At 45.9% G+C, this 57,671-nt stretch carries 46 protein-coding genes (1 of these 46 cut by a window edge); 25 read left to right on the forward strand and 21 right to left on the reverse strand.

What is annotated here, in order from left to right; translation table 11 throughout:
- Window positions 1-74 precede the first annotated feature (74 nt).
- The 4 genes from GFS24_RS22885 to GFS24_RS22900 all read left to right on the forward strand — a co-directional run bounded on the left by GFS24_RS22885 (window position 75) and on the right by GFS24_RS22900 (window position 5,353).
- Window positions 75-659, forward strand: coding sequence for an RNA polymerase sigma factor (locus GFS24_RS22885; RefSeq protein WP_153663639.1), 585 nt, complete (start codon window positions 75-77; stop codon window positions 657-659).
- 337 nt (window positions 660-996) lie between these two features.
- Complete coding sequence (locus tag GFS24_RS22890; protein ID WP_153663641.1) at window positions 997-1,839, forward strand: hypothetical protein; 843 nt, start codon at window positions 997-999, stop codon at window positions 1,837-1,839.
- A gap of 59 nt (window positions 1,840-1,898) precedes the next feature.
- On the forward strand, window positions 1,899-3,464 hold the full coding sequence (locus tag GFS24_RS22895) for a beta-N-acetylhexosaminidase (protein WP_153663643.1): 1,566 nt from the start codon (window positions 1,899-1,901) through the stop codon (window positions 3,462-3,464).
- Between the two features lie 35 nt (window positions 3,465-3,499).
- The gene (locus GFS24_RS22900; protein ID WP_153663645.1) at window positions 3,500-5,353 is read left to right on the forward strand and encodes a M1 family metallopeptidase; all 1,854 of its coding nucleotides are present in this window, start codon (window positions 3,500-3,502) and stop codon (window positions 5,351-5,353) included.
- Window positions 5,354-5,391: 38 nt separating this feature from the next.
- On the opposite strand, the gene GFS24_RS22905 is transcribed toward GFS24_RS22900, so the two are convergent.
- From GFS24_RS22905 to GFS24_RS22965, 13 genes are all read right to left on the reverse strand, one after another.
- Window positions 5,392-6,084 carry a DUF1345 domain-containing protein gene (locus tag GFS24_RS22905; protein WP_153663647.1) on the reverse strand — a complete coding sequence of 231 codons (693 nt, stop codon included), beginning with the start codon at window positions 6,082-6,084 and terminating at the stop codon, window positions 5,392-5,394.
- A 72-nt stretch (window positions 6,085-6,156) separates the two neighbouring features.
- A complete protein-coding gene (locus GFS24_RS22910; protein WP_153663649.1) occupies window positions 6,157-6,600 on the reverse strand; it encodes a hypothetical protein in 444 nt (147 codons plus the stop codon).
- Window positions 6,601-6,989: 389 nt separating this feature from the next.
- Window positions 6,990-7,469, reverse strand: coding sequence for a GNAT family N-acetyltransferase (locus GFS24_RS22915; protein ID WP_173003165.1), 480 nt, complete (start codon window positions 7,467-7,469; stop codon window positions 6,990-6,992).
- Between the two features lie 14 nt (window positions 7,470-7,483).
- Window positions 7,484-8,911: an NAD(P)/FAD-dependent oxidoreductase gene (locus tag GFS24_RS22920; RefSeq protein WP_153663653.1), complete on the reverse strand. Its 1,428-nt coding sequence runs from the start codon at window positions 8,909-8,911 to the stop codon at window positions 7,484-7,486.
- 1 nt (window position 8,912) lies between these two features.
- Window positions 8,913-10,121: a sulfite dehydrogenase gene (gene soxC, locus GFS24_RS22925; RefSeq protein WP_153663655.1), complete on the reverse strand. Its 1,209-nt coding sequence runs from the start codon at window positions 10,119-10,121 to the stop codon at window positions 8,913-8,915.
- A 6-nt stretch (window positions 10,122-10,127) separates the two neighbouring features.
- The gene (locus tag GFS24_RS22930; protein WP_253906561.1) at window positions 10,128-10,613 is read right to left on the reverse strand and encodes a c-type cytochrome; all 486 of its coding nucleotides are present in this window, start codon (window positions 10,611-10,613) and stop codon (window positions 10,128-10,130) included.
- Between the two features lie 20 nt (window positions 10,614-10,633).
- Complete coding sequence (locus tag GFS24_RS22935) at window positions 10,634-12,250, reverse strand: hypothetical protein (RefSeq protein ID WP_153663659.1); 1,617 nt, start codon at window positions 12,248-12,250, stop codon at window positions 10,634-10,636.
- 11 nt (window positions 12,251-12,261) lie between these two features.
- A complete protein-coding gene (locus GFS24_RS22940; RefSeq protein ID WP_153663661.1) occupies window positions 12,262-13,572 on the reverse strand; it encodes a DoxX family protein in 1,311 nt (436 codons plus the stop codon).
- Window positions 13,573-13,590: 18 nt separating this feature from the next.
- A complete protein-coding gene (locus tag GFS24_RS22945) occupies window positions 13,591-14,931 on the reverse strand; it encodes a RagB/SusD family nutrient uptake outer membrane protein (protein WP_153663663.1) in 1,341 nt (446 codons plus the stop codon).
- Between the two features lie 5 nt (window positions 14,932-14,936).
- Entirely contained in the window at window positions 14,937-17,966 is a 3,030-nt protein-coding gene (locus GFS24_RS22950) for a TonB-dependent receptor (protein WP_153663665.1), read from the reverse strand.
- A gap of 359 nt (window positions 17,967-18,325) precedes the next feature.
- On the reverse strand, window positions 18,326-19,363 hold the full coding sequence (locus GFS24_RS22955) for an aminotransferase class I/II-fold pyridoxal phosphate-dependent enzyme (protein ID WP_153663667.1): 1,038 nt from the start codon (window positions 19,361-19,363) through the stop codon (window positions 18,326-18,328).
- 104 nt (window positions 19,364-19,467) lie between these two features.
- Window positions 19,468-20,247 (reverse strand): lysophospholipid acyltransferase family protein, encoded by a 780-nt coding sequence (locus GFS24_RS22960; RefSeq protein WP_173003166.1) that lies wholly within the window; start codon window positions 20,245-20,247, stop codon window positions 19,468-19,470.
- Window positions 20,248-20,369: 122 nt separating this feature from the next.
- Entirely contained in the window at window positions 20,370-20,837 is a 468-nt protein-coding gene (locus tag GFS24_RS22965; RefSeq protein ID WP_153663671.1) for a hypothetical protein, read from the reverse strand.
- 92 nt (window positions 20,838-20,929) lie between these two features.
- On the opposite strand from GFS24_RS22965, the gene GFS24_RS22970 reads away from it, so the two are divergent.
- Together GFS24_RS22970 and GFS24_RS22975 are read left to right on the forward strand one after the other, a co-directional pair.
- Entirely contained in the window at window positions 20,930-21,922 is a 993-nt protein-coding gene (locus tag GFS24_RS22970; protein ID WP_153663673.1) for a helix-turn-helix transcriptional regulator, read from the forward strand.
- 37 nt (window positions 21,923-21,959) lie between these two features.
- On the forward strand, window positions 21,960-22,817 hold the full coding sequence (locus GFS24_RS22975; protein ID WP_153663675.1) for a glycoside hydrolase family 43 protein: 858 nt from the start codon (window positions 21,960-21,962) through the stop codon (window positions 22,815-22,817).
- Here GFS24_RS22975 and GFS24_RS22980 read toward each other — a convergent pair.
- A complete protein-coding gene (locus GFS24_RS22980; protein WP_153663677.1) occupies window positions 22,757-23,872 on the reverse strand; it encodes an alkene reductase in 1,116 nt (371 codons plus the stop codon). The two genes, GFS24_RS22975 and GFS24_RS22980, sit on opposite strands and share 61 nt — an antisense overlap.
- Window positions 23,873-23,961: 89 nt before the next feature.
- On the opposite strand from GFS24_RS22980, the gene GFS24_RS22985 reads away from it, so the two are divergent.
- From GFS24_RS22985 to GFS24_RS23015, 7 genes are all read left to right on the forward strand, one after another.
- Window positions 23,962-24,828 (forward strand): AraC family transcriptional regulator, encoded by an 867-nt coding sequence (locus tag GFS24_RS22985; RefSeq protein ID WP_153663679.1) that lies wholly within the window; start codon window positions 23,962-23,964, stop codon window positions 24,826-24,828.
- 258 nt (window positions 24,829-25,086) lie between these two features.
- On the forward strand, window positions 25,087-25,629 hold the full coding sequence (locus GFS24_RS22990) for a sigma-70 family RNA polymerase sigma factor (RefSeq protein WP_153663681.1): 543 nt from the start codon (window positions 25,087-25,089) through the stop codon (window positions 25,627-25,629).
- A 69-nt stretch (window positions 25,630-25,698) separates the two neighbouring features.
- On the forward strand, window positions 25,699-26,877 hold the full coding sequence (locus GFS24_RS22995; RefSeq protein ID WP_153663683.1) for a FecR family protein: 1,179 nt from the start codon (window positions 25,699-25,701) through the stop codon (window positions 26,875-26,877).
- Window positions 26,878-27,123: 246 nt separating this feature from the next.
- Window positions 27,124-30,456, forward strand: a complete 3,333-nt coding sequence (locus GFS24_RS23000; protein ID WP_216647500.1) for a SusC/RagA family TonB-linked outer membrane protein — start codon at window positions 27,124-27,126, stop codon at window positions 30,454-30,456.
- A 21-nt stretch (window positions 30,457-30,477) separates the two neighbouring features.
- Complete coding sequence (locus GFS24_RS23005) at window positions 30,478-32,208, forward strand: RagB/SusD family nutrient uptake outer membrane protein (RefSeq protein ID WP_153663687.1); 1,731 nt, start codon at window positions 30,478-30,480, stop codon at window positions 32,206-32,208.
- A 64-nt stretch (window positions 32,209-32,272) separates the two neighbouring features.
- Window positions 32,273-34,507: an alpha-L-rhamnosidase C-terminal domain-containing protein gene (locus tag GFS24_RS23010; protein ID WP_153663689.1), complete on the forward strand. Its 2,235-nt coding sequence runs from the start codon at window positions 32,273-32,275 to the stop codon at window positions 34,505-34,507.
- Window positions 34,507-37,458 carry a glycosyl hydrolase gene (locus tag GFS24_RS23015; RefSeq protein ID WP_153663691.1) on the forward strand — a complete coding sequence of 984 codons (2,952 nt, stop codon included), beginning with the start codon at window positions 34,507-34,509 and terminating at the stop codon, window positions 37,456-37,458. Before GFS24_RS23010 ends, GFS24_RS23015 begins: the two co-directional genes overlap by 1 nt.
- A 103-nt stretch (window positions 37,459-37,561) precedes the next feature.
- Here the strand turns inward: GFS24_RS23015 and GFS24_RS23020 are convergent, their stop codons facing one another.
- The 4 genes from GFS24_RS23020 to GFS24_RS23035 are packed head-to-tail and all read right to left on the reverse strand — an operon-like array spanning window position 37,562 to window position 39,959.
- Complete coding sequence (locus tag GFS24_RS23020; RefSeq protein WP_153663693.1) at window positions 37,562-38,533, reverse strand: metallophosphoesterase; 972 nt, start codon at window positions 38,531-38,533, stop codon at window positions 37,562-37,564.
- A 39-nt stretch (window positions 38,534-38,572) separates the two neighbouring features.
- Window positions 38,573-38,869 carry a DUF3817 domain-containing protein gene (locus GFS24_RS23025; RefSeq protein WP_153663695.1) on the reverse strand — a complete coding sequence of 99 codons (297 nt, stop codon included), beginning with the start codon at window positions 38,867-38,869 and terminating at the stop codon, window positions 38,573-38,575.
- On the reverse strand, window positions 38,866-39,318 hold the full coding sequence (locus GFS24_RS23030) for a hypothetical protein (RefSeq protein ID WP_153663697.1): 453 nt from the start codon (window positions 39,316-39,318) through the stop codon (window positions 38,866-38,868). Before GFS24_RS23030 ends, GFS24_RS23025 begins: the two co-directional genes overlap by 4 nt.
- 53 nt (window positions 39,319-39,371) lie before the next feature.
- Complete coding sequence (locus GFS24_RS23035) at window positions 39,372-39,959, reverse strand: TetR/AcrR family transcriptional regulator (RefSeq protein WP_153663699.1); 588 nt, start codon at window positions 39,957-39,959, stop codon at window positions 39,372-39,374.
- Between the two features lie 55 nt (window positions 39,960-40,014).
- Here GFS24_RS23035 and GFS24_RS23040 point away from each other — a divergent pair, with 55 nt between their 5' ends.
- The 3 genes from GFS24_RS23040 to GFS24_RS23050 all read left to right on the forward strand — a co-directional run bounded on the left by GFS24_RS23040 (window position 40,015) and on the right by GFS24_RS23050 (window position 42,135).
- Entirely contained in the window at window positions 40,015-40,854 is an 840-nt protein-coding gene (locus GFS24_RS23040) for an AraC family transcriptional regulator (protein ID WP_153663701.1), read from the forward strand.
- A 75-nt stretch (window positions 40,855-40,929) separates the two neighbouring features.
- Complete coding sequence (locus tag GFS24_RS23045) at window positions 40,930-41,622, forward strand: siderophore-interacting protein (RefSeq protein ID WP_153663703.1); 693 nt, start codon at window positions 40,930-40,932, stop codon at window positions 41,620-41,622.
- A 63-nt stretch (window positions 41,623-41,685) separates the two neighbouring features.
- Window positions 41,686-42,135, forward strand: a complete 450-nt coding sequence (locus GFS24_RS23050) for a heme-binding domain-containing protein (RefSeq protein WP_153663705.1) — start codon at window positions 41,686-41,688, stop codon at window positions 42,133-42,135.
- A gap of 32 nt (window positions 42,136-42,167) precedes the next feature.
- Here the strand turns inward: GFS24_RS23050 and GFS24_RS23055 are convergent, their stop codons facing one another.
- On the reverse strand, window positions 42,168-43,808 hold the full coding sequence (locus tag GFS24_RS23055; protein WP_153663707.1) for a glycoside hydrolase family 32 protein: 1,641 nt from the start codon (window positions 43,806-43,808) through the stop codon (window positions 42,168-42,170).
- Window positions 43,809-43,839: 31 nt separating this feature from the next.
- The gene (locus GFS24_RS23060) at window positions 43,840-44,718 is read right to left on the reverse strand and encodes a carbohydrate kinase (protein ID WP_153663709.1); all 879 of its coding nucleotides are present in this window, start codon (window positions 44,716-44,718) and stop codon (window positions 43,840-43,842) included.
- On the opposite strand from GFS24_RS23060, the gene GFS24_RS29505 reads away from it, so the two are divergent.
- Entirely contained in the window at window positions 44,602-44,874 is a 273-nt protein-coding gene (locus GFS24_RS29505) for an AraC family transcriptional regulator (protein ID WP_153663711.1), read from the forward strand. The genes GFS24_RS23060 and GFS24_RS29505 overlap by 117 nt on opposite strands.
- Window positions 44,875-44,876: 2 nt before the next feature.
- Here the strand turns inward: GFS24_RS29505 and GFS24_RS23070 are convergent, their stop codons facing one another.
- Window positions 44,877-45,137 carry a hypothetical protein gene (locus GFS24_RS23070; protein WP_153663713.1) on the reverse strand — a complete coding sequence of 87 codons (261 nt, stop codon included), beginning with the start codon at window positions 45,135-45,137 and terminating at the stop codon, window positions 44,877-44,879.
- A gap of 126 nt (window positions 45,138-45,263) precedes the next feature.
- Here GFS24_RS23070 and GFS24_RS23075 point away from each other — a divergent pair, with 126 nt between their 5' ends.
- The 8 genes from GFS24_RS23075 to GFS24_RS23110 all read left to right on the forward strand — a co-directional run.
- Window positions 45,264-46,250 carry a carbohydrate-binding family 9-like protein gene (locus GFS24_RS23075; RefSeq protein WP_153663715.1) on the forward strand — a complete coding sequence of 329 codons (987 nt, stop codon included), beginning with the start codon at window positions 45,264-45,266 and terminating at the stop codon, window positions 46,248-46,250.
- Window positions 46,243-47,322, forward strand: coding sequence for a family 10 glycosylhydrolase (locus GFS24_RS23080; RefSeq protein ID WP_153663717.1), 1,080 nt, complete (start codon window positions 46,243-46,245; stop codon window positions 47,320-47,322). The genes GFS24_RS23075 and GFS24_RS23080 overlap by 8 nt, the downstream gene beginning before the upstream one ends.
- Window positions 47,323-47,368: 46 nt before the next feature.
- Window positions 47,369-48,628 (forward strand): Na+/H+ antiporter, encoded by a 1,260-nt coding sequence (locus GFS24_RS23085; RefSeq protein ID WP_153663719.1) that lies wholly within the window; start codon window positions 47,369-47,371, stop codon window positions 48,626-48,628.
- 130 nt (window positions 48,629-48,758) lie between these two features.
- Window positions 48,759-50,996, forward strand: a complete 2,238-nt coding sequence (locus GFS24_RS23090; protein WP_153663721.1) for a c-type cytochrome — start codon at window positions 48,759-48,761, stop codon at window positions 50,994-50,996.
- Window positions 50,997-51,005: 9 nt separating this feature from the next.
- Complete coding sequence (locus GFS24_RS23095) at window positions 51,006-53,219, forward strand: GH92 family glycosyl hydrolase (protein ID WP_153663723.1); 2,214 nt, start codon at window positions 51,006-51,008, stop codon at window positions 53,217-53,219.
- Window positions 53,216-54,478: a glycoside hydrolase family 71/99-like protein gene (locus GFS24_RS23100; protein ID WP_153663725.1), complete on the forward strand. Its 1,263-nt coding sequence runs from the start codon at window positions 53,216-53,218 to the stop codon at window positions 54,476-54,478. The genes GFS24_RS23095 and GFS24_RS23100 overlap by 4 nt, the downstream gene beginning before the upstream one ends.
- On the forward strand, window positions 54,478-56,925 hold the full coding sequence (locus GFS24_RS23105) for a glycoside hydrolase N-terminal domain-containing protein (RefSeq protein WP_153663727.1): 2,448 nt from the start codon (window positions 54,478-54,480) through the stop codon (window positions 56,923-56,925). The genes GFS24_RS23100 and GFS24_RS23105 overlap by 1 nt, the downstream gene beginning before the upstream one ends.
- A 429-nt stretch (window positions 56,926-57,354) precedes the next feature.
- A protein-coding gene (locus GFS24_RS23110; RefSeq protein ID WP_153663729.1) for a TonB-dependent receptor crosses the window boundary here: on the forward strand, window positions 57,355-57,671 show its 5' portion. Its footprint extends 2,776 nt past the window's final position; the window shows 317 of its 3,093 coding nt (coding positions 1-317); it begins with the start codon at window positions 57,355-57,357; the stop codon falls past the right edge of the window.

Raw genomic sequence — 57,671 nt, forward strand, 5'->3', positions numbered from 1 at the left:
CTTTTAAGCAACCAACTATCTCTCTGTACAGCACGCATACTGCTTTATTAACCAGACGTACTATTTTAAACCATATGGACGACAAACGCATCATCGCAGAAATGAAAAAAGGCAATCCTGTCGCCTTTAATAATTTGTATGAGAAGTACTATAAGCCATTATTTTCTTTCGCGTATACAAAAATGGGAAATGTGCAGGATGCTGAAGATATTGTACAGGAGCGTTTCCTGGTGCTCTTAACCAATGAGGGTATCTGGGCACGTATCACAGATCTGCGTCCTTATCTATACAGAATGGTGAACAATGCCTGTCTTCATGAGCTTTCTTCGCATGAATCTAAATCAAAGAAAGAACAGTTATATGGTCAGTATCTTACTGTTGGCCATGAAAATGAATTGCCGGAGATCCTTCAGCAAATGAATGATGAATCACGTATCAGTATTATGACCCCCCTGTTATCTAACCTGGGCCGCCAATGCAGAAGGGCGCTTGAACTCGTTTACATGGAGGATAAATCCTATATAGAAGCAGGGAAGATCATGGGTGTTTCCAAAGAAAGCATCAAAACACATCTCAGCATAGGGAAAAATTATTTCAGGAAGAGGATAGATACCCTTATTAACCTGGCGGCACTAGTGTGCCTTGTACGCTTATGGTAAAAACAGGCTGCCGCCGTAATTGTTAATTGCTGTTATACGTTTGCCCAACCTACTTATGGTGGATCTTACACATTATTATGCTTATAATTTCCACATTAAATTTTCCCATCATTAACAAAAAACAATTCCTCGTCTTTCACCCTTACTTCCATTTTGAGAATCTTATAATCAATAGAGTTTTGATTTAGATTTATTATGGTTAATAAAGAGTAGTGCCGGATTATTCCTGGTCTGGCTTACCTTTTAACTAAGCCGTTTGGTACCCCTAATATTCAGCATGCATGAGAACGTCCGGAAGTAATATTGAACCCGCTTCACCAGAACAAAATAATCTTATATGCACACGTTACAACAGATCATTTTAGAGAAAGTATGTCCCGGTGTACTGATCAGCACCAAAGAACAGATGCCTGCTCTGCTGGAGGAAGTTAAAGCCCAGAAACTCGCTATCACCGCAGGCCTGAAAGTATTGGCGGATGATGAGGAAACGAAAGAACGCATTACAAAGGATGTGCAGGAATGTCAATTTCAAATGATCCTCTGGCTGGAGATCCTGCATAAATACCAGCAACATTCAGATCATTCACTTATTGCTTTTTACCAGGAGCTGGAAGAAATGCTGCAGGGGATCTTAATGGGATTAGAGCAGCATTTTTCTGAGTACCTCGCCATTGATTATCAGTTACCGCAAAGTTATGTTGTGATCGTTAGCCGCCAGATGGAAGAACGCATTGCAGAGATGAAGGTATTCCTGCGCAAAAGGAATGTGGAAGAACCTTTGCTCGATGTAATGTTCAATCCTATATTAAATCATAAAGGCAATCTTTCTTTCAGAATGGTGATGTACTACAGGAGATTATTATTCCTGCTGAATGATCATGGTAGTTTATCGAATGAAGAATATATTGATCAGTTGCATTACATCCTTTACGAATACAATTTTAATTCGCCCGAATACTTTATTTACTGTACTACACAGATGCGCAGGAAATTAAAGGCGTTCCGTACTATCCGTGAAAAAAGAGCCTGCCTTAGCTGGTATGAAAAAGAACTGAGGAGTTTGCCGGAAAGGGAAGTAGTGTTAAATGAGATGCAATCTTCTATCAGGTCCCGGATGTTCAACTGGCTGAAGGATGAGAAACAATATGTGCAATCACTGCTTTCTACTTCGCAGGTCTGATAGTAATCTTTCATGAAGATTATTATCTTTAGTGCTTTACTAACAAGGAAGTAGTCTACATGAAAAATTCATTATCACTATTGCTGGCTTGCATCTTCGCAAGCCAGGTGGTTACCGCACAGGAAGTTTGCCCGGTTATTCCAATGCCCAATCAGGCAACATTTGCCCAGGATCATTTCTTATTGCAGGACAATACGCCTATCATAGCCAATGACCCGGCATTGCAGGGCACTGCACATTCCCTTCAGAAATTATTACTTCGCTACACCGGTGTTCGTACTGCCATCCAGGAGAAGAGCGGGCAGCCTGCCATTATTTTCCAGCTTCAGAAAGGCACCAGCCCGGAAGGGTATAACCTGCAGATGAGTGGTAAGGCTGTTGTGATCAGTGCAGAGAATGAAACAGGTCTGTTTTATGGCGCGGTTTCCTTTTTGCAGCTGGCCAGGAGATTCCCCGGAAAACCTATTCCCTGCTGGAATATCAAAGATGCCCCTTTATATAAATGGAGAGGTTTTATGCTGGATGAATCCCGCCAGTTCTTCGGAAAAGAAGAGGTGAAAAAGATCCTGGATGAAATGGCCTTCTATAAATTAAACCGTTTTCACTGGCACCTCACAGATCAGCCGGGATGGAGAATAGAGATCAAACAATATCCGCGCCTTGCCCTTGTGGGAGGAATTGGTAACTACCATGATTCCATTGCCCCGGCTCAATATTATACACAAAAAGATATAGAAGAGATCGTTGCTTATGCTGCCGCACTGCATATCTCTGTTATTCCGGAAATTGATATGCCAGGCCATGCCACTGCTGCAAACAGGGCTTATCCGGAGTTCAGCGGAGGAGGATCAGCGAAACATCCTGAATTCACGTTCAATCCCGGTAAAGAAGAAACGTATCAATACCTCAGTAATATCCTGAAGGAAGTGGATGTGCTCTTTCCTTCTCAAATGATCCATATTGGCGGAGATGAAGTGAGCTTTGGGAATGAGAAATGGAAAACGGATCCTGCGGTGCAGGACCTGATGAAGCGTCAGCAATTAACTTCCCTGGAAGCAGTGGAACATTACTTCCTTAAAAGGATGGCAGATACGGTTGTTAAGTTGAACAACAGTATCCTGGGCTGGGATGAAGTAACGGCTTCTTCTTTGCCTCCCGGTAAAACCATTGTGTTCTGGTGGCGCCATGAAAAACAGGAAGAGTTAAAGAATGCACTGGAGAAAGGGTACAAAGTAGTGCTGTGCCCGCGCCTTCCTTTCTATTTTGATTTTGTGCAGGATAGTTCTAATACAGTGGGCCGCAGATGGCCGGGCAATCTGTTCAACTCACTGAAAAGCGTATATGATTTTTCACTGAACAGCCTGCCTGCTAACGTTAACAGGAATAGCCCGCTGATTGAAGGTATACAGGCTAATTTATGGACAGAAACGATCGCTTCCAAACAGCGGATGTATTACCTCACTTTCCCCAGGCTGATTGCTTTTGCGGAAGCGGCCTGGACCCATACGGAGAAGAAGGATTTTGTGCAGTTTGAAAAGCGGCTGAAAAGTGCGCTTCCTTTGCTGAAGGCGCAGGGTTTCTATTATTTTGAGAATCCTAAGCTAACACCGGAACCGATAAAATAAAGTAATACCTTCGGATACATAACAAAATCTGCTTCATGAAATACGCCATACTGGCGGCTGTGCTTATCACTGCCGCTGCCTGTAATCAACCTCCTGCAGCACAGTCTGCGAAGGACTCTACAGTAAATACCACCGTAAAAGACCGGCATACCTTGTCTAATGCTGACAGCATCAGCATGCAGCATTTAGACCTGGATATTGCGGTGAACTTTGAAAAGCATATTATCAGTGGCAGTGCTACATGGACGATCGAGAACAAATCGAAGGCCGGCACTTTGCACCTGGATACGGATGGATTAACTATTGACAGTATTACAGTAGATGGCAGGAAAGTTACACACAGCCTGGATGCGGCATTGCCTAACCTGGGTAGCCGATTGAATATTCCTGTAGAAGCAACATCCCGCCAGGTGGTTATCTGGTATGCTTCTAATAGCAAAGCTACTGCGCTGCAATGGCTGGAACCCTCACAGACACTGGGCAAAAAGAAACCTTTCCTTTATACACAATCTGAATCCATCTATGCCCGCACATGGATCCCTTGTGCAGATGGCCCTGGCATCCGGTTCACTTACAGTGCCCGTGTAACAGTGCCTAAGGGCCTCATGGCATTAATGAGCGCTGAGAATGTGCAACAGGCAAATGATAGCGGGGTTTACCATTTTAAGATGGAACAACCTGTGCCGGCTTACCTGATGGCATTGGCAGTGGGAGACATCGGCTTTAAGTCTATTGACCAACGGACAGGCGTATACGCAGAACCGGCCATGCTGGAGAAAGCACATTATGAGTTTGCAGAAGTGGGTAAGATGGTCACTACAGCAGAATCTTTATACGGCCCTTACAGATGGGGAAGATATGATGTACTGGTATTACCTCCAGGTTTCCCATTGGGTGGTATGGAGAATCCGCGCCTCACTTTCTGTACACCTACCATTATAGCAGGAGACCGTTCACTGGTGAGCCTTATTGCACATGAACTGGCACATAGCTGGAGCGGGAACCTGGTTACAAATGCTACCTGGGAAGACTTCTGGCTGAATGAAGGTTTTACCGTTTACTTTGAACGCCGCATTATGGAAGCTATGATGGGCGCTGATTATGCAGATATGTTATGGGAACTGGGTTACCAGGACCTGGAAGAAACGGTGAATGAACTGGGCAAGGATAGTAAGGACACCTGGTTGAAACTGGACCTTACTGATCGTAATCCGGATGATGGTTTAACAGATGTGGCCTATGAGAAAGGTGCGCATTTCCTGCGTTTGGTAGAAGAAACCACCGGCCGCGCCAAACTGGATTCTTTCCTGCGTACCTATTTCGATACACATGCGTTTAAAACCATGCACACGGCGCAGTTCCTGCAATACCTGCAGGAGCATCTCCTGAAAGGGGATACTGCTTTGGCCAATAAGATCAATATCAATGCCTGGGTATATGGGCCTGGTATTCCTGCTAATTGTCCGCGTGTACCGCAGAAACGTTTTGAAAAGGTGGATGCAGAACGTAAACATTTCCTGGAAGGTGCGCCGGTAGCAACAGAAGGCTGGACCTCCCACGAATGGCTGCACTTCCTGCGTAAAATGCCTAAACCTTTAACAGTAGCGCAAATGGGGCAGCTGGATAAAGCGTATCATTTTACCCAAACGGGAAATAGTGAGGTGGCAGATCTCTGGTTCATCATGTCCGTAGCGGCAGATTATACACCTGCATTCGGGAATATGGAAACGTTCCTGAGTACAGTTGGGCGCCGTAAATTCCTCACACCGTTATATACAGAGATGATGAAAACGCCGAAGGGGCAGCAAATGGCTAAGCAGATCTATTCGAAATATAAACAGAACTACCATCCTTTAGCACAGGAAACATTAGGTAAGCTGATCAAATAATCCTTATAGCAAAAGGGCTTCCGATCGGAAGCCCTTTTTTATTTCTTTAATCCGGCAATCAGGTTGATGGTGAGGGCCACTACAAAAGTATTGAGCAAAAAGGATAAGAGACCGTGTACAAGCGCCAGCCGCCTGATGATACGGGATTCTATCTGCACATCTGATACCTGGAACGTCATGCCTATCACAAAGGAGAAATAGGCAAAATCAAGGTAGTCCGGTTTTTTCTCTTTGGGAAAGGTCAGCCCTTCTGCATGTTTTGTACTGTCATCTACAGCGTCATCATAATAGAGATGTGCGTAGTGAACGGTGAATGTGGTATGCACCATGGCCCAGGAAAGCAGCATCCCTCCAACGGCCACGGGTATATAAATACCTTTCGCCATACCACTGGCGTCCTCAGAGAGCATTAACAGCAGTACAGTGAACATGCTGGAGAAGGCAGCGATCAATATAACCAGGAAAACATACAACTGGCTGCCATCATCTACACGGGCTACTTTCCTGATCTGTTCCGGTGGGCGGAGGAAGAATATGATCCAGCTTAAGGTGATGTAAGTAAGGGCAAACACGTCCCATGCTAACAGGTATACTACCAGGGAATTCAATTCCGCATTCCTGGCCAGGAAGAAGGTGAGCAGTGCCAGCGCGAGACTTGCCAGGATCTTATGCGTAGGGTGCATTTCAAGCAGCAACCTGGCGATCCTTTTTTGAGGTATTGTATCAGCCATATTTAAAGTTACTAAAAAAGGCCTGTCTCTCATTATGGAGACAGGCCTTTAAAATAGATGGCGTGATAAGATCTAGTTCTTTTGCAGTTTTTTCAGGGTGATCAGCGGACTACCACTTTTAGCTTTTAATATAGTCCATTCTGTTTCGTTTTCCAGGGAGATCACATAAGTGCTTTCTCCTTCAGAACTGTATTCTACCACGTTCCTGATATTTTGTTCAGGGAAACGTTTGATCAGCTTGTTGATAATGCCTAAGGGCAGGTCTGCATCTGTGATGTAGCGGGAAGTAGCGAGCAGTTCGCCTGCTTTATTAAAGTGGGCCGTTACTTTAGAATTTTTCAGTACAAATTTGGCAACGGTGCCTTCATCTGAATTATACCATGCAACATCAGAAGCGCCGGCAAATTCCTGGTTGAAAGTGACCATGGCTTTTTTGTTGTCAGTAACATTGTCATTGCTTGCGAAAGCTGCACCAGTGGTGAACATGATTGCGAGGATGGTGATGATCTTTTTCATAATATTTTCTTTTTTGAGTTTTTTAATTTTTGTGTTGTTGTTGATGATGTAAAAGTAATTCGCGGATAGAGGGGCAACAAGCTAATAGTTAGGAGTGGTTCCATCACAGGAGTGTGTTGGAATGGCTTGAATGCCTTACTGGTAAAGGTTTGTGTGGTGCTGAAGAAGTTGTGGCAGGGTTATGTTGTAACGGACAATTGGTTATGCGAAAAACAGGATTTTCGAAAGCGGACACGCATTCTCAAAAGCGGACAAAAAAGGGGTACTTCAGGGCTATAAATGCCTTAAAAAGGGGGTATTTATGGAAGGAGGGAAAAAAATGGTTTTCAAAAGCGGACACGCATTTGCAAAAATGGACGAAAAAGAGGCAAAAAAGGGGTGTAAATGGGTTATAGATCCTTCAGCATCCAGTTATCACAACCAAAATGGCCGGTATTTCCCATGGGGCCGTCCAGGTAAATGAACCCGAGGTGTTCATATAACTTCCGGGCCTTCTCCAGTGCGGGCATTGTTTCCAGGTAACATTGCGTATAGCCTTTCTCACGGGCAAAATCAAGGCATTGGCCAATGAGGGTGCGGGCGATGCCTTTGCCCCTGGTGGCCGGCAGCAGGTACATTTTCTGTAATTCGCATACATGGTCCGGGCCTCCATCCAGTGGATGGATACCTGCTCCTCCGGCAATAACTCCATCTACCAGGGCTACAAAGTAAATAGCACGGGGTTTGGCGAAGACGATGGATAAATGGTCTGTGGCAGCATCGGCGAATGCGGTGCCGGGTTTATTGGCGCCGAATTCCGTGAGGGTACTCCTTACTATATGTGCGATGGTAGCGTCGTCTTCCGGCTGTATGGGTCTGATGGTGATCATGCCGGTAAAATACATTATTTACCGAAAACATCTTTGAGGGCACGTTTGGCAGCGTGATAACCGCACATTCCATGAACGCCTCCTCCGGGAGGTGTGGAAGAGGAACATATATATAAACCTTTGGCGGATGTTCTATAAGGGGAGGAACGTAAAGCCGGCCGGGTGAACAGCTGGGCAAGGTCCATGATCCCTCCGTTAATATCCCCGCCGATGTAGTTGGCATTATAGGCCTGCATGTCTGCCGTATTCATCACATGTTTAGATAAGATGGTATCTCTGAAGCCGGGGGCATAACGTTCCACCTGGTCTTCAATAATACGCGTCATATCTTTTGTGGAACCATTGGGCACATGGCAATAAGCCCAGGCTACCTGTTTACCGGCTGGTGCGCGGGAAGGATCAAAGAGGCTTTGCTGTGCCAGCAGTACAAATGGTTTCTCTGCGTGCTGTCCATTGGAAGACTGGTGTTCTGATAAAGTGATCTCTTCCAGTGTGCTGCCCAGGTGTACAGTTCCGGCCTGCCTGCATTCGGGGGCTGTAAAGGGAATGGGCTGATCCAGTGCCCAGTCTATTTTGAATACGCCCATGCCGTACCGGTATTTTTCCAGCTGCCATTTATAGATAGAGGAGAAACGGTGCCCTGCAATTTGCAGGAGTTGCCGGGGTGTTACATCAAATAATACGGTATGTGCGGAAGGCAATTGATCTAAGGAACGGACATACTGATCCACCTCAATCCTGCCACCAATAGATAAGAAATACTTAGCCAGCGCATTGGCGATGGATTGTGCGCCTCCTTTGGGGATCGGCCATCCCTGACGGTGCCCTGCAATCATCAAAGCAAGTGCAATGGCGGAAGTGGAAGTATTGGTTAAAGGCTGGATAGCATGTGCTGCCATGCCTGCCCATAAACCGCGGGCTTTTGTTGTTTTAAATCGTTTAGCCATAAAGGTAGCAGAGGTGAGTGCTTTCAGACCAAAGCGCGCCATGGCAAACGGATGTTTGGGAAAATGCAGAGGGCCTAAGGCATCGTCTGCTATCAGTGGCCAGTCGTTTACAAGCGGCCGGATCAATTGCTCATAACTTTGCGCATCAGCGCCCAGCAGCCGGGCTGTTTCTTCCACGGAATGTTGTAATATGGCAGCTGTTCCATCATCAAAAGGGTGAGCGGCATTGATGGGAGAATGGATGAATTGCAATCCAAAATCTTCCAGCGGCAGCGCAGAAAAGAAGGGAGAACTAAGCGCCATAGGATGAATGGCGGAACAAACGTCATGCACAAAACCCGGCAGGGTCAGTTCTTTTGACCTTAAGCCGCCGCCGATGGTGCTTTTGGCTTCTACCAGCAAAACAGCCAGGCCTGCCTGTTGTAAGGTGATGGCAGCAGCCAGGCCGTTAGGGCCTGCGCCTACAACTATTGCATCGTAATCCCTTTTCTCCATACTATTTCCATTTTTCCGGTTTGAACAATACCTGTCCATCCCTTTTAATTACCCATGCCGTTACGGGGTTGAGGTGATAACCTCCCATATCTTTCCCCCTTGCGGCTACCAGCTGTTTTAAAGTAGGCTGGATATATCCTGTTTCGTCTGTTGCTCTGCTCATGATCTCCGTTTCCCGGCCATCCCATTGCCAAAGATACCGGAAAGCAACGTGTGCTTTATCCAGTATGGGATCCTGTAATTTTGCCGGGTACCAGTTCTTCCCGGCGTCTGTACTGATCTCTACTGTTATTATTTTACCACGGCCGGTCCAGGCAATTCCCCTGATCTCCACCCATCCCTTTTCCAATTGTACCGGATAGGCGGGGAAGGTAATAATGGAACGGGCATCCATATCAAAACTGAACTGGCGGATCTTGCCGTCTTTAATTTCTTCTGTGTATTTCGATGTCTCTTCACGGGTCATGAACGGCTGGTCAGACAGTTCTATACGCCTGATCCATTTCACATTGGTATTTCCTTCCCAGCCGGGCAGGAACAACCTTGCGGGATATCCCTGTTGCGGGCGCAACGCTTCTCCATTTTGTCCGTAGGCGATCATGGCATCGTCCCAGCCTTTCTTTACAGGAATGCTGCGCGTCATCACAGCAGCATCTGAACCTTCTGCCAGGAACCAGGTAGCTTTGGGATGCACGCCTACTTCTCTGAACAAGGTGGAAAGCATTACGCCTGTCCATTCACTCTGACTGGTTAAACCGCAGATCTCCTGGGGCGTCATTTTTTCTTTACCTGATCTGAAGTTACCGGAACATTCCAAAAAAGCAATGCGGGAAACGGAAGGAAATCTTTTTAAGTCTGCCAGTTTAAAGATCATGGGTTTCTCTACCATGCCATGGATCAATAATTCATAGCGATGTGGATCAATGGCAGGCACACCACCGTGATGCCGTTCAAAATGAAGATCGGAAGGAGTGATAGTACCAAAGAGGTCTTGCAGCGGTGTGCGGGAAGATGTGTCTGAAGTGATCTTCAATGGATGCTCGAAAGGAGAGCGGGTACCTATTTCACCGGGAGGAGGGCCAAGGATTTTTGTTGGATCGGCAGTTTGTACCGGCACCAACTGCCCGGAAGCTATTTTAATAAAAGCCAGTGAAGCAGCAGCTGCGGCTCCTGCCAGTAATGTGCGGCGTTTGATCTTCTTTTCTTCCATGTGTGCTTACTTTACCTCCGGCCCACCCTGCCTGTTGTCATTCACAAAATATTTATGCGCCGGCATTACAATGGCAGGCAGGGTGTGTTTATTCATCTCCGTTGTTGAATCAATGATCTTGTTGGCATGTAACAGGAAAGCCGTAATGCTATATACTTCGTTATCTGTTAAAGAACCGGGCTGATTGAAAGGCATGGCCCTGCGTGTATAATCAAACAGTGTAGTAGCGTATGGCCAGTAGTTACCGATGGTCTTTGCTTTCGTTGTATCACCTACTAATACATTATATGGTCCTTCCACGCCTGTCTTTCCATGGCATAGCGCACATTTGGCAGTATAGATATTCCTGCCTTCGCTTACTGTGCCGGAACCTTCCGGCAAACCTCTGCCATCCGGGCGAACGTCTATATCCCATGCTTTGATCTCTGCTGCCGTGGCTATTCTCCCCAGGTTAAACCGTTCCGGTTCATGGGTTTGTTTACATGCTGCCAAAAATATCAATAAGAAGTATCTCAATATTTCCCTGCTTTTAAACTGCTTTCTGATAATACATATTTCCGCTGCACTTTATCCAGCACCACATAAATGGAATCTTTGTTTTCATTTATGCCGCGCAGGATGACCCTGTTGCCATCTTTTGTATCGTATTGCAGGATCATCCGGTTTCGTTTTTCATTGTTCTTTGCGGTGGCAAATTCCCGATCCCTGCGGGTAGAAGAAGCACGTTCATCTATCCTGTTCACTTCATCCTGCCACACTTCTTTAGGGATCCAGTTCTCCGTTAATGCAGCGGTAGCAGCAGTACTGCTGTCTGCTTTCAGGTTCCTGGCGGTACCGCCATCTCCGCCTACACCTGCTGCGCGGTTCCTGCGTTCAGGGTTTGCTTTGAATTTATCCTGGAGATATAACACATGGTTCTTTGGATCTGCATAGTAATGGAAAACCCGCTGCCCTCCACCTACACCAGCCACTTCAAATGTTCTGTTAAGGTCCTTTTGCGGATCACCACCGCCGTTGGAGAGATCGAGTTGTACCGGGCGGTTCACACGGAAAGTGAAAGTGGTCCAGTCTTCAAAAGTGGCTTCCTGCCAGCGTAAGGAATCCGATGGAGAATAAGGGATCACCTGGTTGTTGAGCCGGAATTCCGTGACGGTGAAATTACCGCGTAATTCTTTTTCTCCTGCAACGGATGGTTGTTTGTAGGGGTCGTACAGGAAGTTGATCAATTGCAGGTAAAAGAACCAGCCGAGGAAAATGGCCAGTGTAGCTGCTTTTAAAGTAAAGCGCGTATATTTCTTCCAGCGGGCAGAAAGGTCAGGATAGAAATTAACGGGAACGGTATAACGTTCCAGGATCAGCAGGTTGTATAATTTAGGCAGATCGTTGATGAGCAGGAATGCGGCGAGTAATACGAAATAACTGCTGTACACATGTACGCCGCCATCGTATGCAAAGTTCACATACACAATATCTCCTAAGGCTGCGAACAGGAGGATGGCGCCGAGCGTGGTGGTTTTCCTGAAGAGCAATAATGAACCGGCGGTTATTTCCACCACACCGGCAAAGATCTGGTACCAGGGCACAATGCCTACGGACAGCCAGTATATTTTCTGTGCAGTGAGATCGCCAAAGTTTGTGTTCAGGATACCGAGAGAAGGGTAGGGCATTTGTACGGGCAGTAGTTTTGTGAAGCCAAAACCGATGATGCCGATCCCTGCTCTGTAACGCACGATAACGCGCAACCAGTAATACAATGTATTGTATTCTTCCCGTTCTGTTTTTCTCCACCGCACGATGGCAGTCCAAATGAAACCACCTGCTATGGCAATGATGGCGGTGGTGATCCAGTTGGCATAACCGAGGAGGTTGCTGCCGAAAATAGTATCGCCGAAAAAGTTGATGCCGGAACCGAAGCGCGCAATATCATAGAGATCGCGGTAATGCAGGTGGGTCCAGTCTATATTCAATACCAGTTTGTACCATTCTGCGCTGTTGGGTATGCAAATGGCTACAAAGAATATGAAGGCTATGCGGAAGAGCACTTTGTGCCATGATTTCCAGGCATCCACCGGTGCTGGCGTAATGGCCTCGCGGGTATCTTTTACATGGAGGGTTTCAATAACTGACATAGTGATTAGGTTTATAGTTTGATAGATTTCCTGCGGCCTTCGCGGGCCACTTCTTCCAGCAACCATTTCTTTGGTATCTTATCCAGTACAACATAAAGGGAGTCATTACTGAGCACCAGCTTTGAATCATTCAGCCGGTTGTAATGCAATACCAGTTGTTCTCCCTGGTAGTGTTTATTCTTATTCCGAAGTGTGAGCACCTGTTTAAGTGTATCCACATCGTAACTATAATAGTGCCGTCCGGTAGTGCCTTCCAGTTCATAGATCTTATCATCTTCACCGGCAGTTACTCTTTCCAGGTTATTGGAATCTATGATCACCGGGCGGTTGGAGCGGATACTGATCGTGGCCCATTTTTCAAACACCACATCCTGCCAGCGGAGAGGATCTGTTTTGGAATAAGGAATAGTATCCTTGTTCCTGCTGAATTCCGCTACGTTATAAATACCCGCTGCATCTGCTAAACCTGCGGTGGCCGGGAACTGGTAGGTTTGGCTCATGGAGAGTTTAAAGGCATATGCCAATACAAAGAGAAAGATGACGAGCGACTTCAATGCGATCCTGCTATAACGCTGCCAGCTCTTCGTGAGCGTTACATGGAAGCGGTTCGGGAAAACAGGTTTTTGTAAGATGAGCAGTTGCGCCAAACGCTGGATATCAAAACTGAGCAGGAAGAGCGCCAGTGTGATCAGGTATAAGCTGTACACCTGTTCTCCTCCTTCATAAGCGATATTGGACATGAACACATTTCCTGTAAAGATCAATACAATGAAAGCGCCTACGCTGGCTGTTTTTCTATATAACAGTAATCCGCCTGTAATGATCTCTACCAAACCCAGGAAGGACTGATAGTTCGGTACAATACCAAGACTGAGTGAGAATAACTTCCATCTTGTATAATCCCCGTAGTAAGTGTTGAGATTACTAAGAGAAGGATAAGGTGCCTGCAGCGGATAGAACTTAAGGAAACCATAAGCAAATAACGCAATGGCTAAACGGTAACGTACGGCTACGCGGATCCAGTAATAGAGATGATCGTAGGAGATACGTTTGTTCCGGTCTATGTAAGTCCAGATGGCTGTGCCTGCCAGTGCGAGCAGGGCTATGAATCCCCAGCTGGCGTAACCGGAGAAGAACTGCGGGTTGTAATGCGCTATATTGAAAATATCGCCATAGTGAAGATCCAGCCAGTTGACAGAGAGAAAGTATTTTGGATCTAAGGGTACTACCTGCAGCAGGAAGTAAATGAAGAAGAACCGGAAGAAGATCTTCTCCCGGTTGTTCCACTCCACAGCGGGAGTTGTGTGATGATGTTCAGGCATGTTCAATAACATTTATGGTTAATAACCTTCGTTTGGTTCAAGGGCAGGATCTATGGTCAATTCATTGGCTGGTATAGGCAATACATACCGCAGCGGGTCTGTAAGGTTTAATACTGTTCCTGCTCTGCCGGTCCTGATGAGATCATACCAGCGGTGTGGTTCAAAAGCAAATTCCAGTCTTCTTTCATTTTCAATAGCCAGCAGAAGATCCGCTTTGGTGGCAGCAGAGCTTCCAGTGAGGCCAGTTCTGTCCCGCACTGCATCCAGGTCTTGTTTGGACTCCGGCAGTTTTTCCTGGTTGGCGCGTGCTTCTGCCCTGATCAGGTATAATTCTGCAATGCGGATGATGTATGCAGGATCTGTAGCCGGGCTGCGGTAGTACAAATTTGCGTACCAGAGGCCAGCTACTGTTTTGCCTAATAAAGTACTCCGTGTGCCACCTGTGAGCGGATCATTCAGTAAAGCGATCACGGCATTGTTAGGCGCAATCTGGCGTGTGCCGCCATTGGCAGGTGGTTGCCATTGACCTCTGTGTGAATTGGTGTAAGTAGCACTGTAGGATAATTCAAATACAGATTCTTTTGTAGCTACTGCGCTGGCGGGTGTAAAGAAAGAAGAAAACGGTTTCAGTAACTGGTAGTTGGTGGTATTGCTGATCACCTTGCCGGCATAAGTTTCTGCCAGTGCCCATTCTTTCTGGTAGAGATGGAAACGTGCGCGCAAGGCCCAGACGGTTTCTTTATTAGCTCTCACCGGATTCTGCGTGGTGGGCAATGTTAGTAAAGGTTCTGCTGCTTCAAGGTCTGCCAGCACCTGTGCATAGGTTTGTGCCAGGGTACTTCGTTTAATTCCTTTTTTATCTGCTGAAGAAAGCGTGGGTGTGAGAACGATCTGTACACCGCCCCATGTACGGGCCAGGTCAAAATAAGCGAGTGCCCGGATGAATAATGCTTCACCGATCAGTTGATTCCGTTCAGCAGTTGTAAGGGAGGCATCATTCAGGCCTGGCACATTTGCAATCACATGATTGGCTTTGTTGATGGTGGCATAAATAGCTACCCATATGGAAGCTACGGTGGCATTATCTGATCTTACTTTGTGTTCAATGAATTGTTGTACGATAGACTGTGAACCTGTCCATTGAACATTATCGCCGGAGAGATAACCAATGGACTGAAAGGAATTGCCATAGTACCCGTCAGAAGCCAGACCTCTGTATACACCACGTAAAGCGGCCTGTGCAGAAGCTTTATCAACGATCGCTACATCATCAGGAATCGAATCCTTTGGTTTTACTTCCAGGAATTTATTGCAGCCAGTGAGTGTTATCAGTAAGAGGATGTATTGTAATGTTTTCATGGTTGTTACAGTGTTACGTTAATGCCAAATTGAAAGGAGCGGGGCTGTGGTGGTGTGCCAATGTCCAGGCCCTGGATGTTCTGATTGCTCGTTACGTTCACTTCAGGATCAGGTCCGGAGTAATTGGTAAACGTGAGGAGATTGCTACCAGTGAAGTAGATACGTACTGCCTGTACCTTCGGTATTTTTGATAAGGTGTAGCCGAGCGTAAGTGTGCGCAGCTTCAGGAAAGAACCATCTTCCAGGAAACGGCTGTTCTGCTCTAAAGTGTAATTATTGCCAAAGGCTGTTAAGCGTGGTACATCTGTTACATCACCGGGTTTCTGCCATCTTTTAAGCTGGCTGGCAAAGAGTACGCGGTTGGCATCTCGTGTGCCACCGCCTTCTCCAAAGAAACGGTTCAGGTTGAAGATGTCATTTCCATATTGATAACTGATGAGCAGGCCCAGATCAAAACCTTTATAAGAGAGGGTGTTGCTCAATCCTCCGAAGAAGTCCGGCGCAGCATTGCCGAGTATCTGGCGGTCTGCTACATTGATGCTGCCATCTTTCACCACATCTTCAAACACGGCATTTCCTGTTTGCGGATCTACATAAAGTTGTTTATACAACCAGAAGGAGTAGAGTGAAGATCCTTCCTGGATACGTACCCAATCCCGGCTGTATTGGTTAATAGGTATAGGGAGCTTCTCTACTTTATTTACATTCCGCGAAATGTTGAAACTGGTGGTCCAATTAAAGTCGCGTGTTTTTATATTCGTGGTATTAATGGCCAGTTCAAATCCTTTATTACTGATCTCGCCTTCATTTGCATAATAGGAAGTGAAACCTGTAATGGCTGAAACGGGTAATTGCAGCAGGTTATCTGTTGTATATTTTGAATAGACATTGAACTCAATATTCACACGATCCCTTAAGATACCCAGGTCAACGCCGGCATTAAGTTGCCTTGTTTTTTCCCATTGGAGATCAGGGTTGGCCAGTTGCTGTGGTGCGGTTCCGGGTTTATCTCCGCTACTGTTGTCGGGATAACCGGCGCCACCTGTCCAGTTGCCCTGTGCCGCAAAATTATTAATGCCATTCTGGTTACCGGTGAGGCCTGCGCTTACCCTGAATTTCAGATCGCTGATAGCATCAAACTCTTTCAGGAAAGGTTCTTCCTTAATACGCCATCCTGCGCCGATAGCCGGGAAGTAGCCAAATTTCCTGTTCTCTCCGAAACGGGAAGAACCATCTGCGCGGATCGTGAATTCAAAAACATATTTATCTGCATAGCTATAATCGATCCTTGAAAAGAAGGAGGTGAGATTGGATTTCGTCCATGTTTGAGAAGCCGTTCTGGTGGCTGCAGCAGAAATGAGGGTGAAGGAATTACTGGGGAAACCGGAACCCTGTGCAAAAGTACTTTTGGTGATATTGCTCTGGATGGTATTGCCTATGAGGATGCCAAAATCATGTTTGTTGCCAATGTTTTTACGCCAGGAGAGCGTTTGTTCATTGATCCAGGTGCTGTTCTGTGTGATGTTGGAAGTGGCCAGGCCATTGGTGGGCGCAGCGCCTAATTGCGTTTGATCATTCCAGTATTCTGATTCATCGTAATTGTTATAATCCAGGCTCCAGCTGCTGCGGAATTTTAAACCGGGCAGCAGTTCCGCATCCACATAAAGATTACCGATGTAGCGAAGGCTGGTAGTGTTCACATCGTAGTTATCGATCAGCACCTGTAAGTTGTCGAACCCTGCCCAGCGGGCGGGTGTGCCATCTGCATTTACTTCCGGGAGGTAAGTGGGGGTGTGCAAGGCGGATTGCAACATACCACCTGCGGGGCCATCGCCTGTTCTGCCCTGCTTCCTGTAGGAACGGGTGATGCCGTTGCTTACACCTACCATTACTTTGTCGCTTACTTTATGGTCTACATTTAAACGGAAGCTCCCACGGTTAAAGCTGAGTGGTTTTACGATCGCTTCCTGGTCGGTATAACTTGCGCCGATGAAATATTTTGTGCCTTTGCCGCCGCCGCTTAAAGAGAGATCATAATTGTTGATCCGGGCAGTGCGGAATAATTTATCGAGCCGGTCGTATGTTTTTTGTTCTTCGGGTAAACCTCTGCCACCCTGGCTTACAGGGCGGAAAGGCGGGAGGGCATATTTGGTTTTATCTGCTGCGCTGGTGGCATCTGCGAGAGAATTGGCGTAGAACTCATTTACAAGGGTGGCGTGTTGCGGGCCGGTGGTAAGGTCCCACAGCTCCGGGGCTTTTGCCCAACCGGTTGAATAATTAATGCTCACGGTTGGTTTGGAATTGAAGTTGCCGCGTTTGGTAGTAATGATCACTACGCCGTTTGCGCCACGGGCGCCATAGATAGCAGTGGCGCTGGCATCTTTCAGGATCTCTATATTCTTTATGTCATTCGGGTTGATGTCTGCAATGGGAGAGGTGGCACGACCGCCACTGTTCACGGTTTGCAAACTGGTGTTGTTGATGAACACGCCATCTACGATATATAAGGGATCATTACTGGCATTAATGGAAGTGGTGCCGCGTACGCGTACAAAAGCACCATCACCGGGAATACCGGTATTGGAGTTGATCTGCACACCAGAGGCTTTACCCTGCAGTTGTTCATTGAAACCTGCTACCGGAATGTCTTTCACTTCTGCAGCATTCACGGAAGAGATGGCACTGGTGAGGTTCTTTCTTTTCTGTGTACCATATCCCACTACTACAATTTCATCGATGGTGCGGTTCCCCGGTTGCAGGGATATGTGGGCGTTGGCAGGATTCACTTTCACATCCTGGTTTTGATAACCGAGAAAGCTTACAAAAAGCACGTACTCTTTTGCTGTGCCGGAAAGCGTGTATTTGCCTTCTGCATCGGATACAATTTCTTTATTGGTACCTTTTATAAAGATGCTTACACCCGCCAGCGGTTGTTTGCTGACGGCATCCGTTACTGTACCAGTGACCGTTTGGGCTTGCTGCGCCCATGCATTGTACGAGCTAAATAACAGGAGAAAAACATAGAACTGTTTCATAAAATAGATTACAGGTTGGAAGTAAGCAGCACGACGGGGAACACGGGGGCCTCACCAGTGGCTTGCTATGATGCGGGAATGTGAATAATGGCAGATGTTACCGCGAGATCAGCAGCAACAATAATTGTCAATGGGGGAATGTATAGAATGCATTGCCACCATTGATTGGATTAAACATGTGTGTAAAGGTTTCATCTCGATTGATTTTACGAAACGCCTTTGATAAGATAAACCGCTGGTGGTGGACAGTTACCTTACATTCAGGAGTGGTTCTTTAATACGTTGGCTTATTAGTCTACTAAAACTGTAGACAAAGTAAAGGATTAATATTTGATTCTCCAAGTGTTCCTGTAAAAATTCTATTTGAAGGTAGTGGCAATGGTGTTTAATCCCGGTAATAATGCTTCCTGGTCCCAGGACATTCCGAGGGCAACCCTGATATGTTCTGCGTTGTTTGTCATGGAGAAATCGGCCCCGGAAGGGATGTCGATGCCCTGTTCCTTTAACTGATCCGGTATGGTTGGATCTGCTTTCAGCCAGATGTGGAAGGAGGTGGGGAAGGTTTTGTAAGAAAGTCCTTTAAAGATCTGCTGTACTTTTTCCTGTAATGCCTGTGCGGCTTGTTGTTTTTCGTGGATAATCCCTTTCAGTAGTTCTCCTTTCATCAGGTAGATACTGAAATCTGTAAACAGTTGGGAGGTGCCGCTGGAAGTGAGTTGCACGAGATTTTCAATGCCTTTCAGTAATCCTTTGGGCGCTGCGAGATAAGCGGACCTCAGCATCGGGTTGAAAGGTTTGGACATACTATGGATGTGCATGGTCCGCTCCGGGAAAATAGTGAGGAAGGAAGGAGGAGGGCTGGGATGCAGAAAGCGGTAGGCGTCATCTTCCAGGATATATACATCTTCAAAAGTCCGTACTACTTCTGCAATGGCTTGCCGCCGTGCTAAAGACATCACGTTGGTGGTGGGATTGTGAATAGTAGGCTGCAGGTAGATGAGTTTGCTTTTGCCGGTTTTAAGGTGTTCTGCCAAAGCTTCCGGCAGCATGCCTTCTTCATCAGCTGCTATTACATGGAACTGGTAGTTCATGTTGGTAGCGCTCATTTTGAAGCCGGGAAAAGTAGTGGGTTCTATGGCAATATGTTCTGTTATACTTCTGAAATAAGTGAGGATGCAGTAGAGTGCATTGTTGCCACTGGGCAGGGAAATAAGATCAGACTGTTCCCCTGCGGCGTGTAGCCAGTTAAATACAACGGCTTTGCCGGAAGCATCCAGCGATTGATATGATGGGTGCAGCAATCCGCTAACGGCTGAGGGCGTTATATTTTTGCAGTATTCCTGGAATACATCCATTTCCCGTGGAACGGATGGGTAGTTTACACGAAGATTAAGCATGCCTGAAGGTAGGAAAAATGTTTAATCTTCCATGGAACGTACCAGGATGCCCGTCAGTGCGGCAAAAATGACGAAGAGCAGCAGGAAGGCGATGAATGCTAATATCATGATCTGTTATTTTTCCAGCGGCGGTGCGTCCACAACCAGTATTCAGGAGATCTGCGGATATCCTGTTCCAGGAATTCCGAGAATGTTTTAGTGATGCTATGTTCCGGCGCTGTGGCAGCCTGATCTGTGATCAATGAAAAAGAGATCTCCCAATGGGAGGATTCCGCTCTTTTATTGATAACGGCATACACCACTACGGCATCCAGGCTTTTGGCGATCCGTTCTGCACCGGTGATAACGTTTGTAGGCTGATGAAGGAAATCTACGGTGAAGCGGTTCTCCTGAGAAGGGGATTGATCAGATACGAAGATATACGCGCCGGGCCTTTCCCTGTTGGCATGCATGTACCGTACTACTTTATCCATGGACAGTAATTTGATGCCAAAACGGGAGCGGAGCTTGCGCATGATCCTGTCGAACAGCTTATTGGATAAAGGTTTGAATACGGCATGTACATCAAATGAGAGATAGGAAGGGAGGATATTGGCGTATTCCCAGTTTCCGTAATGCCCTAACATGATGATCACGTTACGTTTTTGCGCATGGTAATGTTCCAGTAAAGCGACATTATTCACCTGCACCCGTTTCTTCATTTGTTTTTCGGAGAGCAGGATCATTTGCAGCCATTCCAGGAACATATGACTGAAATATCGATAGAACCGGGTGGCAATATGATTGATTTCTTCATATGATCGCTCCGGAAAGGAGCGGGAGAGGTTTTGCATTACCACTGCGAAGCGATAACGCAATACCGTATGAAAGAGAAAATATAGCATGTGTGCAGTTATGTTAAATTCGTCAATGTGCAATGGTATACTATGATAACGGCATATTGACGAAGTACCCCCAAAACCGGGGGTACTTTTTGTTTTATTTAACATAAAAGGAGATTCCTCTATCAGAAACGGAACAACGGTCTGCCAAAAGAGAGGAAGGGCCATGGTATATTCGCCGCAATAATAAGCAGTACGATCAGCGTAAAAAGAAACCAGGTCTTGAATTTTCCTGCAGAAAGCAGCATCTTATTCGCCCGCTTTTGTCCTGCTTCGCTTATCATAATAGCAGCAAACATAGCCAGCGGATGACGCAGCGTAAAAAACGTAATACCCGCGTTAGCGGTGATACCTTTTATGTTATGATATAAGATAGTGGTGGTGATAGGGCTGGCAACCAGGAACAGCACAATGCCGATTAACCCCAGGATGCCCAGGAGCATGCTGGACAATTTGAATAATTTCTGGTGTGCATCCGTGAATATCTTCTTAAACAGCCATCCGTATAAACTGGTGAATAAAGTAGCCAGTAATAATAACATTACTACCCAGCGCAGCCAGGAGTGCAGGAATAAAGTGATCTGATAAAACATCTGGTCTTTTATTTTATATGCAAAACTGCGTCTAATAATTATGCTTACTTTTATACCATACGGAGCATGTTTTATACTAAACGGATTCTTTTATGATCGTAAATGTTTATGATATTAAGGGGCGTGCAGGGAAATTAGGACAAGGCATATCAGAAGATATTATTCATCAACCCCTGGTTACGGAAAAAAGGCATAAACACAGCTTTGCTTTTGGAGATGCAGAAATAGTGCAATTATCATTTGCAGGTATTTATATAAAGTATGGAGATGTAGCAGTGCATGAACATATGAACCTGCACATGGAAATGGAAGATGAACCGTCCGTGGTGGAATTACATTTCACGTTATCCGGCCAGGGTACCTTAAGGCACGACAGGAACGGGCAGCATTATAATTTTATAGAGAACCAGTGCAACATGCATTATTTGCCTCAGTTTGCAGGCGGCGGGGAGTATCGGAAAAATATGCGGTACCGGTTCTTTGAAGTGCATTTTACAACCAGCGCTTTTCTTGCTTTGGCGGAAAATAGTTCTCCGCTGTTGATGGACCTGGCAGAGAAGATCAGCGGAAACAGTTTAATACAGATCAACAAGCAGAATATGCCGATGACACTGGCTATGCATCAGTGCATCCAGGATATTCTATATTGCCAGTTCACAGGCGGGCTCAAGATGATGTATCTGCAATCAAAATGTGTTGAACTGCTGGCGTTGCAAACGCAGGCCTATGAAAACCTTACAGGGAAATCACCTTTTGCTTATAGTATAACGGCAGAGGATATTGAACGTATTCATTATGCACAAACTTACCTGCTGCAACATGCCCTGGAGCCACCTTCTCTTATACAACTGGCCCGCATTGCCGGTATCAATGAATTTAAACTGAAGAAAGGCTTCCGGGAAGTTTTCAATAATACTGTGTATGGATACCTGGCAGATCATAAACTACATGAAGCGAAGGAAATGTTGTTGTCTAAACAAACGCCTATTAAAGATGTGGCAGATCAATTAGGTTACTCATCCGTACAGCACTTCAGTAAAGCCTTTAAAAAGAAGTTTGGCATATCTCCCGGTCAGGCAAAATGATGATTAACTGGCAGGAATTTTGAGGCGAATCTGCACTATGAACCCTATCATCCAACATAAGTTTACAGCAGATCCTACTGTTGTTGCACATCATGATACGGTGTACCTGTATACCGGTCACGATGAAGCGCCAGCCGATTCATCCGTGTATGTGATGAAAGATTGGTTGTGCTTTTCTTCTACAGATCTGCTGAACTGGAAAGAGCATCCCAGTCCGCTCAAAGCCACTGACTTTGCCTGGGCTAAAGGAGACGCTTATGCTTCCAAAGTGATCCAACATGGTCAAAAGTTTTACTGGTATGCAGCGGTAACGCATGCCGATATTGATGGCAAAGCAATTGGCGTGGCACAGTCAGAAAATCCAACCGGGCCGTTTACAGATGCCAGAGGTTCTGCACTGATCTCACCACTGGATACAAACGGCAGTAATTTTGATCCCACTGTGCTGCTGGATGACGACGACAGAGTTTATATCTTCTGGGGTAAAGAACAATGTTATTATGCAGAACTGAAAGAGAATATGATAGAATTGCAAAGCCCTATCAGAACTATTCAGTTGCCGGAGTTCCAGGAAGGTGCGCATATCCATAAAAGGAACGGCTGGTATTATTTGTCTTATGGTTACGGTTTCCCGGAGAAAGTGGCTTATATGATGAGCCGCAATATTCACGGCCCCTGGGAGTTTAAAGGCATCCTCAATGAAATAGCCGGTAACTGTGAAACCAACAGGCCCGCCATCCTCGATTTTCAAGGTAAGACCTATTTCTTCTATCATAATGGCGGGCTTGAAAAAGGCGGCAGTCACCACCGGTCTGTTTGTATCGACGCATTGTATTATAATGAGGATGATACGATGCAACGGGTGGTGATGACTTCGGAAGGCATCTCCGGATAATCAATATATCCTTTCTCTCCTCCTTCATAAAAGGTTTCTTTATTGGCAACTGCTAAAGGTGCATTGTGCCTGAATCGTTCCACCAGGTCTGGATTGGAAATAAAAGGCCTGCCAAAAGCAATGAGATCTGCCAGACCTTCCTGCAAAACAGTTTCTGCAGAATCGGCTGTGTAATCACCTGCCAGGATCAGCAGGTTCTGGAAGCGTTTACGCACATCCTGTATATAGGCCTTTGGTATGGATGAAGATTGACTGGAAAGGTGGATGTAAAGGATATCCATTTCCCGTAATGCATCTGTGATATGCCGGTGGGTAGCTTCTTCCTCCTCATAGGCCGGCAGATCATTCAGTATGGCAAAGGGAGAAAGCCTCACGCCGGTGCGTTCTTTACCAATAGCTGCTGCTACACCTTCCATGATCTCTAACAGAAAGCGGCTGCGGTTAGCAATATTGCCACCATATTGATCTGTTCTTTGATTGGTATGAGGGTGAAGGAATTGTTCCGGCAAAAAGCCATGTGCGCCATGTATTTCCACACCATCAAAACCTACTTCGATTGCAGTGATAGCAGCCTGTATGTGTGCATTTATCATAGCCTGTGCGCCTGCAGTGCTCAGCACTTCTGGTTGTGTAGCCGGTAAATGAATACCTCCCGGAGTACGGATAATTTCTGCTGCTGTTACAGCAGAGGGCGCTACCAGCGGAAGACCTCCTTCCTGGTTCAGCGGATGTCCTATACGGCCTGTATGCACCAGTTGGATAAAGATCTTTCCGTTCCTGGCATGTACTTCTTCCACTACTTTTTTCCATGCCGCCTGCTGCGTGGTATTATAAATGCCCGGCGCATGCAGATAACCAACACCATTTGCCGCAACAGCTGTGTTCTCTGCGATGATCAAACCTGCGCCGGCTCTTTGCCTATAATATACTGATACGGAATTACCCGGAATGCCATGCTCTGACCGCCGCCTGCTCATTGGTGCCATTACCACACGATTGCGTAAAGTAATGGAAGGTGTGATGAGGGATGACAGCAGCTTTTCTTTTAAACTCATGTGACGTTTGTTTTTGATCCTCAAAATTACGCCGTGCTGCTACGGCGGAACAGTGATAAAGAGGGGTTTGTTTTGTAATTTTACAGGTTATGGAGCATAAAGCGTTACATCAGCCGTTTGAGTTGTATGTGTCAGATATGGAGTGCTGGCATGAACGTCCGTTAGTCTATCATTTTTTTGAGATCGTGCAGATCCTGGAAGGAGATGGTATGCGGGAAGTGAACCGTAACCGGTTTCCTTACCACAAGGGAAGCATCTTCCTGTTTACGCCGCTGGACTGCCGGGGATTTGATATCGCTCATCCAACACGTTTCTGCTCCATCCGTTTCTCTGAAGTTTTCCTCGCACAATTCAAGAATGCCCAGGACCGGGAAAGGATATCTCAATGGCTCAAACAACTGGAGCATATCTTTTCTCATCATAACCGTTTCCAGGAACTGCTGATCAAAAGACCGGGAGATTGCCAGATGATCTCTGCGCTGATGAGTAATATGGTGCAGGAGTATGAAGAAAAACAATCCTACCACGAGGAGAACCTGCAACACTTTGTGACCCTTATCCTCAACATCCTGGCGCGTAATGTAACAGACAGCACGGGAAGCACAGCTACTGGTATTGAATCTGAACCACTGATCAACAGGATGCTGGTACATATCCGGCAGCACATCAATAACCCTGAAAAGTTGCGCGTGGGTCACCTGGCTGCCAGTTTTAATCTTTCTGCCAATTATGTGGGGGAATATTTCCGGAAGTTTACAGGAGAAAGCCTGCAACATTACATCACACAGTATAAAATAAAACTGGTGCAGCAGCGCCTGGCCTATAGCACACTTACGGTGAGTCAAATAGCAGATGAACTGGGTTTTACGGATGAAAGTCATTTGAGCAGGCAGTTCAAAAAACATAGTGGTGTAAGCCCCGTTGAGTACAGGAAAAATGCCGGCCGGCGGAACTAAAAACAGGAATTTCAACACCTAACCATCCTGTACTGTCCTGTTTTGATACTTAAGTGTTGCATAAACACTAAATTTGACATAAGCCTTTAAGGCATTAAGTTTGAGGGGTCATTCAACCAATTAAAAAAGAAGATTCAATTAATAATAATCTTTCCCGTAAGTTGTTTTTTGGCAATTTTTTTTCCTAAGTTTACTTGAATAAAAGCCGCTGTTCATTTGTACAGTTTACCTTATACTGACAAAATACTACTCCACGAGATGGCTGCCGGAAGCGAAGACGCTTTCTGCCGGCTTTTTGATCATTACTGGAACAGGGTATATTCTTCCGCGCTTGTATTAACGAAGTCTCCGCCAATGGCGCAGGACATTGCGCAGGAAGTATTCCTTCAGTTATGGCAAAACCGGGAAAAGGCAACAGACATTCAGAAGCTGGATGGTTTCCTGTTCATCAGTGCGCGTAACCTGATCTTTAAAAAGATGAGCCGGTTAAAACTGGAAGATGCTTATCAGCATTATCTAAGTTACCAGGCAAGGGTTGAATCCGGCGATACTTCTGTACCTGCGGAATTTAAAGAGTTACAAACCATTGTGGAAGCAGGGATCAGCCAGTTACCGCCACAACAGCAAAAAGCTTTCCGTCTCAGCCGGGAAAGGGGCCTCAGTCATGAGGAGATCAGTCACCAGATGGGTGTTAGCCGTGCGGCTGTAAAAGATTACATCGTTCGCTCCCTCGCTTTCCTCCGTAAATACCTCCGGGAGCATGCCCTGCTGGCAATTGTGTTCCTTTCTAACCTCCCTTAAAATATTTTTTTAAACCGGCACTTCCTTTTGTGCCGTTCAGCGGTCTTCATAAAACAGGAGCTATTAATTATGCATGCAGATCTGAGAAAATTACTGGAAAAATACCTGGCGGGTGAATTATCCGCAGAGGAGTTCCGTGGGTTGTGGTCTGCTCTCCGTGAGCCTGGCAGCCGGGGAACCTGGGAGGGATTCATGAAAGAAGTGTGGGAAGATCCCCGTTATCATCAATTACAGGATGATAATGCCAAACAGGCGGTACTGGAGAAATTACGGCCGGCTTTGAAAGCAAAACGGGTGCCATTCCTCCGGCGGCGGATCTGGTGGGCAGCAGCAGCCAGTTTATTATTAATAGCTTCAGGTACTTATTTGTTTCAGCAGAAAAAGCCTGTGCAACAGGCATCTCTGCCACCGGCGCCCATTAAAAAAAATGAGGTGCAGCCGGGTGGGGACAGGGCCATGCTTACCCTGGCAGATGGTACTACTATTACACTGGACAGTGCGTCTAATGGAATACTGAGCCAGCAGGGTAATACAAAGGTGGTGAAGCTGGCTAATGGCAAACTGGTCTATAATACTAATGGTGCAGCCGGATCTGAAGTGATGTACAATACCATGCACACACCGCGTGGTGGTCAATACCGGATCACTTTACCGGATGGCACACAGGTATGGCTCAATGCTTCTTCTTCCCTTACTTACCCCACAGAATTCACTGGTGCAGAAAGGATCGTGAAAGTGACAGGGGAGGTATATTTTGAAGTAGCGCCACTAAATCATAAAACACCGTTTAGGGTAAAAGTACTGTCCGGATCCGGAGAGGAAAAAATGGAAGTGAATGTATTGGGAACACACTTTAACATCAATGCCTATGATGACGAGGAGGATGTGAAAACCACGTTGCTGGAAGGTGCTGTGCAAATAAAGAAAGGCATCGTCAGTATGAGCCTGAAACCTGGTGAGCAGGCAAAGGTGGCGAAGATGATAGAGATCGTGAAACCAGATGATATGGAAGAAGTGACGGCCTGGAAGGAAGGTTATTTTAAATTCAATGAGGCTGATATAGGCAGCATCCTGCGGCAGGCAGAAAGGTGGTATGATATTACCGTTACCTATCCGAATGGCATACCTAAAGATCTTTTCAGCGGATCATTACCAAGACATGTGAGCCTGACCAAATTCCTGGAAATACTAGTATATAGTGATATAAATGCCAAAATCAAAGAAAGGACAGTTATTATAAATCCTTAAAGCAAACATTAAATTACCTAACTGACATTTTAATTATCGGATTCAAGAAAAAGGCCGGAAGTATGAGGGTACAACCGGCCGGATGCTTGCGTCTGCGTATCAAACAATTGGCTAACTGCTGAAACGGGTAGAACCCAAACAAACCACGAAGTTATGAAATTAAGTTTTACGAATTCCACAAGGTCTAAGGGCCATGAAAGCGGCTTGCAATTCAGGCTGTGGCCCACCGGAAAAATTCTTCTGATCATGAAGCTAACCGCCATCTTACTCTTTATTACGTGCCTCCAGGTGAGTGCAGAGGGGTATAGCCAGCAGATCACCATTAACGTTAAAAATGGTTCGCTGGAAAAGGTGTTTGCACAATTAGGCAAGCAAAGCGGCTACCATTTCTTTTTCAATCAGCGGTTGATGAAGGATGCGAAGAAAGTATCCCTGCAATTAAAGGAGGCAACCTTTGAGGAAGCACTGGCGGCTTGTTTTCAGGGCCAGCCATTTAATTATGTTATTGTTGAACAAACAGTAGTGGTGCGTAAAAAGAATGAGCCGGCACCTGTTGTGTCTGCCACGCCACCACCACTGATACTGATAAAAGGAAGGGTAACGAGTGAAGCCGGTGAGCCATTGCCGGGTGCCAGTGTTCGATTGAAGGGCAGCACCAAAGGCGCTACCACGGATGCTAACGGAGAGTTTTCCTTTACGCTGCCGGATGGTACGGAAGTTGAACTGGAGATCTCCATGCTGGGCTATAAACCGATCAGCTTAAAACCGGAGAGCCTTACAGGCATCAAGGTGGCACTTAAAGAAGAATCCACCACCCTGGAGAACTTTGTGGTAATAGGATACGGTACCGCTAAACGGAAAGACTTCACGGGATCTGTGAGTTCTGTTAGAATGGAAAATTCGCCCATGGCATCACTTCCTAACCTGAACGCACTGGAATCGCTGAAAGGAAATGTAACCGGCTTGAGCATTGGCGCCACTAATGGCGCCGGAGATCAGCCCACTATGCTATTACGTGGTAAAAACTCTATCAGTGGTGATAATAATCCGCTGATCGTACTGGATGGAACTGTGTTTTTGGGTAGCCTTGGAGATATTAATCCAAATGACATTGCCAGCTTTGATATCCTCAAAGATGCTACATCTGCGGCTGCATATGGTTCCCGTTCTGCTAATGGTGTAATTGCTATTACCACTAAAAAAGGCCGTTCCGGAAAACCTTCTATTTCTTTCAATACATCAACAGGGTTACAAACCTGGCAGCGTATGCCGGTGATGATGAAAGGAGAAGAATGGTTAAGTGTAGTGAACGCACGGAATAAATATACAGCGGGCTCCATCAACTGGCTGAAACCGGGAGAAGTAGCTAACAGGGATGCCGGAAAAGAGATCAATTGGCTGGATGAGTCTACCCGTACTGGTCTTATTCAAAGCTACCAGGCGTCTGTATCAGGTGCTACGTCCAATGTGAACTATTATCTTTCCTCTTCCTTTGACCAAAACAAAAGTATTGTGCAAGGAGATGATTTTAAAAGGATCTCTGTATTGGCAAAGCTGAACGCAAATATTACTTCCTGGCTGGAAGTGGGTGTAGATGGGGGCTTTTCCAGGAGGGATTATTCCGGTGTGGCCGCTAATCTCGGTGAAGCACAGGTCATGTCTCCATATGGCGTGATGTTCCGTGACGACAAGGGGAACCTGGAAAAATACCCTTATACGCAATCTGCTGTGAACCCTTTATGGGGCGTGAATGACGGTACCCGCGATAACAAGGATATCAGGAATAATTATCGCCTCAATTCCCATCTTTTGTTAAAAGCACCATGGGTAAAAGGACTTACTTACCGGTTGAATTACCTGCTGAACCAGGACAGGAACCAAAGCGGGGATTTTACTTATGAATCTAATTTTATTGCAGAAGGAGAAGGCATCGCCCGTTATTCCCCTGCAGCCATCCAGGGGTTTTTATCCCGCGCGAATGGCGTTATTAATAATAATTCTACTTACAGTTATGTAGTAGATAACATTTTAAACTACAAGCAGGATTTCGGGAAACATAGTATAGACGCTACGCTTGTGGCTACAAGGGATTACCAGAGATTCGAAATGGTGAGAGGAATAGGGTCTGACTTTGCCGCAAATGGTAACACTGCACTGGGTATGTATGGTCTTCATAAGGCCACTGTACAGAAAGTAGACCTGGAAAACGGCGATACAAAGCCTTATGAAAGGGCTAATATCGGTTACCTGGGCCGGTTAAGTTATTCCTATAATGATAAATATTTCTTCACCGGTTCTTATCGCCGCGACGGGGCTTCTGTATTTGGTGCGAATAACAAATGGGCGAACTTTTCTGCAGCTGGTGTTGCATGGAGGATCTCTAATGAAGGATTCATGAAAGGCATTAAGCAACTGAACAGCCTGAAGCTGAAACTTTCCTGGGGCCAGAACGGTAACCAGGGTATTGCGCCATATGGCACACTCTCTACCATCGCTAATAGTAATTCAGGTGGTGTAAGGTATCAATTCACCAATACCGGTAGTGCGATCCAGTATGGCCTCTTCCAGAATGCACTGGGCAACTCAAGCCTGGGTTGGGAAAAAACTGCTGCATGGAACGCCGGGTTTGAATCTGCCTGGTTGGATGAAAGATTATTTGTGGATGTAGATCTGTATAGTTCACAAACTACCGACCAGATCTTCACCCGCAGCATCCCGGTAATGACAGGTTTCAAAAACATGAAAACTTCCATGGGGCAGGTAGATAATAAGGGGATTGAAGTAACGGTAAGATCAGTGAATGTAAGAAAGAGCAACTGGGGCTGGAACACTTCGCTTACTTTCTGGAAGAATCAGAACCGCGTGGTGAGTTTGTATGGAGATGATCTGAATAAGGATGGTAAAGAAGATGATGATCTGGCGAATAATTTATTTATCGGTTATCCGCTTGATCCGATCTTTGGGTATGAACAAATTGGTATTGTGCAGGCGGATGATGCGGAGTATATAGCTTTAACAGGTGCTGCTCCTGGTGCACCTAAATACAGGGATATTGACAAGCAACCGGGGATCACTGCTGCTGATCGTAAGATACTGGGAAATCAGAATGAAAATTTCAGGATGAGCATCAGTAACAATTTTAATTATAAAAACTTTGATCTCTATGTGATGGTTTCCGGTACATTTGGCGGCAATGGCTATTTTCTGAGGGACAACCAGGCGGCCTACCTTACTTCAGGCACGGCGCGTTTTAATGATAATATGACGTCCAAACCTTATTGGACACCTGAGAACAAAAGTAATGTATACCCATCTGCTTACTTTGCAGGAGATGGACGTTTCATGGGATTGCAATCACGCGGATTTGTAAAAGTGCAGGACGTTGTACTTTCTTATAAGGTGAATGCAGGGCTGTTAAGAAGCCTGCATGTTAATGCTGCGAAATTCTTTTTAAGTGCAAAAAACCTGGCCACTTTTACTGACTGGCATGGCGGAGATCCGGAGGAAGGTACCAGGGTACGAGATAATATCTTTCCGGTACCCTCATCTTATTCTTTTGGCGCCAACATCAGTTTCTAATCCAAATTCAACGAGTTCAACATGAAAAAGATCATTCATCATCATTATACTACCGGGGCATTGCTGCTGTTGTTGTCAGGGATCATCAGCTGTAAATCGGATAAGGATTTCCTCCTGGAAAAGCCATCTACTTTCTACACGGTTGAAAATGCTTTTTCCACTTCCGCCCAGATAGACCAGGCACTGGTATCCATCTATTCCCAGCTGCGCGACCTTTGGGCCAACCCGGCGGAAGAAACCTGGATCTTTGTATTCCGCGGTAATGGAACGGATATGTACGATGTGGCCAGTATCAGAAAGGCAGCTACTTTCAATAACTATGGCCTTATCAATCCGGATAATGGAACATTCTATAATTTTTACAGCACCTGGTACCAATTGATCGCCAAAGCTAACCTGGCGATATGGGCTACTGACCTTCCAAATATCTCATGGGCTACCCCGGCTGATAGAGCATATGCTTTGGCGCAGGCCAGGTTTTTCCGTGCATTTGCTTACCGTAACCTGGGAGAGGTTTTTGGCGGTGTGCCCCTTGTTACAGTGCCATCCACTACGCCACAGTATAATTTTAAAAGATCTACCCGCGTAGAAACATACCAGTACGCCATCGATGAACTGCTGGCTATTGAAAATGACCTTCCTGTTACAACAACCGCCGGAGGCCGTGTGGTAAGAGGCGCAGCGCAACATAACCTTTGCGAACTTTATCTTGCCCTGGGTACACAACTGGCGGCAGAAGCAAAAACAACAGAAGCAAATGCTGCATTTGCACAATCCATCGCTTACGGCAACAAGGTAATAGACGGTGGTACATTCTCCCTGATGAAGAACCGTTTTGGCGCGAGAAGCGCAGAAGCGCAGGGTAATGTGTACTGGGACCTTTTCCAGGAAAAGAACGTGAACTACCAGGATGGTAATAAAGAATGCATCTGGGCCATACAGATCGATTATGCAGCTTACAGAGCAGAAGATGGTAAATCCAAACTGCCTTATTCCCGTACATACAGCCCTGTTTTCCGTGATGGTGCTAAAGATCATCTGACCGGAACTGCAGAGAATGTAGGGGGAAGGGGCATTGCTCAGATGATACCTACGATGTACACCCGTGATGAAATATATGCGGACAAGTGGGCAGCAGATATGCGCAATTCAGATATCGTATTCAAAAGAAACTTTATCGGCAATGTGCCTAGCTCTCCTTACTTCGGCCAGATCGTTCCCTGGAGTGTGCTGTACAATGGCAGTGCAGATCCGGTTACCAATATGAACAACAGGAGCATTTGCTATCCAGTATCCTGTAAGATCGCTACAGATAAGTATACCGGTGTGGCAGACGGAGAGAACATGAGCAACCTGTTCAGAGACGATTATTTTATTCGTTTGTCTGAAACCATCCTGCTGCGTGCGGAAGCTAAACAACGCAGTGGTGATAAACCTGGCGCAGCAGCGGATGTGAACCTGCTGAGAGAACGTGCAAACTGTACATATAGGGTAGTAGCAGCAGACATGGATGATAAGTTCAACACCATCCTGGATGAACGTGCCCGTGAACTGGTATATGAAGAATGCCGCTGGAATACTTTACTGCGGATGGGTGGAACCATTGCAGTAGACCGTATCAAAAAATACGCTTACTGGCCTGAAGCACAGGCTACGCTTACTTTCAATTATAATTTATGGCCTATCCCGCAAACGGTCATCGATACCAATAAAGATGAGCCGCTGGAGCAAAATCAGGGCTGGCAGAGATAATCATTACTTATATTGTAATTAAAAAAAGCCGGAGTGCCTTTACTCCGGCTTATATTATCATACCATGCGCAGAAAGATCGTTTATATCCTCTTTTTAGTTATTAGTGTAATCCAAAGTTATGCCCAACAGGCTGTGCCTGAAAAATTGATGTGTGATCTGCTGGCTTATACAGATCAGCAGTATGTGAACGGATATCCTGTACAGCCGGTACGGCGGTTTTCCGGCGGGCAATTTGTACGGATCGCTAACCGCCAGCCTGCTTTTAGCTGGGCTATTGGAGGTGCGCCGGTACAACAAACAGCTTACCGGATCCTTGTTTCAGAAAATCCGGAAAACCAGGGGAATGTATGGGACTCAAAGAAGGTAACATCTGCACAATCTGCCGGTGTTGTATTTGCCGGTAATGCACTAAAGCCAAATACAACTTATTACTGGATGGTGCAGATCTGGGATGAAAAAGACCAGGAGAGCCGGTTTTCCAGCCCTGCGATATTCTTTACAGATTCCGTGATGGTAGATTATGCTACTGCAAAATATCCGTTACAAAAAACAGATCAGTTCCCGGTAACTGTGCAGAACAACCGGATAGATTTCGGGAAAGCAGCATTTGGACAATTGAAATTACGCTTGTCTGCCAAAGGAGACACTGATACGGTAAGCGTACATCTTGGCGAAGTGATAAAAGCAGATGGCAGTATTAACCGGCAACCGGGTGGTAGTATGCGCTACCAGGTTTACCGTTTGCCTTTGCGTGCAGGAACACATACCTACCAGGTACAAATAAATCCTGACAGACGGAACACAGGGCCGCAGGCGATTAAAATGCCAGCCTATATTGGAGAGGTATTGCCATTCAGGTATTGTGAACTGGAAGGTTATAGCGGCACTTTGCAACAGACGGATGTTATCCGCGCTGCCGTGCATTATCCTTTTAATGATGCTGCTGCCGATTTCCAAAGTGCGGATACTACGCTGAATGCGGTATGGGAATTATGCAAATACAGTATGAAGGCTACTTCTTTTGCAGGGGTGTATGTGGATGGTGATCGGGAACGTATTCCCTATGAAGCGGATGCTTATATCAACCAACTCGGGCACTATGCTACAGACCGTGAATATAGTCTTGCACGGAGCTCGCATGAATATTTATTACAACATGCTACCTGGCCCACGGAGTGGATCCTGCAATCTGTATTAATGGCTTATAATGATTATCTCTATACAGGAGACATCCGTTCTGCGCGACATAACTATACGGACCTGAAAGCAAAACTGCTGATGCCACTGGAAGATTCCAGCGGATTGATCAGTACCCGTACCGGAAGGCAAACTCCTGCACTATTGGAGTCTATTCACTTTAATGGCAATGCACTCAGGGATATTGTGGACTGGCCACATACGGGCATTTTAGGATTAGGAAATGAAGAAGGAGGTGAAACAGATGGTTTCATCTTTACGAACCATAATGCTGTAGTGAACGCCTATTACTATAAAGCTTTGCGGGATATGCAGGTGATGGCAGGAGCATTGGGTAATAAAACGGATGAAAGTATGTTTGCCGCCCGTGCAGAGCAGGTAAAAAAAGCTTTCCGCAAATTATTCTGGGATGCAAAACGAAAATTAGTATTGGATGGAAGCAGTACAACACATGCTTCCCTGCATGCCAATATGTTCGCCATGGTTTTTGGACTGGTGGAGGAACAACACCGTAAAGCAGTGGGGGATTTTATCCGTTCCCGCGGAATGGCTTGCAGCGTGTATGGCAGCCAGTTCCTGATGGATGCGGTATATGATGCCGGAGATGAACAATACGGACTTTCCCTGCTGGCCTCACAGGCAGTACGCAGTTGGTATAATATGATCCGCGCCGGTAGTACCATCACGATGGAAGCATGGGATAACAAATACAAACCCAACCAGGATTGGAACCATGCCTGGGGTGCTGTGCCCGCTAATATCATTCCCCGTAAACTGATGGGCATAGAACCGCTGACGCCAGGCTGGTCTTCTTTCCGTATAAAACCACAGCCGGGCGATCTGCCCTGGGCTAAGATAAAAGTACCCACCATCAAGGGAGATATCCTGGTGGCATATGAGCAATCAGCCGGGAAACTGGTGATGAAAGTAACCATCCCTGCCAATACTACTGCACAGGTAGTATTACCTGCGAAACTTACGCAGGGCAAGTTCAGCGTGATGCTGGATACTAAAACAGTTAAATCTTCCGGTTCTAAGGGAGCTTATTTTTTATCAGGCGTGAGTAGCGGCATGCATGAAATAACAATTAACCAGGAGTAATGAAAAAAATATTGATATGGGCAGGTCTCATCTGCCTCTTTAACGGATGCACCAATAGTAAACAAGTAACTGAATCAAAAAACGAGGACCTCGCCATGGGGTTCCTGAATCCGCCTGATGAAGCCAAACCCCGTGTATTCTGGTGGTGGCTGGAAGGGTATCAAACGAAGGAAGGTGTTTTTGCCGACCTCGTTGCCATGAAAGAAGCAGGGATCAAAGGCGCTATTATTTTTGATGCAGGCTCTTCCTCTTATCAGAAAATGGAAAAGACACAGAGCGGTCCCTTATTCCTGGGGCCTGAATGGAAAGCGTTATTCCATTACGCTTGTGATATTGCAGACAGCCTGAACCTGGAGATCAGCCTGAACATTGGCAGTGGCTGGAATGATGGCGGACCATGGGTTACGCCGGAACTGGCTTCCAAAAAACTGGTATGGAGTGATACCATGATACAAGGACCACGGAAATTAAATATGACCTTGCCCATGCCGCGCAAGCTGGATAAAGCAAATTATTATAAACCTATTGCCGTGCTGGCGGTGAAACTGAATGAGAACAGTGCTCAGGTGAAACCGCTGGAGAACATGGAGATCAAAGCGGTGCATAGCATTTATTCGATCCCCATGACAAAGAACGGATTGGGATACGACTGGAACCTTTTCATGAAAGAAGAAGTTTCTCCGGCGCATGAAGCCAATGCTTCTTTAGATAATGTAACAGATATCAGCAATTATGTAGATGCACAGGGAAATGTCAGCTGGGATGTACCGGCCGGTAATTACCAGATCATGCGTTTTGGATATAGCGGTACTGGTATTGAAGTATCTACGCATAGCCCGGGTGGCGGCGGTCTGGCGATCGATTACATGAGTAAGGAAGCGATGGATGTGCAGTATGATAAGGTAGTGACTGCATTGATCAAAGGTCATAAGAATGTGAGCCTGAAATATCTGCATGATGATAGCTGGGAGCTGGGCGCCTCTAACTGGACACCCACCTTCCTGGATGCTTTTTCCAAACAGAACGGATACGATATCAAAAAATACCTGCCGGTGCTTACCGGAAAGATCATTGAAAGCAGGGATGTTTCCAATCGTTTCCTCTATGATTTCAGGAGGACTATTGCTGATGTGATCTGGGAGAATCACTATAAAAGATTTGATGAACTGGCGAAGAAAGATGGCATGGCGCTTCACTCAGAAAGTGGAGGGCCGCATCCTGCACCGATCGATGCTTTGAAGAATCTGGGATTGAATGCTGTACCGATGGGTGAATTCTGGATCAGGTCAAAAACGCACAGGGTAGAGGATTTCCGCCGCATCTTCGTAAAGCAGCCAGCTTCTGCTGCGCATATTTACGGGAAACGTTTTGTGCAGGCGGAAGGACCTACGAGCATTGGCCCTCATTGGGAAGAGGATTTTGCTTTTATGAAACCTACGCTGGACAGGTCCTATTGTGAAGGGCTGAACAGATTGGTGATCCATACTTTCACGCATTCACCCAAAAGTGCCGGTATACCGGGTAATGAATATTTTGCCGGTACGCATTTTAATCCGAACGTAACCTGGTGGAAGCAGGCACCTGCTTTCCTGAAATGGAACAGCCGGGTATCTTATATGCTTTCCCGTGGATTGTTTGTAGGAGATGTATGTTATTATTATGGCGATAATGTTCCGAACCAGGTTCCTTTGAAACACATCAACCCTGAGCTGGGTGAAGGATATGATTATGATGTCTGCAATTCTGAAGTGATCCTTACGCGCATGAAAGTAGTGGATGGCAGGATCGTGTTGCCGGATGGTATGCGGTATGAAGTGCTGGCGTTGCCGGAATGGAAAGTAGTGAATGCAGATGTAATGGTGAAACTGGCGCAACTGGTAAAAGACGGGGCTACCATCATTGGTCCTAAACCTTTAACCACTGTTGGATTGAAAGACAGAACAACAGCGGAGCAAAAGGTACAGGAGCTGGCTGCAGCAGTATGGGGTGATATCAATGGCACCACTGTTACGGAACATACTTACGGAAAAGGAAAGATGGTGTATGGTAAAACCATTCGCCAGGTATTACTGGATAAAGGGCAGGGGCCTGATTTTGCTTATGAGAGCCGTAAGCCGGGAGCACTCATCGATTACATTCATCGTACCACACCGGATGCGGAGATCTATTATGTAGTGAACAGGAATGAACGGGCGGAGTACATCAACACTACTTTCCGTATAGATGGCAAAGTGCCGGAGTTATGGAATCCGGATAAGGGTACCATCATTCCACAGACGGTATTTGACACACGCGATCATAAAATACAAATGCCTTTATTCTTAGACCCCTTCGGCTCCGTGTTCGTAGTATTCCGGAAAAGCAACGCCGGAAATAACAAGATACCTCCGGTGTTTCCTAAGGATACATTTGAGGTAGCGCCTTTCATTACGATGGAAGATGGAAAGACTATTTCCGGTACACCGGAAAGTATAACGGTTACTGGTCCCTGGAAGGTGAACTTTGCCAAAGCATGGGGTGGGCCGGAAAGTACCGTATTCAACCAACTGATCTCATGGGCCGATCATGCAGATGCAGGGATCAAATATTATTCCGGTACGGCGATGTATCATCAGACATTTACAGTGAGTGCAGCACAGTTGAAGAAGAGGGCGTTCCTTGATCTGGGTGAAATGTATAACCTGGCAGAAGTGATCATCAATGGGAAACATACAGGTGTGTGGTGGACGCATCCTTTCAGAGGAGATATTTCTGCTTACATACAGGAAGGGCAAAATACGCTGGAGTTACGCGTGGTGAACCTCTGGCCCAACAGGATCATAGGGGATAATTACCTGCCTGCGGACAAGCGGTTCACCAAAACGAATGTGAAGAAATTTGATAAGGATTATCCTTTAAGAAAATCCGGTTTGCTTGGACCGGTGCGGGTACAGTTTTATACAGCAGACTAATAAGGAAGTCTGGTTTGCCAGGACTGGTGCGGTTACAGTTTTATACGTTAAACTAATAAGGAAGTCTGGTTTATTAGGTCCTGTGCGGTTGCAGTTTTACGCGTTAGACTAATTTGATCTTACGTTCAGAAATATACGGCACAATTTCATAAGGCATATCATGTTTGGTCATCCCCAGTTCTTTTGGGGATGGCCCAACAAATGAAGTGCTGGACCCTTTCAAAGAGAAAGTGCCACGATGATCTATTTCTGCGATGGTATAGATCGGATCTTTGTAGGGCACCGTATATTTTATCATGGGATGTTTTTCATCCACCTCTTTACTATATCGTACACGGGCATAATCATCTCCCAGCCATTGATAGGACATACTATTGATCTGCACATAAAAGATATCGTTGATCTCATTCACATAATCCAGGTGGTGATGACCACTGAATACCAGCTGTACTTTCTTTGCCCGTTCCAGGATCAATCTTACCTGTGTGGCATTCTCTATTCCTCCCATATCATTATCCAAACCCTGGTGGCAGAAAACGATCGTGGGGAGCTGCGTGTTCCTGAGATCTTTTTCCAGCCAGTCCTGTTGTTCAATGCCAATGTAGCGTGCATATCCTGGCGGCCTGTCTTTAGAGGGATTCTTCTCGTTCCCGTTCAATATCACAAAATGATAACCGTTCTGATCGAATGAATAATAAGCACCCGTTGCTTTCCAGTAGCTGATCACCTGTTCATGTGTAAAACCGCCATCGTTATCATGGTTGCCGATCACATGGTATCTGGGGCCAGGGAAGCTGTCCCATATTTTCAGGAAGGGAAGGTTCTTTTCGTAAGGGCGGCAGAAATCTCCCAACTGGATAATGAAATCCACTTGCTGTGTTTTCATGTCGTCTATGAAAGTTTTCAGGCGTGCTTCTCCATCATGCATAATATCCTGGTGCACATCTGCGCAGATGCCAAACCTGATCTTTGGTTTACGGTTAACCGGCATAGCCGCCAGTTGACTGAGTGGTGTAAGCACGAGACTTCCCCACGCAATGTTTTGCAGGAAGTTCCGCCTGTTTTGATGCTGCATACAAACGAATAGTTTAGAGAGTTGTATAAATATACTAAACTATTGTTTACAAAAACGAAGAATTTTCCTGTCTATATAAAATGTGCCGAAAGGGATGATGCAGGCCAGTAATACCTTCCAGGTGGTGGTCCTAAACTTCCAGCGTTGTTCTACACCCACGCTCAGGGTATTAAAAATAAACAGCAGGAACAGGGCGCCATGGATGGTTCCCATGATGCGGGTGGCTTCCGGATAATGAAATATATATTTCATGGGCATGGCCACAAAGAGCAGGAGTAAAAGGGATATGCCTTCCAGGAATCCTATGATGCGTAATCTTCCGATGTTAGTTCTCATAATCTGAAATACGGTCTGTGAGTAAATGGTGAAAATGGCCAGGGGATGGCAAGCAGGATGATGAGTAAGGCAATGGAGAACCAGATAAGCAGGGTGCGGAATTTCTCCGGGTCTGTTGTTTTGCGTTTGGATAAAGCAGAACCAATGGTGATCAGCAGTATAGCAACGACCATCATGGAGAGATGGATGATGCTGAAGAAGCTGAGGTCCATACTTTGCAGCGTATGTTTCAGGGACGCTCTGGTAAAAGGGCTTTTAAAGTATAATACAACCCCCAACGTTAATTGAATATGTGCAATAGTAGCCGTCCAGTGGCGGATGGAATTATCTGTTCCGGTGAATGCGCTATGGGATATATATCCCCGCCAGGCACGATAGATTGAATATATAAGACTGAGCAGGACCAGCCAGCGGAATAAAGAATGTATGTATAGCAGTATCTGGTACATGCTGCAAATATAAAGGCAAAAACATACTAATTGGTATGTTTTATAGGAAAAAATTATTGAAGGCTGGCCAGGTAACGTTTCAGCTCTTTCAGGTAAACGCCGTAACAGTCCTTCCCATACAGTTTTCCCAGGTTGCGGATACCACCATAGCCGGACATGATAAAGAAAGCGGTTTGGGTTGCATTCACATCTTTCCTTACTTTCCCTGCGGCTTTTCCATTCCTTATGGTGAGCTCAATGGCTTCCTGCCATTGGTTGGCCAGTTTGGAAAGTGCTTTATTGAAGGTGCTGTTGAGGGGAGACATCTCTTCTATCAGGTTAATAGCAGGGCAGCCATACTTTACAATGAAATGCGGATTCTCTATCAGGAGCCCTTTCATCATTTTATAAATTTCCAGGATGGGGTTGGTTGCATTTATCAGCGGTAATACCATGGCGGCATGCATGCCGGGATACATTACCTCGTTGATCATGGCCAGACCCATTTCATCTTTATTCGGGAAATGGTAAAAGAAAGCGCCTTTGGTAACAGCGGTATTGGTGATGATGTCATCTATACTCGTAGCCTGGTAGCCGTTTGCATAGATCAGTTCGAAAGCTTTCTGCAAGATCATTAACCGGGTAGTAGCTGCTTTGGACATAAAATACTAATTGGTATGTGATGGCAAATGTATTGAAAAAATTATATTTGCTTCAATGGCTAAAAGAAGCACGATCCCCACACATTCTCTCGACAACAATACCCTGGGTATTGAGGTAAGGCAATTGGAGGAACTGGGGGAAACGGAAGCCTCTTTTATCAACGAGGTGCATCGGGACGATCATTACATCTTTATTTTCCAGCAGAAGGGAGCTACCCGTATGATGATAGATTTTAAAGAACTGTCAGCCAGCGGAAGCGGTATTCTCTGTATCCTTCCGGGGCAGGTGCATTATGGGATTTCTATGAAAGATGCCATGGTATGGTTCCTGGCGGTGGATGGTGCTTTGGTACAGGAACAGTTTCGGGCTGTTTTTGAAGAAAGCGCGACGCTGGTTGCCGTTTCAGCAGAGGCGGCAGCACGGTTGGACAGCTGTTTTGCTGTGCTGGCAAGTTTACATGAGGAACCCGATCAATACCTGGTGAAACGCTCTATGGCAGATGTGGTGATAGGTTTATTTGCAGGTATCTTTTCTGCAGTGGATGAAAGCGGGGACGAGGTACACTCCCGGACAACGATCATCACCCGCCAGTTCAAAGGTTTGCTGAAAGGCAACTACAAAGACATGAAACGCCCTTCTGCTTATGCGGAGGCGCTGAATATATCCCCTTCTTATTTAAATGAGGCTGTAAAGGCCACTACTGGTCTTCCTGTTAGTCACTGGATACAGGAGGAAGTGATCATGGAAGCAAAGCGGCTGTTATTCTACACAGACAATACCATCAAACAGATTGCAGATGATCTGGGGTTTGAAGACCATACCTATTTCTCCAGGGTGTTCAACAGATCGGAAGGCATGCCTCCACTGGCTTTCCGGAAGAAATACCGTAAATAGTCCAACCTTTCCTTTTATTCCGCTATTGCTGTGCAGGGGATTTCCAACGTGCTTTGCAAAGTATAAATCAGCTATATGCCAAGAATGCCTAAATGGATGGGAGATGCAGTGGAGAACCTGATGGCGTCTAAGTTTCTGACGGTAACAGTTACGCACGTGGAATACTTAAGCCGGGAAGTGAAAAGGGTTTGTTTTGCTGGGGATCTGTCCAGGGCAGATTGTTTTCCTGGTTATGCGGTATCCTTCAGGGTGAGTGCATTGGATCACAAAGATTACACACCGGTTGTATTTACTAAAGATACATGCGAGATCATTTTTCATATTCATGGCAATGGGCCGGGAAGTGCTTTTGCGGATAACCTGCAAGTGGGAGATAGTACAAAGATGCTTATTCCGAGAGGGCGGAAGTTATATCGGGAAGGTGGTGATCATTTCTTTTTTGGAGATGAATCTTCTATTGGCACCTGTAAAGCCATTATGCAGGAAGTACCTTGTGCCGGCATTTTTGAATTGGATGAAGCGAATTGGGAAGTACTGGGCAAACTGGAGATGCAGGTCGATGTTGTGCATAAACATCATGGTAATATAGTAGCTGCGTTGGATAAACACACCCTACATAAGGAGATGACATATGTGCTTACGGGAAAGGCAGCTTCGATACAGGTGTTTCGAAAATTGCTGAAGGAAAGAGGCGTGAGTAGCAGCCAGATGATCATAAAGGCTTATTGGGTGGCTGAAAAGCACAAAAGGGGTTCTTTTGCTACCTGAATTTCGGTAAAAAACCGGAAAATTCCCATAAAAAATGGTATCATAGCTGTTCAAATCTGACGTATGAGGAAAGTTATGATTGCACTGCTCGCTATAATTATAGTGATCCAGTTTTTTAAACCAGCCAGGAATGTATCTGCAGCACAGCCCGTAAATGATATCACTACTAAATATGCGGTGCCTGATTCCGTATTAACGATATTAAAACGCAGCTGTTACGACTGCCATTCCAACAACACGGAATACCCCTGGTATAGTAATTATCAACCGATGGCCTGGTGGTTAGATCATCATATTAAAGAGGGTAAAAGAGAATTGAACTTTTCTGAGTTTGCTACTTACGCCCCTAAGAAGGCAGATCATAAACTGGAAGAAGTAGTGGAGATGATAGAGAAGAAAGCCATGCCTTTGGATTCTTACCTGTGGATGCATGAAAATGCTAAGCTGACATCATCGGAAGCGCAATTGCTGATGGACTGGGCTAAAAACTTAAGAACGACTATCAAAATATAAAAGGAGGCGTAATTACGCCTCCTTTTACAATACTACCAGGTACTCTTTAATTCGTATACCGTCATTTTTTTGAGGGAGGCTTCTCCTCCTTTAACGGATAAGGATAATGTTTTCTTACTAGTATCAATATTCACATTCACCGGCATGAACAACAAGCCGTCTGCGGTGAATACTTCCACTCCAATACGATCCACGTATAAGATCAGATCCAGTTTGCCATTTATTAAAGGGGCAGTTGCTTTCACACCATCTATCTGTAATTGTTGTTTTGTAACGTCATACACTACAGGCAGGCCATGAATATCTAATGTGATCTCTTTTGCTTTTCCGGGTTCAATGGTTGTTCTGATCTCCAGTAGTTCTGCATGAATGTTTGATAAAGGATTTGCGCTGCCTTCTTTGAGGCGTGCCGGTTTAATGGTGTGGGTTTGCGTTCTAAGTGTTTCCAGTTCTTTTACCGGTGTGCGCGTAAGTCTTAATCCTTGTGGTGTGCGTGCCAGCTTTAATTCCAGGGGGATGCTCATTGCCTGGTTAAAGTTCATGTTCTCTTTATTGGTGTGTGTGCGCCACCAGCCAATTTCTATACGCCGGCCGGTTGGTTCATTGCTGAAGGTTTGAGAGGCATAGAAATCTCTGCCGTGCTGGCCGTTTAGTCTTTCTGTTTCAGGTTTGAAGGTGGTGCCATCAAATGTGCCGATCGCGTATTCACTATTTGCTCCTATAAGGACCCATTTCCTGGAGAGTTCATAGAACTCGGGGCATTCAAAGAGGTAGCGGTCGTTGCCGATGCCGCCATTGATGGTGCTGGTTTTCGTCCAGTGTTTCAGATCAGGGGAGGTGAGGAATTGCATGCTGTGTTGTTCTTTCTCTCTTTCCACATACAATACCATTACCCATTTTTTGGTGGGTTCGTACCAGATCACTTTCGGATCACGATTGTCTTTGTTGATGCGGTGCACTACGGTACGGTCCAGTTTTTTGAAGGTCTGGCCATCTGTAGTCCAGGCAAGGCCCTGGCCCCAGGAGCCTGCTCCAGTAAAGAACATTACCATTGCACCTTTGCCTAAACCACTGGTGTTGAAACTGTCTACAATGGCGCTTCCGCTGAACATGGTACCAAATTTATCAGGGTGGAGGACATCGCCCACTTCTTTCCAGTGCAGCATGTCTTTACTTACTGCATGGCCCCAGGTCATATTTCCCCATTCACGACCGTAGGGGTTGTGCTGGAAAAAGAGGTGATATTCTCCGTTGAAATAGACCATGCCGTTTGGATCATTTGTCCAGCCGCGTTTGGGGGAGAAGTGGAACTGGCCGCGCAGTTTTTCTTTATAGAGAGGCAGTGCGTTATTGTCTTCGTCACTTTGCAACACGGGTTTAAAGGCTTTGGAATCTGCTTTGTATTTATCTACGCGCAGTTCAATGTCCATTCCTTTCCAGGCGCTGATATCCAGGTAGGCCAGCCAATCCGGTTCTCCGTCTGCCAGTTCTATATTCAGGTAACGTTCCTTTTCTCCGTCTATCCAGAGTTCCACGTTGTGTTTGGGTGCGCCGTTCTTTACCGGCAGTACCAGGTACTTCTTAGCAGCTTTGAATACGGTGCTTAGTTCCTGGGCATGTGCAGCGTGGAATAGTGTAAAGAGGCATAATACCCCTGTCCAGATGATCTTCATGATTTACAATATAATAAAATACTGTGTGGGTTTAACGAAAAAGGGAATCCACTTCTTTGAGATCATAATCCGGCATGGCGCCTTTGTAGGTGGTGATAGTTGCTGCCAGCCGGTTGGCAAAATCCAGTAGTTCTTCCGGTGCTGCTTTGTCTATTGTTTTGGAAATGAAGGCAGCGAGGAAAGCATCTCCACTGCCCACCGTATCAGTTACGGGCACTGCATATCCCGGATGAGTATACATCTGGCCATTCAGATGTAGTTGGGCGCCTTTTGCTCCCATGGTAACGATCATACGGTGGATGCCGAATTTATCCTGGAGGAGGGATACACGGTCTGCTGTATTATTGTAATTACCATACCAGTTGGTGACCAGTTCCAGTTCATCTATGTTCAGTTTGAGGATGTCCGCATATTGTAAAAGCAATTCAATGAGCGGGCGGGTGTAATGTGGTGTGCGCAGATTGATGTCCAGCACTTTGGTGTGTGCTGTTTCCAGTAATTGGAAAAGGGTGTTTCGGGAAGTAGGGTGCCGGGCGCTGAGGCTGCCGAAAACAAAATACTCCGCTTGTTTTACGAGTGCTGCTGTTGTTTCATCTGCTGTAATATGGTCCCATGCGGAGGGGGAAACAATGTCGTAGGACATATCCCCATTGGCATGTTGCTCTGCACGTACGATACCTGTAGGTACTTCTTCATCCACTTGAATATAGTCGGTATTCAGGCCTTTGGTTTGCAGTAGTTTCATCAACTCTTTTCCTCTTTCATCCGTGCCGATGCGACTGATCATGGCAGGATGTTTTCCCAGTCTGTGCAGTTGGTATGCAACATTCATGGGAGCTCCACCAGGCTGAGGGCCGGAAGGGAGCATGTCCCAAAGAATTTCTCCATAACAAACAATACCGTGGTTCATGTTTACGGGATTAGCGGCAGCGGGGATTATTTACATGAGCATATTTCTGTGGCAGAGGTAGCTTACAGAACAGGATTTTCCTCACCAGCTTATTTTTCAACAGTGTTTAAATATAAGCTGGGAGTTTCTCCTGCTACGTTCAAAGGGAAGCGTTGAGTTTATTTCTTCTTCGCTGCTTTTGCCGGTGCTTTAGTTTTAGCTTTCGCTGCTGCTTTTGCTTTAGGCGCGGCGGCTACTTTGCTGGTTTTTTTCACGGCTCCTGATGCTAATACTTTACTCGCTTTTTTCACCTGGCGGGCAAATTTCTTTTCTCCTACTGATTCTTTCAGATCTGTAAAAGTAGTTTCGAGCGTGGTAGCAATCTGCTCACGTAATGCATTCTTTTTAACCTTAACTGGTTCTTTCTTGGACTTGGCCATTATTCATGTCTTGTTTAGTGAAGGACTGTAAATTTAACAATAAGTTAATATACCCAATGTTAAGTTTTGGCCGGTCATTTATCCAAAATGATACAGAAAAAGGGGCTGAATGGTTATATTTAGCCCATGCATCGTTTTAGTTTAATATTTATCGTGTTGTTGGCCGGAGCTTTCTCCGTGTGTGGGCAAGCGCCGAGGCATTATGTTTGTTATCGTACCACAGGGGCTACCCCAGACTGGCAAAACATCCCATGGACGGCCGATTTTGTGGATATTGAAGGTGCTGTTAAGCCTGTTCCGCTCTATCGTACCCGGGTAAAAATGCAATGGGATGATCAAAACCTCTACGTACTGGCAGAATTGGAAGAGCCGCATATCCAGGCACGCCTTCGCCAGCGGGATACTATCATCTTTCATGATAACGACTTCGAAGTATTCATTGATCCGGACGGAGATACGCATCAATACTATGAAATAGAGATCAATGCCCTCAATACGGTCATGGACCTGTTCATGGTAAAGCCCTATCGCAACGGGGGGCAGGCTATGCTTAACTGGGATACAAAAGGGCTCCGTACGGCGGTGCAGATCAACGGAACATTGAATAACCCAACAGACAAGGATACTTCCTGGACGGTGGAAATGGCCATCCCTTTTAAGGCACTGAGTTTTTACAGCCGCCGGACCGTGCCGGCAGAAGGTGGTATCTGGCGGATCAACTTCTCCCGTGTGCAATGGCAATTTGAGATCCAGGATGGGATGTATACCAAGCGGCCGCGTACACCTGAATATAATTGGGTATGGTCCCCTCAGGGCATCATTAATATGCATGCACCTGAGCATTGGGGTTATCTGCAATTCAGTGTGCAACGTCCCACTGCTTTTTCAGAGCCCCCGACCACTGCGGCCATGAATGAATTGTGGGATATCTATTATCGGCAAAAGCAATATTGGGAACAGCATAAATGTTATGCAAAGGATACGAATGCCCTGGGCATTAATTCTGTTGCCGTTATAGAGGGCACTACTTTGCAATTCTCGGCCTCCATCCGTGAAGCCGGTTTCATCACTATTATTAACCAGGAAGGAAAAATCACATCACGCCATGAATAAACGCGACTTCATGAAATCGCTGGGGCTCGGCAGCTTGGCATTTATACAACCCTCCACCCTGATCTCTGCAGTGCCTGTTCCACCTGTTCCGCCCAAAAAGGTACAGCACAGGGTATGGATCAACCCGGATCATAAAGACACGGCAGCAGATCTGAAACCCCGCTACCAGAGCTATAAACAAGCCGGCATTGGCGTGATCTATTTTGAGGAGGATAGTCCGCTGCATTTCAAAGCAGCGAAGGAAGCGGGTATTGCTGCCCATCGCTGGTTCTGGACAATGAACAGGGGAGATAAAGACCTCCTCGCCAATCATCCGGAATGGTATTCGCAAAACAGGAAAGGAGAATCCTGCGCCACGCATCCTCCCTATGTTGGTTATTACCGTTTTCTTTGTCCGAATAAGGAAGGCGTGGTAGAACATCTGAAGAAACAGGCAGAGGAAATATTATCGAAAGATTATGTAGATGGCATTCATCTTGACTATATCCGCTTTGTAGATGTGATCCTGCCGGTGAACCTCTGGGAGAATTATAAGATCGACCAGTCTAAGGAGCTGCCGGAATATGATTTCTGTTATTGTGAAACCTGTCGCAGTAAATACAAAAGTGCCTATGGCGTTGATCCCCTGGAAATAGAACATCCGGATCAAAGTCCTTCCTGGCGTAAGTTCCGTTATGACAGCATCACCAATGTGGTGCGGAATATGGCGTCTGTAGCTAAGCAACATAAGAAACCCATTACGGCAGCTGTATTTCCCACACCGGAAATAGCTAAACGTATTGTGCGGCAGGATTGGGTGAACTGGCCCCTGGATGCTGTGTGCCCTATGATCTATCATGGTTTTTACCGGGAAAGTGTGAAATGGATAGGCGATGCGGTGGCGGAAGGGGTGAAGGCGTTACATGGGAGTTTTCCGTTGTACGCGGGGCTATACCTCCCGGATTTTAAGGGGGATGACGAGCAGGTTCGGCAGGGGATTAAGCTGGCTTTGGAGAATGGGGCCGCGGGGGTGTCTATTTTTGGGAAGCTGACACCCTCCTTATTGGGAGTATTAAAAGATAGCCTACACTGACCCTATCTTGAGCCTATGTCAAGATAGGCGATCTTAAAGGAAAAGCATGGAAAATTACAGCGTAGTCATTATTATTCTGGCAGTTATGATCGGATTATCTGCCATTGCAGATAAGATCAGATTACCGTATCCGATCTTATTGATCAGTGCAGGTATTGCAGTGGGATTTATTCCCTCCTTGCCGAATATTGAACTAAATGCGGAAGTGGTTTTCCTGATCTTTCTGCCTCCTTTATTATATGACGCCGCTTTCAATATCTCCTTCCGGCAATTCCGCACGAATATTAATACCATCAGTACTCTAGCTATTTCCCTGGTGTTTATAACGGCAACGGGCATAGCGGTGACGGCCCATTACCTGATCCCGGGCATGACCTGGCCGCTTTCATTTGTATTGGGGGCTATCCTTTCTGCTACTGATGCGGTGGCGGCGATGAGTATTACGAAGGGCCTGGGGCTTTCTCATAAAACGAATACTATCCTGGAAGGGGAGAGCCTGGTGAATGATGCTTCTGCTTTGGTGGCTTACCGGTTTGCGGTGGCTGCTGTTACGGGAACTGCTTTTGTATTCTGGAAAGCGTCCCTGGAATTTGTGGTCTTAATGGCGGGTGGATTTTTAGTGGGGTTTGTGATGGGGAAGGTGTTGGAGTTTGGTTTGCGGTTTGTACATAAAAATTATCTTGTTACCATCAGCCTCATGTTGCTGATGCCGTTTGTTACTTACCTGCTGGCAGAAGAAATGCATGTATCCGGTGTGATTGCTGTGGTGATCCTGGGTTTGGGGATTTCCCGGTTCAGCAGGAAATTACTGCCGGATGGGTTAAGGCAGCAGAGTAAATCTTTCTGGGACGTTATTATTTTTTTACTGAACGGGTTGATCTTTATCCTTATCGGCCTTCAGTTCCCTTATGTGGCTAAGAGCCTGGAAAGGCAGGAAATACTCCTGTACATTGGGTATGGTTTTATTATTACGGTGGTGGCTTTGGTGATCCGGGTGATCCGGGTGTTTTGGCAACAATTCAATTTGCAGCAGGCTTTTAAAAGAGGGAAGGGGCGGATCACGGAACATGCCCTGCTGGATTTTAAGAATAGTCTTATCATCAGCTGGTCCGGCATGCGGGGGATTGTTTCCCTGGCGATTGCCATTGGATTACCCACTACTTTGGGAGATGGAACGCCGTTTCCGCAAAGGGCGGCCATTATATTTATTTCTATTGTGGTGGTTTTGTTTACCCTGATAGGGCAGGGGCTTTCTTTACCCTGGCTGGTGAGAAAATTAAATACGGAGAAAAAAACACCTGCCTGATTTTGCCATTCATCACTTTTTGAGAAAAATTAACCCCCGTTAGTGCGTTTATTAGCCCTTTTATTAACGGAAATTAATCCTTTATTAATCCTCTTCTGCTTACTTAGCATTACGTATGAAAATGATACAAATGAGCAAGTACGGAGTATGGATACTCCTGGCCACGGCTTTGAGTCTGCTGGCCTGGCAGTGCAAGGTTTCTCAGCCGGCACAAAAGTCAACACAAGCTATTAAACGGGACCCTTCAGGGAAGATCATTGTTAACCCGTATCCTGATCCTGCTTACCTGTCTGTAAAGGAAAGTATGGAATCTATTCAGCTGCCCCCCGGTTACAAATTGCAACTGGTGGCCAGCGAGCCCATGATCAAAGAACCGGTGGCCATCGTTTGGGATGGCAATGCCAGGATGTATGTGGCAGAAATGAGCACGTACATGCAGGATATTAATGGTACCGGTGAAAATGAACCCATCTGCAGGATTTCCCTTTTGGAGGATACAAATGGCGATGGCACTATGGACAAATCTTCTGTGTTTATCGACAGCCTGGTATTACCCCGCATGATGTTATGCGTGGGGCATAAACTGCTGGTGAATGAAACCTACACATACGACATCCACAGTTATGCAGATACAAATGGAGACGGCGTGGCGGATCAGAAGGAAGTGGTGTATAAAAATCCCAAAGCAGATACGCGTAACCTGGAACATCAGAAAAGCGGGCTGGTCTGGAATATGGATAACTGGATCTATGTGAGCTGTGATCCTGTGCGTTATCGTTATACAAATGGAAAATTAAAGGTGGATACGATGGCTAATGCGCCAGGCGGGCAATGGGGATTGGGAAATGACGATTATGGCAGGATGTATTTCTCCAGTGCGGGTGCGGAAATTCCGGCATGTGGTTTTCAGATCAACCCTTCTTACGGATTGTACAATCCGAAGGATCAATACAACCAGGAGTTTTTAGCGGTATGGCCCATCATTGTAACCCCGGATGTACAAGGCGGTATGAACCGGCTGCGTCCGGATACTACACTCAATCATTTTACGGCGGGTTGCGGGCAATCGGTTTTCCGGGGAGATGCTTTACCGGCTGATCTGAAAGGAGACCTGATCATTTGTGAACCGGTGGGCAGGCTGATCCGCAGGGCGAAAGTTACCACGAGTGAAGGAAAAGTAACGTTGCGGAATGCTTATGAGAAAGAAGAATTCATGGCTTCTTATGATATGAACTTCCGGCCGGTGAATAGTACTACAGGACCAGATGGCTGTTTATACATTGTAGATATGCACAGGGGTATTATCCAGGAAGCTACCTGGACGAAAGAAGGGAGTTTCCTCCGGCCCCGCATTCTGCAAAAGGGATTGGATAAGAACATCGGGCGCGGGCGGATCTATCGTTTGGTGCATGATGGTTATAAACCAGGCCCCAAACCCCAGTTGCTGGATAAATCCGCCAGCGCTTTGTTGCCTTACTTAGATCATTCCAATGGCTGGTGGCGCGAAAATGCGCAAAAAGAGATCATCGTTTCCGGTGACCGTTCTGTGATCCCTGCTTTACAGCAGATGGCGGTGAGTAAAACGAATAGTCACCTGGCGAGGATCCATGCTTTATGGACATTGGAAGGTTTGGGTGCTATTGATAAACCCACCCTGTTTGCAGCGATGGATGATAATGATCCGCAAGTGAGGAAAGCTGCGGTGTGGATCAGTGAGTCGCTTCTTAAACAAAATGATGAACAGGTACTGGATAAACTGGCGGAACTGAAAAGTGATACTTCTTCTCTTGTGCAGGTGCAACTGGCATTGACAATGGGGCAGAGTAAAACAGAAGCCGCGAGATATGTGGAAGGCCGTTTGAAAGCTTATTCACAATATACAGGTGTACTGGATGGTGTGAGTAATAGCCTGGAGGTAACGAAGAATACCAAACTCTTTGGCAGCAGGCTGGCGAATATGCCGGCGGCGCATCGCAACCTGATCCTGAATGGCGCTAATATCTATAAACAATTATGTTCTACCTGCCATGGGCCTGATGGTAAAGGTTTGTCTGTTGGTGATGCTGCAGTGGCGGCGCCACCTTTTGTTGGTTCTAAAAGAGTAGATGGTGATAAAGTGGCCATGATCCTCATCATGATGAACGGGCTCTCCGGACCGGTTGATGGAAAAAATTATCCGGATGTGATGGCGCCATTCGGAGCCACTAATAATGATGAGTGGGTAGCTTCTGTACTGAGTTATATCCGTTACAATTACGGAAAAAATAAAACGCCGGTGGTAGATGTGGAGAGTGTGAAACAGGTAAGGGCAAAAGCTTCCGCGAGAAGTGCTTTTTGGACAATAGGAGAATTAGAGAATATTAAATAACGCATTAGCATGAATCTTAAAAGTATTATCACGTGTGCGCTCATTGGTATGAGTAGTTTGGCCAAAGCGCAGTCGCTTACATCTTATGTAGATCCTTACATTGGTTCCGGTGGTCACGGACATGTGTTTGTGGGGGCCAGTGTTCCTTTCGGTGCTATACAACCTGGCCCCACCAATATTTTCAAGGGTTGGGATTGGGATTCCGGGTATAATTATGGGGATAGCATCCTCATTGGTTTTGCGCATCTGCATTTGAATGGTACGGGTATTGGTGATCTGGGGGATATCCTCGTGATGCCATATACGGGTGCCATCAAAACAGATAAGGGGACAGAGAAAAACCATACAGCAGGGTATGCTTCACTTTATACGCATCAGCAGGAAAAAGTAAAACCGGGGTATTATGCTGTGCAGTTACAGGACTACGACATCTTCGCTGAGCTGACGGCTACAGAGCGTGTGGGTTTTCACCGGTATAAATTTCCAACGGGAAAAACAGCCAGGGTGATTGTTGACCTGAAAGAAGGTACGCAGGATAAAGCAACAGAAACTTTTATTGAGCAGGTGGATGAACATACTTTTAAAGGTTATCGTTTTTCTTCCGGTTGGGCAAAAGATCAACGGGTTTATTTTGCGATCCGCACTTCTCTTCCTGTTAAACAGTTTAATGTTTACGACGATAGTAAACAGCTGGAAGGAAAGAGCGGAAAGGGTGCATCTATTAAGGGTTTGATGAGCTTTGATGAGACTACTTCATCCTTACAGCTGAAAGTGAGTGTGTCTTCGGTAAGTGCTGATAATGCACTGGCGAACATCAATGCAGAAGCGCCAGGCTGGAATTTCGATGAAGTAGCTAAACGTGCGGATGAGCAATGGAATAAAGAATTGTCTAAGATCACCGTGGAAACAAAGGATGTACAAAGCAAACGTATCTTTTATACTTCGCTTTATCATACCATGATCAATCCTTCTGTTTATAGTGATCATAATGGTGATTACCGCGGGCCGGATAAAAAGGTATATGAGAAAGCGCCCTATACCAGCTATTCTATCTTCTCTATGTGGGATACTTATCGTGCAGCACATCCTTTATATACGATCATTGATACAAAGAGAGCGGCAGACATGATCCGTACCATGTTGTCTATTTATGAGCAGCAGGGCAAATTGCCTATCTGGCATCTGTATGGTTATGAAACAGGTACCATGGTAGGCATCAGCAGTATACAGATCATTGCGGAGGCATACCTCAAAGGTGTCCCCGGGCTGGATGCCACGAAATTATTTGAAGCCATGAAAGCTACGGCTAACACAGATTACCGTGGTCTTGATTATGTGAGGGATTTCAAAGCTATCCCGGCTGATAAAGTGCGTGAATCTGTGGCAAGGGGTTTGGAATATGCGATCAGTGATGCCAGCATTGCAGATATGGCGAAGAAGATGAACAGGAAAGCAGATTACGAGTACTTTTCAAAAAGAGCATCGAACTATAAATTATACTTTGATCCAGCTACAAAGTTTTTCAGGGCTAAACTGGCGGATGGTTCCTTCAGGCCGGATTTTGATCCCAGGCGCGCACCGGATCATGATTACACAGAAGGTAATGCATGGCAATATCTCTGGCTGGTGCCGTATGATGTACCGGGGCTTTCCAAACTTTTAGGCGGCGATGCTGCATTTGCCAATAAGCTGGATTCTTTCTTCTCAGTAAAAATGAAAGCGGATATGGACCTGTCTGACCTTACCGGTTTGATTGGTCAGTATGCACATGGTAATGAGCCTGGGCATCATATTCCTTACCTGTATGCTTTTGTTGGTCAGCAATGGAAGGTGGCGGAAAAAACGCGGTACATCATGAAGGAGTTCTATCATGACAGGCCGGATGGTGTTGTGGGGAATGAAGATTGCGGGCAGATGTCTGCCTGGAATGTATTCTCTTCTTTGGGTTTTTATCCGGTGTATCCTGCTTCCGGTGTATATGTGATCGGCAGTCCGTCCCTTGATAAGGGAACGATCAAAACATCGTCCGGTAAGGACTTTGTGGTGGAAGCGGTGAATAACAGCGTGGAGAATATTTATATTCAGAAGATAGAGTTGAACGGAAAGGCTTATACGAAAAGTTACCTCCTGCATACAGATGTGATGAAAGGTGGTACAATAAAAATGTTCATGGGTAAACAGCCCAATTATAATTTCGGAAAATTAAAAGCAGACAGACCATGAGAAAATATTGCTTAGGATTGATCATACTGATAGCATTGGCTGGCTTTACTACAGACACTAAATACCGGCCAGATCCCACTACCCTGAATAAAAAAGTAATGTTCGGTTACCAGGGCTGGTTTGCTACGCCCAATGATGGTTCTGGTCTCGGTTACTGGAAACATTGGTTCCGCAGTAACAAACCAGATTCCGGTTTTGCTACTTTTGATTTCTGGCCGGATATGCGGGAATATCCTGCAGCTGTACAGGAAGCTACAGGTATGAAATATGCGGATGGTTCAGCGGCGAAAGTGTATTCCGCTTATCACTACGATGTAGTGGACCTTCATTTTAAATGGTTGGCGGAGCATGATCTGGATGGGGTGTTTGAACAACGCTTTGTAACAGAGTTAAAGGGCAGGGCTTCTCTTAAACATTTTAACCAGGTGGTAAGGAATGTGAAACAGGCGAGTGAAAAATATGAGCGGGTGTATTGCATCATGTATGATATCTCCGGTGCTGGTGAGCAATGGAAAGAGATCATTGAAAGAGACTGGAAATACCTGGTGGATTCACTGGAAGTGACAAAAGGCAAATCTTATCTTCATCATGCCGGCCGGCCGCTGGTAGCAATATGGGGGCTTGGGTTTGATCATACCACTTTTGCTTCTGCTGCAGAAACAGATTCTTTGCTGAATTGGTTTCATAAGGATGCACCTAAAAAGTACCAGGCTACTATTATGGGTGGTTTGAATAATACCTGGCTGCATCATAACAATGAATGGAAGCCGGTGTATGATAAACTGGATGTGATCAGTCCGTGGTCTGTGGGCCGCTATAAAGATCATGCAGGTGCGGATAAATTTAAGGATACGGCGGTGGTGCCTGATCAGGCTTATTGCAAAAAGAACAAGATCGATTATATGCCGGTGATCTGGCCTGGCTTTTCCTGGTATAATCTCCGGAATGGCAGAACGCCCTTTAACCAGATCCCGCGGAATGGCGGGAATTTCTACTGGCATCAATCTTATAATGTGATCAGTGCGGGCGTGAATATGGTGTACATCGCTATGTATGACGAGGTGGATGAAGGCACGGCTATGTACAAACTGGCGCCTACAGCAGCAGAGAAACCGGTGAATGCAAAATATCTTTCGCTGGATCAGGATGGTACAGCTTTGCCGGCAGATTGGTATCTTCGTCTGGCAGGTGCAACCAGTCAGATTGTTCGTGGGAAAGCACCAAATGTGGCAACGATCCCTGTTAAACAAAAGAACTGATGTATAGAAAAATAATTGTTTGCCTGGCTGCAGTGGCAGTATCCTTTTCTGCTTTTGCACAGAACCGGTTATGGTACAATTCCCCTGCAGGTAAAGTTTGGGAAGCTGCGTTGCCATTAGGTAACGGAAGGCTGGCCGCAATGGTGTATGGCAATCCGGCTTCGGAGCTGATCCGGTTAAACGAATCTACTATCTGGAGCGGCGGACCAAATCGTAATGATAATCCTGATGCGCTGGCTGCTTTGCCAGAAGTGAGGAAACTGATCTTTGAAGGGAAACATAAAGAAGCCAGTAAGCTGGCTACAGAGAAAATGCAATCAAAGATCCACGGTATGAAGTATCAGCCAGCCGGTGATCTGAAACTGGATTTTCCGGGACATGCTGTTTTTGAAAACTATTACCGGGAATTGGATCTGGGAAGTGCAGTAGCTAAAACAAGCTATCGTGTGAATGGTGTGCAATATACCCGCAGTGTATTTGCTACTGTGCCCGGGCAGGTGATTGTTGTGCGATTGACAGCTGATAAGCCGGGTAGTATTAGTTTTACGGCAGCACTTGTTACAGAGCATAAGCCATCTGCTGTTGCTGTAGTGGGGAATGATGAATTAGTGATGTCCGGCACTACGAGTAATAAAGATGGTGTAACGGGGAAAGTGAAATTCCAGACCCTGGCAAAGGTGCGTGCAGAAGGAGGGAGTGTTAAGTCTACGGGGAATGCCGTGAATGTTACGAATGCCAATGCGGTCACTATTTATATATCCATCGCTACAAATTACGTCAACTATAATGATATCAGTGCGGATGAAGGTAAACGTGCATCGGCTTATCTGACAAAAGCACTGCAAAAGAATTATGCCACTTTGCTCAAAGAACATGTGGCTGCTTATCAGCATTACTTTAATCGAGTGAAGCTTGACCTTGGCAGTACGGACTCCACGAAGAACCCTACAGATGTACGGTTGAGGGATTTTGCCAATGGCAATGATCCGCAATTTGCTGCGTTGTATTTTCAGTTTGGCCGTTACCTGCTGATCTCTGCATCGCAACCTGGCGGGCAGCCTGCTAACTTGCAGGGGATCTGGAATGATAAGATGGATCCGCCATGGGGAAGTAAGTACACCATCAACATCAACACGGAAATGAATTACTGGCCGGCGGAGGAAACGAACCTTACAGAAATGCATGATCCGTTGATCCAGATGGTTAGAGAATTATCTGTAACAGGACAGGGCACTGCACGTAATATGTATGGTGCCGGAGGATGGGTAACACATCACAATACTGATCTATGGCGTATTACAGGACCAGTGGATCCCATCTTTTATGCTATGTGGCCAATGGGTGGTGCATGGCTGAGCAGGCATACCTGGGAAAAATTCCTTTTCGGCGGAGATAAAAAGTATCTGCAAACTGTGTACCCGGCTTTGAAAGGTGCATCGCAATTCTATCTTGATTATTTGATAGAGGAACCCACGCATAAATGGTTGGTGGTAGCACCTTCCATTTCTCCGGAAAATGCTCCGAAAGCACATCCCGGTGTTTCTATGGCTGCGGGTGTTACAATGGATAATCAATTGGTGTTTGATCTGTTTACCAATACTATTCGTGCTGCAGAAGTATTGAATATAGATAAGGAGATGGTGGTGAAGATGAAAGCAGCGCGCAAGCGGTTACCACCTATGCAGGTGGGCCAGCATGGCCAGTTGCAGGAGTGGCTGGAAGACTTAGATAATCCGGATGATAAGCATAGACATGTGTCTCATTTGTTTGGATTGTATCCGGGCAATCAGATCTCTCCTTTCCGTACACCGGAGTTATTTGAAGCTTCGCGTAATTCACTGATCCAGCGGGGAGATATATCTACCGGCTGGTCTATGGGTTGGAAAGTGAACCTCTGGGCGAGATTGCTGGATGGTGATCATGCTTACAAACTTATTCGTAATCAGTTAACACCGGCAGGATTAAATAAAGGAGAGAACAGTGGTGGTGGAACTTATGATAATTTGTTTGATGCACATCCTCCTTTTCAGATAGATGGTAACTTTGGCTGCACGGCAGGTATCACTGAAATGTTGATGCAGAGCCATGACGGGGCTATTCATTTATTGCCTGCTTTACCCCGTGAATGGCAAAGCGGCAGTGTTAGCGGTTTGCGGACACGCGGAGGATTTGAGATAAAAGAATTAGTGTGGAAGGATGGGCAAGTGGTGAAGCTGACCATCAAATCAACGCTGGGAGGTAATTGCCGCCTGCGTGTGCCGAATGTTTTAAAAGGGATCAATAAAGCTGCAACGAAAGGAGAGAATCCCAATCCTTTCTTTGTAATAGAGAATACAGCCGCGCCCGTTATTTCCGATAAAGCAAAACTTACGCTGCCTTCTTTGAAGGAAACGATATTATATGATGTGGTTACCCAGCCGGGTAAGACCTATACGTTCTCTAAATAAGGCAACGATGTATTCTATAGCCACCTGCTTTAGCAGGTAAGGCATATTCCTCTAATTAAAGTTCATTGCATGCCTGCTGTAAGATGCAGGCATGCAATCATTTAACCCCAGCCCCTTCCTGCTTCGCTTTAAAGGGGGTTTAATTCTATTTAAATACTTTACATTTTGTTAACGCAGCTTGCTAGATTCTTCTGGCATTAAGGGCTTTCTTTGTACTGAAATCAGGTATTCGGGCTCATTTAAGGACAAAAATGTCAAAAAGTACATTAAAAAAGCTTTTTTGGAAGCTTTAATTATGTTTAATTATGCTTTATTTGGGTACTAGATTGTTAGAGGATAAAGTCATCTCCCACGACTCTCCTTTAACATTACGCTATTACGCTCATACTTAAGGGGGCTTATACCACTAATGAAAAAAACTGAACCAACATGCGTGCAAAACTTTACTATTCCATTATGAGAGAGGGGCGTTCCCTGCTCCTTTTATGCTTTCTACTCTGTGCCGCATCTGCATTTAGCCAGACAGCCACAGAACGTAAGATCAGCGGAAATGTTACGGATGAAAGCGGTTTGGCGCTTCCCGGTGTTTCTGTATCTGTGAAAGGATCCCGCACCGGTGTTTCTACCGGCAACGATGGTTCTTATACCATTAATGCAGCAAAGGGTGCTACCTTATTATTCCGCTTTATCGGATTTGAAGAGCAACAGGTAGCGGTGGGTGAGTTATCCACTTTGAACGTTCGCCT

It is taken from the genome of Chitinophaga sp. SYP-B3965, assembly GCF_009647655.1.
In the GTDB taxonomy this organism is placed as follows: Bacteria; Bacteroidota; Bacteroidia; order Chitinophagales; family Chitinophagaceae; genus Chitinophaga.

Excerpts from the sequence above, each read along its gene's own strand:
- GFS24_RS22885 (WP_153663639.1), top strand. The coding sequence starts at position 75 with ATGGACGACAAACGCATCATCGCAGAAATGAAAAAAGGCAATCCTGTC.
- GFS24_RS22890 (WP_153663641.1), top strand. The coding sequence starts at position 997 with ATGCACACGTTACAACAGATCATTTTAGAGAAAGTATGTCCCGGTGTA.
- GFS24_RS22895 (WP_153663643.1), top strand. The coding sequence starts at position 1,899 with ATGAAAAATTCATTATCACTATTGCTGGCTTGCATCTTCGCAAGCCAG.
- GFS24_RS22900 (WP_153663645.1), top strand. The coding sequence starts at position 3,500 with ATGAAATACGCCATACTGGCGGCTGTGCTTATCACTGCCGCTGCCTGT.
- GFS24_RS22905 (WP_153663647.1), bottom strand. The coding sequence starts at position 6,084 with ATGGCTGATACAATACCTCAAAAAAGGATCGCCAGGTTGCTGCTTGAA.
- GFS24_RS22910 (WP_153663649.1), bottom strand. The coding sequence starts at position 6,600 with ATGAAAAAGATCATCACCATCCTCGCAATCATGTTCACCACTGGTGCA.
- GFS24_RS22915 (WP_173003165.1), bottom strand. The coding sequence starts at position 7,469 with ATGATCACCATCAGACCCATACAGCCGGAAGACGACGCTACCATCGCA.
- GFS24_RS22920 (WP_153663653.1), bottom strand. The coding sequence starts at position 8,911 with ATGGAGAAAAGGGATTACGATGCAATAGTTGTAGGCGCAGGCCCTAAC.
- soxC (WP_153663655.1), bottom strand. The coding sequence starts at position 10,121 with ATGGAAGAAAAGAAGATCAAACGCCGCACATTACTGGCAGGAGCCGCA.
- GFS24_RS22935 (WP_153663659.1), bottom strand. The coding sequence starts at position 12,250 with ATGTCAGTTATTGAAACCCTCCATGTAAAAGATACCCGCGAGGCCATT.
- GFS24_RS22940 (WP_153663661.1), bottom strand. The coding sequence starts at position 13,572 with ATGCCTGAACATCATCACACAACTCCCGCTGTGGAGTGGAACAACCGG.
- GFS24_RS22945 (WP_153663663.1), bottom strand. The coding sequence starts at position 14,931 with ATGAAAACATTACAATACATCCTCTTACTGATAACACTCACTGGCTGC.
- GFS24_RS22950 (WP_153663665.1), bottom strand. The coding sequence starts at position 17,966 with ATGAAACAGTTCTATGTTTTTCTCCTGTTATTTAGCTCGTACAATGCA.
- GFS24_RS22955 (WP_153663667.1), bottom strand. The coding sequence starts at position 19,363 with ATGCTTAATCTTCGTGTAAACTACCCATCCGTTCCACGGGAAATGGAT.
- GFS24_RS22960 (WP_173003166.1), bottom strand. The coding sequence starts at position 20,247 with ATGCTATATTTTCTCTTTCATACGGTATTGCGTTATCGCTTCGCAGTG.
- GFS24_RS22965 (WP_153663671.1), bottom strand. The coding sequence starts at position 20,837 with ATGTTTTATCAGATCACTTTATTCCTGCACTCCTGGCTGCGCTGGGTA.
- GFS24_RS22970 (WP_153663673.1), top strand. The coding sequence starts at position 20,930 with ATGATCGTAAATGTTTATGATATTAAGGGGCGTGCAGGGAAATTAGGA.
- GFS24_RS22975 (WP_153663675.1), top strand. The coding sequence starts at position 21,960 with ATGAACCCTATCATCCAACATAAGTTTACAGCAGATCCTACTGTTGTT.
- GFS24_RS22980 (WP_153663677.1), bottom strand. The coding sequence starts at position 23,872 with ATGAGTTTAAAAGAAAAGCTGCTGTCATCCCTCATCACACCTTCCATT.
- GFS24_RS22985 (WP_153663679.1), top strand. The coding sequence starts at position 23,962 with ATGGAGCATAAAGCGTTACATCAGCCGTTTGAGTTGTATGTGTCAGAT.
- GFS24_RS22990 (WP_153663681.1), top strand. The coding sequence starts at position 25,087 with ATGGCTGCCGGAAGCGAAGACGCTTTCTGCCGGCTTTTTGATCATTAC.
- GFS24_RS22995 (WP_153663683.1), top strand. The coding sequence starts at position 25,699 with ATGCATGCAGATCTGAGAAAATTACTGGAAAAATACCTGGCGGGTGAA.
- GFS24_RS23000 (WP_216647500.1), top strand. The coding sequence starts at position 27,124 with ATGAAGCTAACCGCCATCTTACTCTTTATTACGTGCCTCCAGGTGAGT.
- GFS24_RS23005 (WP_153663687.1), top strand. The coding sequence starts at position 30,478 with ATGAAAAAGATCATTCATCATCATTATACTACCGGGGCATTGCTGCTG.
- GFS24_RS23010 (WP_153663689.1), top strand. The coding sequence starts at position 32,273 with ATGCGCAGAAAGATCGTTTATATCCTCTTTTTAGTTATTAGTGTAATC.
- GFS24_RS23015 (WP_153663691.1), top strand. The coding sequence starts at position 34,507 with ATGAAAAAAATATTGATATGGGCAGGTCTCATCTGCCTCTTTAACGGA.
- GFS24_RS23020 (WP_153663693.1), bottom strand. The coding sequence starts at position 38,533 with ATGCAGCATCAAAACAGGCGGAACTTCCTGCAAAACATTGCGTGGGGA.
- GFS24_RS23025 (WP_153663695.1), bottom strand. The coding sequence starts at position 38,869 with ATGAGAACTAACATCGGAAGATTACGCATCATAGGATTCCTGGAAGGC.
- GFS24_RS23030 (WP_153663697.1), bottom strand. The coding sequence starts at position 39,318 with ATGTACCAGATACTGCTATACATACATTCTTTATTCCGCTGGCTGGTC.
- GFS24_RS23035 (WP_153663699.1), bottom strand. The coding sequence starts at position 39,959 with ATGTCCAAAGCAGCTACTACCCGGTTAATGATCTTGCAGAAAGCTTTC.
- GFS24_RS23040 (WP_153663701.1), top strand. The coding sequence starts at position 40,015 with ATGGCTAAAAGAAGCACGATCCCCACACATTCTCTCGACAACAATACC.
- GFS24_RS23045 (WP_153663703.1), top strand. The coding sequence starts at position 40,930 with ATGCCAAGAATGCCTAAATGGATGGGAGATGCAGTGGAGAACCTGATG.
- GFS24_RS23050 (WP_153663705.1), top strand. The coding sequence starts at position 41,686 with ATGAGGAAAGTTATGATTGCACTGCTCGCTATAATTATAGTGATCCAG.
- GFS24_RS23055 (WP_153663707.1), bottom strand. The coding sequence starts at position 43,808 with ATGAAGATCATCTGGACAGGGGTATTATGCCTCTTTACACTATTCCAC.
- GFS24_RS29505 (WP_153663711.1), top strand. The coding sequence starts at position 44,602 with ATGTTTTCCCAGTCTGTGCAGTTGGTATGCAACATTCATGGGAGCTCC.
- GFS24_RS23060 (WP_153663709.1), bottom strand. The coding sequence starts at position 44,718 with ATGAACCACGGTATTGTTTGTTATGGAGAAATTCTTTGGGACATGCTC.
- GFS24_RS23070 (WP_153663713.1), bottom strand. The coding sequence starts at position 45,137 with ATGGCCAAGTCCAAGAAAGAACCAGTTAAGGTTAAAAAGAATGCATTA.
- GFS24_RS23075 (WP_153663715.1), top strand. The coding sequence starts at position 45,264 with ATGCATCGTTTTAGTTTAATATTTATCGTGTTGTTGGCCGGAGCTTTC.
- GFS24_RS23080 (WP_153663717.1), top strand. The coding sequence starts at position 46,243 with ATGAATAAACGCGACTTCATGAAATCGCTGGGGCTCGGCAGCTTGGCA.
- GFS24_RS23085 (WP_153663719.1), top strand. The coding sequence starts at position 47,369 with ATGGAAAATTACAGCGTAGTCATTATTATTCTGGCAGTTATGATCGGA.
- GFS24_RS23090 (WP_153663721.1), top strand. The coding sequence starts at position 48,759 with ATGAGCAAGTACGGAGTATGGATACTCCTGGCCACGGCTTTGAGTCTG.
- GFS24_RS23095 (WP_153663723.1), top strand. The coding sequence starts at position 51,006 with ATGAATCTTAAAAGTATTATCACGTGTGCGCTCATTGGTATGAGTAGT.
- GFS24_RS23100 (WP_153663725.1), top strand. The coding sequence starts at position 53,216 with ATGAGAAAATATTGCTTAGGATTGATCATACTGATAGCATTGGCTGGC.
- GFS24_RS23105 (WP_153663727.1), top strand. The coding sequence starts at position 54,478 with ATGTATAGAAAAATAATTGTTTGCCTGGCTGCAGTGGCAGTATCCTTT.